A 53,076-nucleotide genomic window follows, 5' to 3' on the forward strand; every position below is an offset into this window, starting at 1 on the left:
CCAGCTGGGCAAAACCCATGGTTTTCATCGCTCTTGCAACAGCGCCAATATTGCCAGGACGGCTAGTTTCCACCAGCACCACGCGCAGGCGCTGAAAAAGAGTGGCTGTGATTTCGGGCTGCTTCATTTAAAATAGCGGAATTCGGTGCTGTGGATGGGGCCGCATTCTACCCTCTCCCGGCGCAACGCTCTTTAATTCATTCTTGTTCACACGCTGCCGCTGCCTGCCAGACGACGTCTGGCTGCGGGCGGCAACGTCTATTTTACGGAAGCTACCATGCACCCAATGCTCAATACGGCCGTGAAAGCCGCACGCCGCGGCGCCGCCGTCATCAACCGCGCCTCTTTCGATCTGGACCGCGTTATCGTCAACGAAAAAGACCATAACGACTTCGTCACCGACGTCGACCAGGCGGCCGAACAGGCCATCATCGAGGTGCTGAGCAAGGCTTACCCCGACCATTCCTTCATCTGCGAAGAGTCGGGCGCTTCCGCCAACGTGAACGACGAGACTGAATTCGTGTGGATCATCGATCCGCTGGACGGCACCACCAACTTCATGCACGGCTTCCCGCAGTACGCGATTTCGATCGCGCTGCAGCAGCGCGGCGTCGTCACCCAAGCCCTGGTCTACGACCCGGTGCGCAACGACCTGTTCACCGCCTCCAAGGGCGCCGGCGCCTACCTCAACGAAAAGCGCATCCGCGTCAACAAGCTCGACCGCGTAGCGAATGCCCTGCTCGGCACCGGCTACAAGGTCGGCAGCCCGGCCGCCCTGCATGAATACCTGAAGATGTACGGCATCATGGCCGAACGCAGCCATGGCGTGCGCCGCGCCGGCTCGGCCGCCCTGGACCTGGCGTACGTCGCCTGCGGCCGCCTCGACGGCTTCTATGAAAAGGGCTTGAAGCCGTGGGATATCGCCGCCGGCGCCCTGCTGGTGACGGAAGCGGGCGGCATCGCCGCCGAATTCAACGGCGAAACCAAGTATATGGAAAGCGGCAATATCGTCGCCGCCAGCCCGAAAGTCTTCGGCCAAATGCTCGGCCTGCTGGCCGAATTTGCATAACAGCAACAACCCTGTAGAAATTGTTACAAAATAAAGGGGGCGAAAGCCCCTTTTTTCGTTTCCACAGCGAAACACATTCCTGCGAACACTGTTATACTTCATCCTTGCGGACCGGCAAACTGCCCGGCCCGCACCTTGCTAATCACCAGCCAGTGCATGGCGCGGCCATGCACGCCGTGGGCCACATGCCCCGGCTACTCTGTAAAGATTTATATGCCATTTTCACAACTCGGCTTGTCTGAAGCCATTGTCCGTGCCGTGCTTGAAACCGGTTACACGACGCCCACCCCGATTCAAGCCCAGGCCATTCCGGCCGTGCTGAACGGCGGCGACCTGCTGGCCGGCGCCCAGACCGGCACCGGCAAGACGGCCGGCTTCACGCTGCCGATCCTGCACCGCCTGTCCACCGACGCCACCGGCATCAAGCTGGCCAACGCCACCTCGCCGCGCGCCATCCGCGCCCTGATCCTGACCCCGACCCGCGAACTGGCGGCCCAGGTCGAGGAAAGCGTGCGCACCTATGGCAAGTACACCAAGCTCAATTCGGCCGTGATCTTCGGCGGCGTCAGCATCAACCCGCAGATCAAGCAGCTGCGCCAGGGCGTCGACATCCTGGTCGCCACGCCGGGCCGTCTGCTCGACCATATGTCCCAGGGCACGATCAAGCTCGACCAGATTGAAATCCTGATCCTCGACGAAGCCGACCGCATGCTCGACATGGGCTTCATCCGCGACATCCGCAAAGTGCTGGCGGCGCTGCCGCCGAAGCGCCAGAACCTGCTGTTCTCGGCCACCTTCTCCGACGAGATCAAGGCCCTGGCCGACGGCCTGCTCGACAAGCCGGCCACCATCGAGGTGGCGCGCCGCAACTCGACCTCCGAAATCATCGCGCAGAAGATCCACCCGGTCGACCGCGACAAGAAGCACCCCATGCTGTCGCACTTGATCCGCTCGCAGAACTGGACCCAGGTGCTGGTGTTCACGCGCACCAAGCACGGCGCCAACAAGCTGGTCGAACAGCTCGGCGGCGACGGCATCGGCGCCATGGCCATCCACGGCAACAAGAGCCAGTCGGCGCGCACCCGCGCCCTGAGCGAATTCAAGGACGGCACCCTGCAGGTGCTGGTGGCCACCGACATCGCCGCGCGCGGCATCGACATCGACCAGCTGCCGCACGTGGTCAACTACGACCTGCCGAACGTGCCGGAAGACTATGTGCACCGCATCGGCCGCACCGGCCGCGCCGGCGCCACGGGCGAAGCCGTGTCCCTGGTCTGCGTCGACGAGCACGATATGCTGAAAGACATCGAAAAGCTCATCAAGCAGACCCTGCCGCGTGAAGTCATTCCCGGCTTCGAACCGGACCCGACCGCCAAAGCCCAGCCGATCCAGCTGCGCAGCGGCAGCGGCCACCACCGCAACCCGCGTCCGGGCGGCGGCGCCGGCGGACGCGGCAAACCCGGCGGCAGCGGCCAAGGCAAACCGCGCAGCGCTGCCGGCGGCAATGGTAGCGGCAATGGCGGCGCCCGCAGCCCAGGCGGCGCCGGCAGCGGTGGCGGCCAGCGTCCCGCCGCTAACCGCAACGCCCCGCGTCCCGGCGGCAGCGGCGGCGCCCAGCACCGCAGCGGCGGCCGCGGCCGCTAACCTCCTTTGATCTAACGCAAACCATGTCCACCCTGGTGCCTGACACCAGGGTCGGACATGGTTTGATCTATATCAGCAAATGTCCCACCCTGGTGTCAGGCACCACGGTGGGACATTTTTTGATCTGGCGCAAACACCGGGGTTTGCGGGTAGGATGGGGGCTCTGCATGTGAACGGGGTTGTGTATGCCGAAACTGGCGGCGAATTTGTCGATGCTGTTTACGGAACTGCCATTTCTGGAGCGCTTTGCCGCCGCGCAGGCGGCGGGCTTTGCGGCGGTGGAGTTGCTGTTTCCGTATGCGTTTGAGGCGGAGGAAATCGCGCGGCGCTTGCAGCGCCATCAGCTGCAGCTGGTGCTGCATAATCTGCCGCCGGGCGATTGGGCGGCGGGCGAGCGCGGCCTGGCTTGCGATCCGCGCCGCCAGGACGAGTTCCGCGCCGGCGTGGCCTTGGGCCTGGAGTACGCGACGGCGCTGGACGTGCCGCGCCTGCATTGCATGGCCGGCATCCTGCCGCCCGGCCTGGCGCCGGAGCGGGCGCAAGAGACCTTGCTCGAGAATCTGCGCTATGCGGCCGACCAGTGCGCGCCGCAGGGGATTACGCTGCTGATCGAGCCGATCAATACTTATGATATTCCCGGCTATTTCCTGCGCCATAGCGCGCAGGCGCTGGCCCTGCTGGCCGCGGCCGGACGCCCCAACCTGAAATTGCAATACGATATTTACCATATGCAGCGCATGGAGGGCGAACTAGCCAATACCATCCGCGCCTGCCTGCCGCAGATCGGCCATATGCAATTGGCCGACACGCCGGGACGCCATGAGCCCGGCAGCGGCGAAATCAATTATGGCTACCTGCTGCGCCTGCTCGACGAGCTCGGTTACCAGGGCTGGATCGGTTGCGAGTACCAGCCGCAGCATGGCACGGCGGCGGGACTGGACTGGCGCGTGCGGCTGCTGCCGTCCTGAGTCCACCCCGGCTTTGCGGCGGCGCAAAGCGTCGTCCGGTACGCGGCGCAAGATGGGCTTTCCACTCTCTTCCGCGGAGGATGACCATGCAAGCCCGCTCCCTTCTCCTACTCCTGGGCTGCCTGCTGCTGGCCGGCTGCGCCAGCCAGCAGCGCATGGCCGAGGTGCGCAGTTTCGCCGCCGAGGCCGACAAACTCGCCGCTTACGTCGAGCTCAGCCAGCGCTTCCGCGAAACGTACGAGCGCGAACGGCCCTACCTGCCCCCTGCCGCCGAACAGCGCGAACGCGAGACCGACCGCCAGCGCCAGCAGATGTATCCCGATCTGCTGGCCATCGAGGGCAATGTGCTGCTGTATCTGCAGACGCTGGGCCAGTTGGCCGGCGCCGAGCAGTTCAGCGCCGTGCCGCCGCTGCGGCAGTTGTCGGGCCAGATCCAAGCCTGGCCGGACAGCGGATTGAACCCGCAGCATGTGCAAGCGTATACGCGACTGGCCACGGCCATCGCGCGCTTTGCCGGCGGCCAGCGCCAGCAGCAGGCCGTGTGGGAGCTGCTGCGCGACGGCTATCAGCCCCTGCAGGACTGTCTGGCGGCGATGGCGACCGTGCTGCGCCTGTATGGCAAGCACCACGAGAATGAGCAACGCATGGTGCTGGGCATGCTGGAAATGGAAATCCCCTTCGCCGCCGCGCCGCAAGAGCGCCTGCTGGCGGCCTTGGCCAAGGCCCACCAGCGGGAAAAAGCCCGCGAGTACCGCCTGGTCGGCTTGCGTCAGGCCGAGGCGGCCCAGCAGGTCGAAGCGCTGCGCCAGCAGCATAGCGCGCTCTACCAGCGCTTGGGCGCGGCCGCCGCGCCGCCGCCAGCGCAAGCCGCAACACCGGCCGCCCTGCCCCTTTCCACCCTCAGCCGCTAACTGGAGTCCGCCATGTCGACCGTCCATCCCGCCACCGCCGCCGGCCTCGAAAGCCTGGCCGACCAATTCTCGGCCTGCGCCGACGCGCTGCACAGCCGCCTGATGTCCGCCCTGCGCCAGCCGCTGCCGCAAGACGCCGACGGCAGCCCCGCTCCGCCGCCGGCCGGCACCCTGCCCGCCGGCGGCAAGGAAGCGCCGCCGCTGTCCCAGGGCATCACGCGCGGCGCCGCGCAACTGCTGTTCGACACCGAAGTGACGCTGCGCCAGCGCGCCAACAGCTTGTATGTGGAAGCGGCGCAGCTGAGCGTGAGCGGCTTGGCCCTGCCCCAGCAGGATTTGCTCGGCCTGGTGGCGCAGGCACGCACGCGCATCGCCCGCATCGAGCAATTGAAGGAACTGGCGGCCACGGCCGCCAGCCTGGTGGCGCTGGCGGCGGCCATCGTGGCGGCCCGCCCCCAGGACTTGCCCGCCGCCTTCAAGGAGCTCCAAGGCCATCTGGCCCGGCAGCCGGCGACGGCGGCCAAAACGGGCGCCTAAGAGGGCGCAATGCTATTAAAATGATAATCCCCGAATAACTTTGCGGAGATTGCCATGCAATTCACTCCCTACCTGAGCTATGGCGGCCTGTGCCGCCAGGCTTTCGAGTATTACAAGGAGCATCTGGGCGCCGGCAAGCTGGAAATCATGACCTTCCGCGACAGCCCGATGGCCGAGCAAACGCCCGAGCATTGGCGCGACAAGGTGATGCATGCCGCGCTGGAACTGGGCGACGGCGCCCTGATGGCCTCCGATTGCGCGCCCGACCAAGTGTATGAAGGCATGCGCGGCAGCTCCGTGGTGCTGAGCGCCAAAACCGATGCCGAAGCGAAGAAATTTTATGACGCCCTGGCCCTGGGCGGTTCGGTGCAGATGCCGCTCGGCCCGACCTTCTGGGCCTCCAGCTTCGGCATGGTCACGGACCAGTTCGGCGCAAGCTGGATGGTGATGTGCGCACTGCCACGCTGACGCCGCGCCGGGCTTGATCCGTCTGCGCGCCGCCAGCAAACTTCGTCCGCCTGCACTACCATGGACACTGGTGACAGGAGGCCTCGATGAATGGATTGCAGCCGGATCAGCTTGCCACATTGCAAGCCACGCTGGAGCAGCGCAAGAGCGCGCTGCTGGGCCAGCTCGCGGGGTCGGACAATGTGCTGACGCGCCCGCCGGCGGTGGAGGAGGTCGAAGCCTCGCCGGCCGATAATGCCAGCAACCACACCTTGAACCAGCTGGTGCTCGAAGCCGACGAATTGAAGCTGGCCCAGCTGCGCATCGTGCGCCACGCGCTGGCCAAGTTCGCCGACGGCAGTTACGGCCTGTGCGAGAACTGCGGCGGCGAGATCGGCGTGTCGCGCCTGACGGCGCGGCCGGAAGCGGCGTACTGCATCGCCTGCCAGACGCGCAGCGAGCGCGCCCAGCGCTGAAGCCCGGGCCGGCTCAGCTCATATGCTGGCCGCCGTTGATGGCGATGTTGGCGCCCGTGATGAAGGCCGCCTCCTCCGACACCAGGTAGGCGATCAAGCCGGCCACCTCTTCCGGCTCGCCGATGCGGCCGACGGGGATTTGCGGCAGGATGCGGCTGGCCAGCACCTCGGGCGGAATCGCTTCCACCATGCGCGTGCGCAGATAGCCGGGCGAGACCGTGTTGACGGTGATGCCGTGGCGCGCCACTCCAGCGCCAGCGCCTTGCAAAAACCGTGCATGCCGGCCTTGGCCGCCGCGTAATTGACTTGGCCGAACGCGCCCTTCTGGCCGACCACCGAGGAAATATTCACGATGCGGCCCCAGCGCCGCTGCTGCATGCCTTCGATCACCTGCCGGCTCATGTTGTACACGCTGTCGAGATTGGTGCGCAGCACCTCGCGCCACAGCTCCGGCCCCATCTTGCGCAAGGTCTGGTCGCGCGTGATGCCGGCATTATTCACCAGCACGTCGATCTGCCCATGCTCGGCCAGCAGCCGCGCCACCCCCTGTTCGCACGCGGCAAAGTCGCCCACATCGAGGCGGCAGGCGGCAAAGTCGAAACCGTCGGCGCGCTGGGCCGCCAGCCAGGCGTCGGCGCCGGCATTGGCGGGGGAATACGTGGTGATGACGTGCAAGCCGTCGCGCGCCAGGCGGCGGCAGATCACCCCGCCCAGACCGCCCATGCCGCCCGTGACCAGGGCCACGCGTTGCTCATTCATATTGCCTCCCTTGTGTTGGATCAAACCAGTCTAGGGGCGGGGGCCGGCGGACGTTTGATCGGCGTCAATCCTGTGCGGGAACGCTGCCGTGCGCAAAGCCTGTCGCGCGCGGCCTATAATTCCAGCATGGCATACAAAACGATCCTGGTCCATGTTGACGATGCGCCACATGCCGCCGCCCGCATCCTGATGGCGGCGGAACTGGCCTTGCAGGACGGCGCCCATCTGATCGGCGCCGCCATGACGGGCGTCTCGCGCTTTCTCTACCAGAACGAGATGGTCGACGAGCAAGACCCGAACCTGGCGCTGCACCTGGACTTCCTGCGCCAGCGCGCGCGCCGCGCCCTGGTCCAGTTCGGCCCCCATGTGCAGGCGCTCGGCTTGCGCTCCTTTGAAGAGCGCCTGCTCGACGACGAGCCGGGCGCCGGCCTGAGCCTGCTGGCCCGCCACGCCGACCTGGTGGTGCTGAGCCAGGCCGATCCCGAACGGCAGGGCGCGCCGCTACCCGATTACCAGGCCCAGGTGCTGACCGATGCCGGCCGCCCGGTCTTGCTGGTGCCGCATGCGGCGCGCACGGCCAGCGCCATCGCCGTCAATGCGGCCGGCGTGGCCAGCGCCGGCGCGCCGGCGCCGGGCCAGCATGTGCTCGTGGCCTGGAACGCCAGCAAGGAGGCGGCGCGCGCGCTGCATGAAGCGCTGCCGCTGCTGGCGCGCGCGGCCAGCGTCCACCTGGCCATTTTCGACGCCGAGCTGCGGCCCGGCGTGTATGGCGACAAGCCGGGCGAGGACGTGCAGCGGTGGCTGGAACGCCATGGCATCCACGCCGGCATCGTGCTGCGCCAGAGCGCGCGCCAGGGCTTGCTGAAACGGCCGGCCGATATCGGCGACGCCTTGCTGGCCCTGGCCAGCGAACTGGGCAGCGATCTGCTGGTGCTGGGCGCCTACGGCCATTCGCGCTTCCGCGAAACCCTGCTGGGCGGCGTCACGCGCACCGTGCTGGAAAGCATGCACTTGCCGGTGCTGATGGCGCACTGAGGGTGGCGCGCCGCGGCCGCCGGGCCTAGGCGCCGGACTGCCAGTTCTGGCTGCGGATCTTGGCCACCTGGCGTTGTGCCAGCCACTTCCACAATTGCAGGGCGTCTTCCTGCGCCACGGCCATCTGGCGCGGACTGGCGAGCGCGATTTCGCAATCGCGGTCCGACCATTCTTCGAAGCGGACGTTGCCGTCCGCCGACACTTCCATCTGGTACATCAGGCCGTCGTCGTAGCCGAAACGCAACACCGCGCTGCCCGGACTGCCGTCCACCACGGGCGCCTTGCCCGCATACACTTCCGCCAGGGCGGCGGACAGCTGGGCTTCGGTCGGCGCCGAAACATTGCGGCCGTCGGGCCGCGTGAGCACTACCCACGCCTGTGTCATTGGAGGTCTCCCCTCTCGTCAGCATCATGGCTGATCCGGTACCGCGCGCGCGGCGCAGTGAAGCAGCTAAGTTTATTGTAGCAACTCTCCTACCAAATATTACCGCCCGACCAGAAAATCGCCGGCCCGCCACAACACCACGGACCGGCCCGGCATGCGCCCTTGTATCACGTTCCGCCTCAGGCCACCAGCCGCGGCGCCGACAAGGGATCGAAATCGCGCCAGTCGCCCGCCACGATCGTGCCCTCGGCGCGTTCGAGGTGGTGGGCGCCCAGGCGGCGCAGCACCGCCAGCGCCGCCGCCTCGCTCTGCGCCGTGACGGCCACGGCGATCAGCATGCCGGGCGGGCGCGGCGGCGCGCGGTTTTCGCCGCCCGCTTCGGGCGCGCCGGCTTCCTTCATCTCCGCGAAACTGTACAGCGAACCGACGTGCGCGCCAAGCAGGCCGCCCACCACCGGTCCCAAGGGGCCCGTCACGGGCGCGGTGACGGCGCCCACGGCCGCGCCGATCACGCCGCCGGCGGCCGCGCCCTTGGCCAAGCCTGCCGGCGTGTCCTTGGCGCCGGGCGAGCGCGCGCGGTCGCCGCCGGGGCCGAAGGTGTCGTGCTGGCCGGGTGGATTGAGGAAGAAACTGCTGATCTGTTGGTCGGCGAAACCGGCCGCGTGCAGCGCCTGGCGCGCCGCGTCGATTTCATCCTGCAATTGAAAATGGCCTGCGAGAATGGTGCCCATCATTGTCTCCTCTGGGTGAAAGATGGCGCCAGCTTGCCCTGCCCGCGCCTGGCGTTCCGTTCCTTGCCACACATAGGCGCGGCTGGAATCTTGGCCGTATAATCAATGCCAGTTGTGCGCTGCCGGCCCGTCCCTTTCGACAGGAGTGCTGATGGATCTGGATGCCATGGATGACACCGCGACAGGCGGCCCGCTGGCCGGCCTCCCGCCACAGCCGCCGGCGCCGGGCGGCAAGGCGCTGTGGCTGGCCGAAGCGGGCCACGCTTGGCAGCCCGACCAGCTGCACCTGCTCTACCAGCCGCTGGCCAGCCTGCAAGATGGCGGCATCGCCAGCGTGGAAGCCCTGCTGCGCTGGCAGCATCCCGAACAGGGCTTGCTCGTGGCCGCCGACTTCGTGCCGGAAGCCGAGGCGGCCGGCCGCATCGGCGCGCTGGGCGAATGGGCGCTGCGGCGCGCCTGCGCCGACTTGGCGCAGTGGCTGGCCGCGCTGCCGGCTCCCGCCCCGGGCGCCGCGCCGGCCCTCTGCGTCTCGGTGAATATCGCGGCGCACCAATTGCACGACGCCGCCTTCCCGGCCCTGGTGCAAGCCGTGCTGCGGGAGCACGGCCTGGCGCCCGCCAGCCTGCTGCTGGAACTGACGGAAGCGGCCCTGCTGCAGGATGCCCAGGCCAGCCTGCAGGCGCTGCACCGCCTGAAAGGGCTCGGCGTGCAATTGGTGCTGGACGACTTCGGCACCGGCTATTCCTCGCTCGGCAACCCCAAGCGCTTCCCCTTCGACTATGTAAAGATCGATTGCAGCTTCATCCGCGACGTGGTGAGCGACCGCGGCGACGCGGCCCTGACCAAGACCATCATCGCCATGGCCCACCATCTGGGCTTGAAGGTGGTGGCCGAGGGTGTGGAAACCGAGGCCCAGTGCGATTTCCTGCGCCGCAATATGTGCGACCTGATCCAGGGCTATTTCTTTTCGCCGCCGCTCGGCCAGGCCGCCATCGGCGCGCTGCTGGCCGAGCGCCGCAGCCTGCCGCCCGAGCTGCGGCGCATCCAGCGCCAGAAGCGCAGCCTGCTGCTGGTGGACGACGAGCCGAATATCCTGGCGGCGCTGAAGCGCCTGCTGCGGCGCGACGACTACACCATCCACACCGCCGGCAGCGGCGCCGAAGGCCTGGACATCCTGGCGCGCCACCCGGTCGACGTGATCGTGTCCGACCAGCGCATGCCGGGCATGATCGGCGCCGATTTCCTGCGCAAGGCCAAGGACCTGTATCCCGACACCATCCGCATCATGCTGTCCGGGTATACCGAGCTGCAGTCGGTGACCGAAGCCGTCAACGAAGGCGCGATCTACAAGTTCCTGACCAAGCCCTGGGACGACGAACTGCTGCGCGGCCACGTGGCCCAAGCCTTCCGCCTCAAGGAAATCGCCGACGACAACGAACGCCTGAACCTGGAGCTGCGCAGCGCCAACCAGGAACTGGCCGCGGCCAACCGCCGCATGGAAGAGCTGCTGCAGCAAAAGCAGCGGCAGATCAGCCGGCACGAAGTGAGCTTGAACGTGGCGCGCGAAGTGCTGCAGCATTTGCCGCTGCCGGTGATCGGCATGGACGATGGCGGCCTGCTGGCCTTCGTCAACAGCGCGGCGGCGCGCCTGTTCGGCCCCGGCGCCGCCCTGCTCGGCAGCGAAGCGGCACACGCCCTGCCCGAACTGTTCCCGTCCGGCGCCGCCGCGCCGGCGCTGCCGCATGACGAGATCCGCATCGGCGCGGCGCGCTATGCGGTGGTGGTGTATCCGATGGGCGAGTCGTCCAGTTCGCGCGGCAGCCTGATCACGCTCAACCGCTGCATGGAGCCGCAATGAACGGCGCCCCTTCCGCCGCCGAGGCGCTGCGCCGCCTGCGCGACCTGCCCTCGCTGCCGGACGCCGTGAGCGAGCTGCTGACCCTGATGCAGCGCGACGATCTCGATACGCGCTACCTGGCCGAGCGCATCGCGCTCGACCAGGCGATTGCCGCCAAGACGCTGCGCCTGGCCAATTCCTCGTTCTACGGCCTGGCCGCGCGCGTCTCCTCGCTGCAGCAGGCCATTGCCGTGCTGGGCGTGCACAGCATCCGCACCCTGGTCACGGCCATCGCCATGACCGGCAGCCTGCGCGTGCCGGAAGCGGCCGGCTTCGACCAGCGCGCCTTCTGGCGCCATTCGCTGGCCGCCGCCGCCGCCGCGCGTGCGCTGGCGCGGCGCCAGCAGCAAAACCCGGAAAGCGCGTTCACCGCCGGTCTGCTGCACGATATCGGCGTGCCGGTGCTGGCCACCAGCTTCCCCGACGAATACGCGGCCATGGAGGCGTGGCGGCGCGCCCACGCCAGCAAGCAGCGCGAGGCCGAGCAGGCCTGCTTCGGCTTCGACCACGCCGCCGTGGGCGGCGCGCTGGCCGGCCACTGGCATTTTCCGCCGCTGATCCAGGACGCCGTGGCGCGCCATCACGAAGCCGCGTGGCAGGCGCGTTCGCTGCCGCTGACGGTGCACCTGGCCAATCTGCTGGCGCACGGGGAAGAACCGGCGCCGCCCGCCTGGCAAGCCCTGGACCTGGACTTGCCGGCCTGGCGCGCGGCCGGACTGCAGGGCGGGCAGGATTGCCAGGCCATGTGCCAGGTGCTGCTGAACTGAGGGGCGAGCGGCATGGCACCCATCTCCTCCCGCCACCCGACGCCCGCCGGCGCCGCGCCGGCGCCGGCCGCCATCACCCTGTCCGAGCTGCTGGACGGCCATCCGGTGGCCACCTTCGTCATCGATCTGCAGCATGTGGTCACGCACTGGAACAAGGCCTGCGAACAGCTGCTGGGCTGGAGCAAGGAAGAGATGCTGGGCACGGATAAGCATTGGCAAGCCTTCTACCCCCGGCCGCGCGACCTGCTGGCCGACCTGATCGTGGCCGGCGCCGATCCCGCCACCGACCGCCTGTACCGCGAGCGCCAGCACCGCCGCTCGGCCCTGATCCCCGGCGCTTACGAGGAGGAAGACTTCTTTCCCAATCTGGGCGAAAGCGGCCATTGGCTGCACTTCACGGCCGCCCCGCTGCGCGACCACGACGGCCGCCTGGTCGGCGCCATCCAGACCCTGCGCGACGTGACGGAGCGGCGCGTGGCGGAAAACGCGTTGCGCCAAGCCCACGACAATCTGGAGCACCTGGTCGAGGTGCGCACCGCCCAGCTGGCCGAAGTCAACCAGCGCCTGGAAGACGATATCCGCCAGCGCCAGGCGGCGGAAGCGGAACTGCGGCGCAGCAATGCCGAGCTGACCGAGCTCAATGCGCGCCTGGGCCGCACCCAGCAGCAGCTGCTGCAGTCGGAAAAGCTGGCCTCGATCGGCCAGCTGGCGGCCGGCGTGGCGCACGAGATCAATAATCCGATCGGCTATATCTTCTCCAATTTCGGCACCCTGCACGGTTATCTGGACGAGCTGTTCGCCATGCTCGACGACTACCGCGCCGCCGAAGAGCAGATGGATCCCGCCCTGGCCGGCGGCCTGCGCGCGCGGCGCGCCGCGCTCGACCTGGATTTTCTGCGCGCAGACATCCCTTCGCTGATGGCCGAATCGCGCGAAGGCATCGTGCGGGTGCGCCATATCGTGCAAGACCTGAAGGATTTTTCGCGCGTCGACAGCAGCCAGGAATGGGTCTGGGCCAATCTGCACCAGGGCATCGACTCCACCCTGAACATCGTCAGCAACGAGGTCAAATACAAGGCCGACGTGGTGCGCGAGTACGGCGCGATTCCCGACATCGAATGCCTGCCGCTGCAGATCAACCAGGTGGTGATGAACCTGGTGGTCAACGCCGCCCATGCCATCGGCCCCGAGCGCGGCCGCATCACCATCCGCACCAGCAGCGAAAACGGCCAGGTGCGGCTGGAAGTGAGCGACACCGGCTGCGGCATCGCGCCGGAAAACCTGTCGCGCATCTTCGATCCCTTCTTCACCACCAAGGCCGTGGGCAAGGGCACGGGCCTGGGCCTGTCGCTGGCCTACGGCATCGTGCAAAAGCACCAGGGCACGATCAGCGTCGCATCCGCGCCGGGCCAGGGCACGACGTTTTGCGTGCTGCTGCCGGTGCGCCACCCAGACGATGAGCAACAGGAGGCCAGTCCATGAGTTCCGTGCTGCCGCAAACCACGCCCGCACCCGCCCCGGCGGCCACCCTGCTGTGCGTGGACGACGAGCCGAACATCCTGTCGGCCCTACGCCGCCTGTTCCGCGCGCGCGGCTACCGCGTGCTGACGGCCGAAAGCGGGGCGGAAGGCTTGCAGGTACTGGAACAGGAGGCGGTGGACCTGGTGATCTCCGATATGCGCATGCCGGAGATGGACGGGGCGCGCTTCCTGGCCCAGGTGCGCGCGCGCCGGCCCGACGTGCTGCGCCTGCTGCTGACCGGCTATTCCGACATCCAGTCCATCCTGGACGCCATCAACTGCGGCGAAATCTACCGCTACATCACCAAGCCCTGGGACGACAACGATATCGTGCTGGTGGTGCGCCACGCGCTGGAGCGGCGCGCGCTGGAGCAGGAAAAACTGCGCCTGGAAGCGCTGACCCAGCACCAGAACGAGGAATTGAAGGCGCTCAACCAGGGCCTGGAAGCCAAGGTCGAGGAACGCACGCGCCAGCTGCGCGCGCTGCACGAGGCGGCGGTGGCGGCCAATGAGAAGCTCAAGCAGAACTTCCTGACCACCATCAAGATCCTGTCCAGCATCGCCGAGCAGCGCGGCAGCAATCTGGCCGGACTGGCGCGCAAGATCGCCGACCTGGCGCGCCAGATCGCCCAGCAGATGAAGGCCGAGCCGAAGGAAGTGCAGGACGTCTTCGTCGCCGCCCTGCTGCACGATATCGGCAAGATCGGCTTTTCCGACGAGCTGCTGGCCACCCCGCTCACCCTGCTGCATGGCGAGGCGCTCGGCCTGTACCGCAAGCATCCGCAGCGCGCCGAGGAATTGCTGATGCCCCTGCCCGATCTGCGCGGCAGCGCCGCCATCCTGCGCGCCCAGCTCGAGCGCTTCGACGGCAACGGCTTCCCGCAAGGGCTGTCCGGCTTCGCCATCCCGCTCGGCGCGCGCATCCTGTCGCTGGCCGTCGATTATTACAATCTGCAGGAAGGCGGCATGGTGCAGCGCCATCTGCGCGCCGACGAGGCCAAGAGCCTGATCCTGGACGCGGCGGGCAAGCGCTACGATCCGAGCGTGGTGGCGGCCTTCCGCCAGGTGCTCGACGGCGCCGGCCCGGACGATCCGGCCGGCGGCCTGGAGCTGCTGTCGGGCGAGCTGGTGCCGGGCATGGTGCTGGCGCGCGACCTGATCAGCCGCGACGGCCTGATGCTGCTGGCGGCCGACCATGTGCTCGACGCGCGCCTGATCCAACAGGTGCAGGATTTCGAAAGCAAGAGTCAGAACCGTTTGCCGATCTGGGTGAAAAGGAGCGCGCCATGAGGCGTTTTCTGTTGCTGGACGATGAAGTCAAGGTATTGAACGCCCTGCGCCGCTCGCTGCGCGTGCACCTGCAGATCGAGGACTTGCTGATCGAAGCTTTCGAGCATCCGCGCCAGGCCCTGCAGCGCATCTGCGAATGCGATTTCGATCTGGTCATCTCGGATTACCGCATGCCGCAACTGGATGGCGTCACCTTCCTGCAGGCGCTGAAGGAAGTGGCGCCGCACACGGTGCGCATCATGCTCTCGGCCTCCACCGAATTCCAGACCGCGATGAGCGCCATCAATGAAGCCCAGGTCTTCCGCTTCATTCCCAAACCCTGGTCGGTGAGCGATCTGGGCAACTGCGTGCGCGAAGCCCTGGTCCTGCGCGACAAGCTGCTGGCCGATGCCGGCCTGGCCAACCACGCCGGCCACGCTCTGGGGGCGCAGGAACTCGAAGCGCAGCGGCTGGAGGAAGAGGAACCCGGCATCCTCAAGGTCAACTGGGGGCCGGACGGCTCCATCATCCTGTAGCGGCGGGCTTGCTCTCGGGCGGGCGCCGCTGCGGCAGCAGGATGCGGAACACCGTGCCCTTGCCGGGCTGGGACGCGACGTCGATCTTGCCGCCATGCTTGTGCACGATGCTGTAGGAGAGCGACAGGCCCAGTCCCGTGCCGCTGCCCACCGGCTTGGTGGTGAAGAAGGGTTCGAAGATGCGGTTCAAGTGCTCCGGCGCGATGCCGACGCCGCTATCGCGGATCTCGACCCAGGCCCAGCCTTTTTCGGCGCCGGTGCGGATGCGGATGGTGCCCTTGTCCCGGATCGCCTGGCCGGCATTGACCAGCAGGTTCATGAATACCTGGTTGAGCTGCGAAGCCAGGCATTCGATGGGCGGCACCTGGCCGTATTCCTTGATCACCTCGGCCTTGTATTTGAGCTCATTGGCAACGATATTGAGGGTGCTGTCCAGACCGTGGTGCAGGTCGGCCACCTGCCATTCGGTTTCGCCGACATGGGAAAAGTCCTTGAGCGCCTGGACGATCTCCTTGACCCGCTTCAAGCCATCCATCGATTCGCGCACCAAGGCCGTGGTGTCTTCCTCCAGGAAATCGAGGTCGGCCTCGCGCCGCAGCGGGGCCAGGCGCGCCTGCAGGGCCGGCTGCTCGGCCAGCGCCGCGTCGTACGCTTTGATGACGCGAAACAGCGTGCCGACATAGTTTTGCAGCGAGCCCATATTCGAGTTGACGAAGCCGATCGGGTTGTTGATCTCGTGCGCCACGCCGGCCGCCAGCTGGCCGATGGAGGCCATCTTCTCGGCCTGCAGCAGTTGCTCGTGCGCCTGGCCCAGCTTGGCGATCAACTGCTGCTGCTCGCGGCCCTTGGCCTGCAAGGCTTCCTCCATCAACTTGCGGTCGGTGATGTCGGTCAGGGCGCCGATCACTTCGAGCGGCGCGCCGCTCTCGTCGCTGATCAGGCGCAGCGTATCGTGCATCCACAGATAGCGGCCGTCGGCGGCGCGGAAGCGGTACTCGTAGGCGCGCAAGCCCTCGGTAAACACCTTGGCCAGGCTGGAAAAGATGGCCGGCGCGTCGTCGGGGTGGATATGGTCGAACCAGAAATTGGGGTCGGCCGTCATCTCTTCCGGCCGATAGCCCAGCATATTCACCACATTATTGCTGACGAAGGTCATCTTGAAGTCGCCGCTCGGCACCGTGCAATAGATGACGGCCGGGGTGTTGTCCACCAGGTATTGCAGGCGCACCAGCGGCGAGGCGGCGCCGTGGGGCGAGGATTTGCCGCCGGGGGCGGCGTCTTGATTGAAGAATTCGAAGTCCTCGAATTCCATGCCGTTCACCAGTTGGCCCAGGCGTAGGAACGGCCGCCGGGCGGCGCCAGCGCGGGCATGGCTTCCGCTTCCGGCGGCGCGGGCGGCGCCTGCCATGCGCGCGGATCGACGCGGTAGTATTTCTGCAGCTCGCCGTACAGGGCGGCATGGCGTTCGGCCATCTGCCACGGCTTTTCAAAGAAGGTTTCGGTGGCGACGGCAAAGAATTCGGCCGGGCTGGTGGCGCCATAATGGTCCATCACGCTGTCGTGGCGGCCATACCAGGCCTCGTGGCGCAGATTGGCGTAGTCGCGCGAGAGCACGGCCGACCAGCTCAGATAGCTTTCCCGGCTGCCCAGATAGGGCGCGCCATTATTGGCGCCCGACTCGCTGTCGAGCTGGTGGGCAAATTCATGCAGCACCACATTGTGGCCATCGCTCCAGTCGGCGGCGCCGCGCTGCACATCGTCCCAGGACAGCACCACGCGGCCATCGGACCAGGATTCGCCCAGCATGCCCTGTTCGGCATGGCTGACCACGCCGCCCGGCCCCACTTCGGGCCGCACGGCCACGAAGGCGCCGGGATAGACCAGGATGGTATGCAGGGCCGGATAGACCTTGCTGGGACGGTTCAGCAGCAGCAGGCAAGCCTGGCCGGCGATGCTCAGGCGCATTTCCTCCGTCACCTCCAGACCGGCGCAGCCGACGAATTTTTTCTGGTGCAGGAATTGCACGACCAGGCGCTGCAACTGCTGCTGCAGGGCGGGCGCCATGCGCGCATAAATGGGCAGGCCGCGCGCCAGCAGCGCCAGCTGCTCCGGCCGCAAGGGGCGGGACAGGGCGCGCCGCAGCGACCAGAGCGGATACAGAAACGGGGCGCCGATGGTCAACGCACTCAGGGCAAACCAGGTCAATGCTTCCATGATGCCGTCCATAAGGGAACTCGTCCGCCGCAGATGGGGCTTCTGGCCGACAATTCAACCGCGCCGGCCTGCGCCGGGGCGGTATGGACTAGCTTAACACTTCTCTTCTTACAGCGCCTTCTGTTGCGAGGGCGCCGCGCCGAACAAGGCTTCGACCAGGGGATCGCGCACCACCGGGTTGCGGTTGACGCGGATTGCATAATGCGTGTCGTCGGCCAGGATATGGAAGTGGCGGCCATTGCCGGCCATATTCTGCTCGCGCAGGCTGGGGCGCTCCTTGCGCGGCGGCGCGCCTTCGCGCTTGGGCTGGACGATGGCGGCCAGGAAGGCCTTGACGCGCTCGGCGTCCGGGGTCAGCTGGTAGACCGCCTTGCCCAGATAGGTGGCGGTGCCCTCGATATAGCGCGCCAGCTCGATCACGCCGGCTTCGCGCAGGTCGCGGATGTATTTGCGCGCGCCCGAGGGCGAGAATTTCAGGAACCAGGCGATTTCATCGGCCAGCATCTCATGGTTTTGCAATTCGCCGATCAGCTTCTGCATGTTTTCGATGCGGCGCTGGGTGGCCGAGGTCGAACGCACGCGTTCGATCGAGGCGAGCGACAGCGCTTTGCGCTCGGGTACGGGCGGTCCGGGGCGTTCAACCAGGGCCAGGCGCGGTCGGTCCGCCGCCGCGGCCAGGTGCAGCTCCTGATTGGCTGCCATCATCTCTCCGAGGGACGTATCGCGGGATTCGCTGATTGCATGCATTTGAACACTCCTTATAACAATTGCCTGGATTGCGCGGCATTTTCAGGGCCGGCATTCTTGAACACTGGGCCCCAGATTGCCGGATTTGGATGCTTCAGTCTGTGCGGCAACGAACATAAGAGCGGCACAAAATTGTGCTAGTGATAATTTATTGTCAAATTAATCAGTCTAAGCAGCTTTGTGTGTTTGCGTACAGAAGGCTGGCGGCGCCGCGCCTACACTGGTTGCGGCTTCATCAATTCGTCCATCCTTTCAAGGAGAACCTCATGCGATACGCCATCTTGCTGGCCGCCACGGCCGCCGCCTTCGGCCTGAGCGCCTGCGAAAAAACCGTCAACAACCCGCCGCCGGTGGTGGAAACCCCCGCCCCGGCCGCCGTGCCGGTCCCCGTCCCGGTGCCAGGTCCGGCAGGTCCGGAAGGCGCCAAGGGCGAACCCGGCCCGGCCGGCGCCCAAGGCGCGCCGGGCGCACCGGCCGAGCCGCATCCGGCCGAACCGAAACCGGCCGAGCCGGCGCCGCCAGCCGAGCAAAACCCGCCGCCTGCACGCTGATTCCGGCCCCCGCCGCGCGCCGTCTCCGGTTCCGGAGCGGCGCGCTTTTTGTTGGACAGCGCGGCGCCATGGGGGTTCCCGTGGTAAAATTACAACATTGCGCAAAATCACAATGTAGTTTGTGCGCTAGCGCACTGACCCGCAATGCATGGGGCCACTAAGCTGAGATGTAACAGTCCGGCCCAGGCCTTGCTGTATTACTTTTTCTCAACTCACGGGAGTCAAATTTGAATAAGAAAATTGCCCTTGCCGCAGCCCTGCTGTGTGCCACTGCCGCCGCCTCGGCGCAGGACGCCACGATCAACCCCAACTGGTATATCCAGCCCAGCATCAGCGCTTTCAAACCCGATAGCGATTGGCTGGTCGACAAGACCGGCCCCGGCGTCGGCCTGAAGTTCGGTAAAGCCGTATCCCAGGATTGGGATATCCAGATGGGCCTGACCCACGCCCGCTCCAAGGAAAACGGTTCGAAATACACCCAGCAGACCCTGGGCATCGACGCCCTGTACATGTTCTCGCGCCAATCCTTCCGCCCCTTCCTGCTGCTGGGCGTGGGCGCCGAGCGCGACAAGCTGAACCTGGTGGGTTCGCCCTCGGCCCGCCGCAGCTCGCCGTATGTGAGCGCCGGCCTGGGCTTCCAGTCCACCATCAATGAGCGCTGGTCCTTCCAGGCCGACGTGCGCAATGTGCACGGCATGCTGCGCGGCGACGAGTTCCGCCCGTCCAAGGTCAACAACGTCTACCTGAACCTGGGCCTGAACTACGCCTTCGGCGCGCCGCCGGCGCCACCGGCCCCGCCCGCTCCGGCCCCAGTCGCCGTGCAGCCGCCGCCCCCACCGCCAGTCGCGCCGCCACCACCGCCACCACCGCCACGCTTCGAAAAAGTGACGATGTCGGCCACCGAACTGTTCGGCTTCGACAGCGACAAGCTGGCCGGCGCCCAGCCCAAGCTGGACGATGTGGCCAAGCTGCTCAACGACAATCCGAGCATCGGCGACATCACCATCACCGGCTACACCGACCGCCTGGGCGCCGACAAGTACAACCAGAAACTGTCCGAGCGCCGCGCCAACGCGGTCAAGGCTTATCTGGAAAGCAAGGGCGTGGCCGGTTCGCGCCTGAACGCCCAAGGCAAAGGCAAGGCCAATCCGGTCGTGAGCTGCACCGACAAGAAACGCGCGGATCTGATCAAGTGCCTGGAACCGAACCGCCGCGTGGAAGTCGAACAGATCACCGTCGAACGCCGCGTCCAGTAAGACCGGCCAGGCAGTAACGAAAAAGGGGCGTCATGCCCCTTTTTCTTTTTCAACCAGGAGATTGCCATGAGCTTGCAGCGCTGGCGCCACCAGGCGCGCTCCCTGCCCCACATCGCCTACTGCACGCTGAGCGAGTGGTTCGCCCACCGCGCCAGCAGCAAGGGCGCGGCGCTGGCCTTCTATACCCTGTTCTCGCTGGCGCCGATCCTGGTGCTGGTGATTTCGATCGCCGGCCTGTTCTACGGCAAGCAGGCGGCCCAGGGCGAGCTGTTCGCCCAGCTGCGCGGCCTGCTCGGCGACCAGGGCGCGGCCGCCATCCAGCTGGTGCTGGCCGGCGCGCGCAACGAAAGCGAAGGCCGCTGGGCCGCCGCCATCGCCGCCGCGCTGCTGCTGTTCGGCGCCACCACCGTGTTCGCCGAACTCAAATCGAGCCTGGACGAGATCTGGCAGTTGCCGCCGCTGGCCGAAGGCTCGCTATGGGATGCCGTGCGCACCCGCCTGCTCTCCTTCGGCATGGTGCTGGTGCTGGGTTTTCTGCTGACGGTGTCGCTGGTGGTCAGCGCCGCGCTCGGCCTGCTGGAGAAATTCTGGCACAGCCACTGGCAGGGCGCGGCCATCGTGCTGGACTGGATCAATAGCGCCATCGGCTTCGCCGTGATCGCCGCCATCTTCGCCGTGATCTACAAGATGCTGCCGCGCATCCGCCTGTCCTGGCGCGACGTGCTGGCCGGCGCCTTCGGCACGGCCCTGCTGTTCAGCATCGGCAAATACGCGATCGGCACCTATATCGGCAATAGCGGCGTGACCAGCAGCTTCGGCGCGGCCGGTTCCGTGATCGCCCTGCTGCTGTGGGTGTATTACTCGGCCCAGGTGTTTTTCCTCGGCGCCGAATTCGCGCGCCAGTACGCGCTGCAGCTGGGCAGCCTGCGCCACCACCCGCGCGACGCCGAGGGCAAGCTGCAGCGCTAATCGCCCAGCAGCTCGGCCAGCACTTCCATGCCTTCGATGCGCTCGGCCACCACCTTGACGATGACGATCAGCGGCACGCCCAGCAGCAAGCCCCAGACGCCCCACAACCAGCCCCAGAACAGCAGGCTCACAAACACGGCCGCCGCGTTCATGCGCGCGATGCGGCCCGTCATCCAGGTCGTCACCACCGTGCCCACCAGGGTCGAGATCGCCAGCGCCGCGCCGACCGCCATCAGGGCCGGCTGCAAGGCGCCGAATTGCAGCAGCGCGGCGGCGCCGGTGGCCGCGGCCAGCAACAAGGTGCCGAAGTAAGGCATCAGGTGCAGCAAGCCCGCCACCACGGCCCAGGCGCCCGCGTTCTCCAGGCCGATGGCGCTCAGCGCCAGCCACATCAGCAAGCCCAGCAGCACATTCGTCACCAGCAGCATGAACATATAGGCCTGGATCGAGGTGTTGATATCGTCGAGGATGTGCAGCGTGACCTTCTTCTTGCTCAGCGAAGGGCCGGTCAGGCGCACCAGCTTGCGCTTGAAGGTGTCGCCCGAGAGCAGCAGGAAGTACAGCAGGAAGATCACCATGGTGGCCTGGCCCAGGAAGCCGGCCAGGCCGCGCGAGCCGGCCCAGACCCAGTCGATGACCTTGATGCCGCCGCTCGCCGCCACGGCCGCCGGCGCCGTCTTGCGCGGCGGGCGCTTGGCGCCGGCGGCAGGCAAGGCCGCGCCGCTGCCGGCGGTGGCTTGCTCGATCTCGGTGGCGGCGGCTTGGATGCGCTGCAGGGCGCCGCCCTGCCCGGTCAGCAGGCGCGACAGCTTATGCGTGACGGCCGGCAACTCGCCGAGGATGTTGAGGAATTCGCCGCGCACCTGTTCGATCGTGGCGGCCGAGCCGCACAGGATGGCGGCCGTGATCAGCGTGGCGCCGAAGGAACGGCGCACGCGCCAGCGCTCCAGCCAGCAGACCACGGGATTCAGGGTATAGGACAGTAGGATGCCCAGCGCCAGCGGCACGAGAAAATCGCGCGCCCACTGCAGGGCATACAGGAAGACGACCGTGGCGATGATGGCCAGCGCCAGCCCGCGCGCATGGCCATGCAGCGGCAGGCGCAAGTCGCCTGGCGCCGCCGGGTCGGGCGACCCCGCCTCGGGGCCGGCGGGCGGCGCCGTTCCCGTCAACGGCGGCAGCGAAGGGGACGGCGGCTTCATGGCCAGGCCCATGCCGCCGGCGCGTCAGCCGCGCCGGCGGCCTTGCCGCTTACTTGACGCGGATATCGTTTTTCACCGACTTCACGCCCTTGACGCCGCGCGCCACTTCACCGGCCTTGGAAATATCGGCCGGCTGGGCCACGAAGCCGCTCAGCTGTACGGTGCCTTTGAAGGTCTCGACATTGATTTCAGTCGATTTCAGGCTAGGCTCATTAAAGATGCTGGCTTTCACCTTGGTGGTCAGCACCGCATCGTCGACATACTCGCCGGTCCCTTCCTGCGATGGGGTGGAGGCGCAACCGGCCAGGGTCAACACGGTCGCGGCGGCAAAGACGGCGCTGGCAATTTTGTGTGCGATTTTCATGGCATATCTCCTTGGGTAGTTTCGGTTCTTTCTGCGTTGCCCGCTTCCGGGCACAGAGGCAGTGTCGCGTAACTGTCGCGTTGCTTCTGTACGCTGACGAACATAGAAAATGATTTGTACCAAACAGCACTCAGCCGTCTCAGCGCGGCATGGTGCGGCATCGCACAGACCCGGCGCGGCCGCTTGACTAAGCTGAACCCACCTTTTTCCAGGAGGATAAGATGAAAACGAATACCACCCTGTTGGCTGTGATGGTAGCGGTGGCGGCGCTGGCGTCCGGCTGCGCCAGCAGCAATTACCCGCAGAACACGTCCTACTCCAGCCAGGCCGACGCGTCGACCTACGGCACCATCGATTCCATCCAGATGGTGCGTGTCGATCCGGCCACCAGCGGCGCGGGCGCCGTGGCCGGCGGCCTGGTCGGTGCGCTGGTCGGCAACCAGATCGGTTCGGGCAGCGGCCGCGCGGCGGCCACGGCGGCCGGCGCCATCGGCGGCGCCGTGCTCGGCAACAATATCGAATCGAACCGCAACGAGGCGCGCGAGGTCTACCAGATCAGCATCCGCCTCGATAACGGCGATTACCGCACCATCAACCAGGACAGCGCCTATGACTTGCGCGTGGGCAACCGCGTGCGCCTGGTCGACGGCCGCGTCTACCGCTATTGAAGCGGCCACGCTGAGAAAGGAGGCGCCGCATGGGCACCATACTGCTGATTCTTCTCGTCCTGCTCCTGGTCGGAGCACTGCCGGCTTGGCCGCACAGCCGCAACTGGGGTTATGCGCCGAGCGGCCTGGCCGGGATTGTCGTTGTCGTCTTGCTGATCCTGCTGCTCACCGGCAGGCTGTAAGCGTAACCAGGGGCGCCGCGGCGCCCCGCTTCGGGAGTTCACCATGAAACAGATGCTCATCGCCAGCCTGCTGGCCGCGGGCCTGTGCGGCAGCGCCGCCGCCCAGACCACGCCGCCGGACACGGCCCAACATCAGAAACAGGAACTGGCGCGCGGCGATCCGGCGCGCTGGTACAAGGAAGACCGCGGCAACAAGGCGCAACTGGCCACGCTGCGCAAGGAAATCGGCGCCGCCCTCACTGAAGCGCTGGCCGATTGCCGCCAGCAGCCCGCCGCCGAACGCAAGGATTGCCAAGCGGCGGCGCGCCAGACCTACCGCGACGATATGGCCAACCTGGCCCAGCTCAATGCCGAGGCGCACCAGCCGCCAAAGACCGACGTCACCGGCGAATAAAGCCGGCCCCCAAAACAAAACGCCGCGTGCAGCGGCGTTTTGTTTTGGGGACTCCAAGCCCCTTCACTCCCAGGGTGCTTCGTCCACACCGGCATCGTCCTCCACCTCGGCACGCTTGCGCCGCAGCAGCCAGGCCGCGCCGGCCGCCGCCACGGCGGCCACCGCCAGCGCCGGCTTGTACAGCCGCTTGCGCACGATGAAGGAGCCGACCGTCAGCGCATACGGCATGATGGTCTTGAAGTTGAGCTGGCTCAAGCCGCCCGGGCTCAGCAAGCCACCCAGGCGCGACTGCGCCACGCCCACGGCATGGTCGACCGCCCCATGCAGCAAGGCTTCGGGACGCAGGGCTTGGCGCAGCTGCATCTTGGCGTGCAGCGTGGTCAGGCGGTGCAGCTCGCCCTCGGCCACCAGCCGCTGTTTGGCCGCGGCCAGGGCCAGTTTTTGCTCTTCCTTGCTCATGGCATCCCCTTACAGCAGCATATCGCGGTCGGCCTTCAGCTCGGCCATGGTGGCGGGCAGGCCCAGCTTGCCCTGCTTGACCATACGCTGGCCATACCAGAGCAAGCCCAGCGCCGCCAGCACGAAGACCCCGGCCAGCACCGGCAAGATGGTCCAGCCCATGCTCTGCCAGGCCAGATAGATCAGGGCCGCCGTGCCGAAGGCGATGGCGAACCAGAAGGCCACCAGCGCCAGCGCGAATACCACGGCCAGCTGCATCAGGTGCTGGCGCACCTCGCCCAGCTCCAGCGCCGCCAGTTCCAGGCGCGACAGCAGCAGGCGGATGCAGCTCTTCAGCAAGGCCGAGAGCGAAGCGATCAGTCCTGCCGGATGCTGCGGATCGGGGTGGCTCATATCGGCACCGGACACCGTTTACTTGCGGCCGACGATCACGCCCACCAGCAGGCCGATGCCGGCCGCGATGGCGACCGAACGCCAGGGGTTTTCATGCACATAGGCGTCGGTCGATTTGGCCGCTTCCTTGGTGGCCGCGACCGCGCTGGCCTGGGCTTCCTGGGCCTTGGCCAGCGCCGATTCCAGCGCGCGCATGCCGCGGCCGCGCAGTTCTTCCGCTTTCTCACCCGACAATGCAGTTGCCGCCGTGAACAGTGCCTGGGCATCCTTGACCAGGGTTTTCACGTCGTTGTTCACGGTACTGATGTTATTTTCCAGCATGATGAAGCTCCTTGTTATAAACGGTGAGAAAGAACGCACTGTAACGCGCCGTGCTTAATCAAGCAAATCCCTCATATCGTCGGCGTGTTCTTCCTCGACTGCCATGATCTTGATCAAAAGTTGGCGTGTTGTGGGATCGGACTCGCCAATCTGCTCGATCATCTGGCGGTACGACTCGATGGCGACGCGCTCGGCCACCAGATTGGCGCGCACCATGGCCTGGACCTCCGTGGAGTCATCATACTCGGCATGGCTGCGGTCAAGCAACGTTGCCGGGTTGAAATCGGGTTCGCCATTGAGCTGGATAATGCGCTCGGCCAGCCAGTCGGCATGTTCCTGCTCTTGCTGGGCATGCTCCAGGAATTCGGCCTTGATGGCGGCGTTCTGCAAGCCGCTCACGGTGTAATAGTGCCGTTTATAACGGTTGATGCAGACCAGCTCGGTGGCCAGGGCGCCGTTCAGCATGGTGACGATGGCTTCGCGGTTGCCCTTGTAGCCCTGTGTTACTGGCCCGTCGGCCAGGTTGGCGGCGGCGGCGCGGATGGCGGCCTTGTCGATGCCCTTGGGCGGCGTGGAAATAATTTGCGGCATGATGGTCCTTTGCAGTGATTAGCGGCGCGCCGCGATCGGGCTATTGGCTTCGGACAGCACGATTTCAACCCGACGGTTGAGCTGGCGTTCGCCCGAGGTGGCATTGCCGGCCACCGGATAGGCTTCGCCATAGCCGCGCGTCTCGACCCGGCTGCGTTCGATGCCCATGCCCACCAGGGCGACGCGCACGGCTTCGGCGCGGCGCTGCGACAGCTGCAGATTGTGGGCGGCGCTGCCGGTGCTGTCGGTAAAGCCTTCGACCAGCACGCTGCGCTCCGGGTTCTGCTGCAGCACATCGGCCAGCTTGCGGGCCACGGCCATGCCTTGCGCGGTCAGCTGCGCCTGGTCGACATTGAACAGCACATCGCCGAAAGTGATGACGGTGCCGCGTTCGGTTTTCTTGGCTTGCAGATCGGCCAGTTGGGCCGCCAGGCGATCGGCCTGGGCCTGGGCGTCGCGCTGGGCCGCGGTGGCATTGGCGGCCTGCAGCTGCGCCTGTTCGGCGCTGCGCTTGGCCTGCTCCGCCTCGGCCGTGCGCGCCTGCAGACGCACCTGGTCGCGCTGGCGCGCGGCGTCGGACAGCGCGGCTTCGGCCGATTTGGCTTTCGCCACTTCCTGCGCCGTGGCGATGCGCTGCTTGGCGACATAAGCCAGCTTGTCGATCTCGTTCAGGCTTTCGCGACGGGCGGCGGCGGCATTGGCCTGGTCCAGGGCCGTGCCGGCCTGGACCAGCTCAGGCTGGGCATACTGGGCCACGGCGGGGCTGCTTTGCGCCGAACTGAAGTCGGCGCGCGCCTGTTCCAGCAGGCTGGTGGTGGTGGGCGTGCTGGAGCAGGCGGCCAGGCCCAGGGCCAGCAACAGAGCGGCGGGTTTGAGCAAGAGTTTGTTCATGATCGGTCCTTTCGTTCAGACGTGTTTGTCAGGCTTGCTTTTCAGGCTTACTTGTTGGCACGGTCGAGTTCCTCGCGCAGCACGCGCAAGTCTTCCTGCAAGGCGTCGGCGGCGTTGGCGGCCTTGGCCGAATTGGCCTTGCTTTGCGCCAGGCGGGCATCGGCCTGGGCTTGCTGGGCCAGATCGCGGGCCAGCTGGTAATCGCGGGCGGCCAGCGCCTGGCTGGCGCGCAGCATTTTTTCGCGGGCCGAGCCCAGCTCGTCCGGGGCCAGCTCGGCCGCGCCGGAGGAGCCGGCGCTTTCCACCGCTTCGCGCGAGGCCGCCACATCGGCGGTGGCCGGGGTTTTCAGACCGCTGGCGCAAGCGCTCAGCAGCACCAGGGACAGGCCGCACAGGGCGGGCCGGATTTTGCTTGGGGCCATATCGTTCTCCTTGTTGGCGTTGAAGGTATGTCTTTATAAGACGCGCCGCCGCGCTCTTTCTGTACGCAGACGCACATACCGTCCAGCCTGTGCCGCCTTGCGTGCGGGAGCGCACACAGAGGCTTGCCGTCGTGAGTTAGGCTTTGGTATGCTCCGAAAAAAATGAAAGTGATGCATATGAGCCTGTCCCGCCGCACCAAGCTTGCCCTCGCCGCCGGGGGCGTGTTGCTCGCCGTTCCCGCCGCCGCCCTGATCGTGCTCTACCATTACGACTGGAACCGGGCCCGGCCCTGGCTGAACGAGAAAGTCAGCGCCGCCATCGAGCGCCCCTTCGCCATCCGCGGCAATCTGGCCCTGAGCTGGCAACGCCAGCCGCAGGAGCTGGGCTGGCGCGGCCTCGTGCCCTGGCCGCATCTGCTGGCGCGCGATGTCCACCTGGGCAATCCCGCGCCCATGCTGGCCGCCGCCGCCCACAGCGGCGACACGGTGCCGGCCGATATGGCCAGCGCGGCCGAGCTGTCCTTCTCGCTCAATCCCCTGGCGCTGCTGGAGCAAAAGATCACGATCCCGCTGCTGAGCTTTACGGCGCCCCAGGTCTATCTGCAGCGCACCGCCGACGGCAAGAACAACTGGACCTTCAAGCGCAACCCGCAATCGCCCTGGCGGCTCGACCTGCAGCGCGTGGTGTTCAGCAAGGGCAGCGTACGCCTGGTCGATGTGCCGCAGAAGATCGACGCCACCGCCCACCTCGACACGCTGGCGCAGGACAGCCAGTACGGCGTGTCCTGGCGCGCCGAGGGACGCTGGAACAGGCAGCCCGTCAGCGGCCAGGGCAAGGCCGGCGCCGTGCTCTCGCTGCAGGGCGACCAGCCCTTCCCGCTGCAGGGCAAGGCCCAGGTCGGCCTGGTGCATATCGCGGCCGAAGGCACGCTGACGCGGCCGCTGCAACTGGCCGCCATCGACTTCCGGCTCAAGGTCGGCGGCGCCAGCATGGCGCGCCTGTACGCCTTGACCGGCCTGGTGCTGCCGGAAACCCCACCCTTCGCCACCGAAGGCCGCCTGCGCGGCACGCTGGCCGGCCAGCACAGCCGCTGGACTTACGACCAGTTCACCGGCCGCGTCGGCTCCAGCGATATCGCCGGCAAGCTGGTGTACGAACAAAAACAGCCGCGTGGCCACCTGAGCGGCACGGTGCAGTCGAAGCTGCTGCAATTTGCCGACCTCGGCCCGCTGATCGGCGCCGACTCCAACGCCAGCAAGCAAGCGCGCGGCCTGCCCGCTGTGCAGCCGAGCGAGAAAGTGCTGCCGGTGGAAACCTTCAAGACCGAACGCTGGACCAGCATCGACGCCGACGTCAGCTACCGCGCCGCGCGCATCGTGCGCACCGAGCAGTTGCCGATCAGCCACCTGGAAACCGAATTCCACCTGCGCGACGGCGTGCTCAAGCTGACCCCGCTGAACTTCGACTTCGCCGGCGGCAAGCTGGCCTCCACCGTCACCCTCGACGGCAGCGGGCGCGACGCCAAGAACGCCATCCGCGCCGACCTCGCGGCCAGCGCGCGCGGCATCCGCTTGCAGGAACTGTTCCCGCACCTGCCGCAATTGCAGGCCACCGTCGGCGTGATCAATGCCGACACCAAGCTCAGCGCCACCGGCAACTCGGTCGCCACCCTGCTGGCCCAGTCGAACGGCGAACTGAAGACGCGCATCAGCCAGGGCCAGATCAGCAAGCTGCTGCTCGAACAGATGGGCTTGAATATCGGCAGCATCGTGCTGACCAAACTGGTGGGCGACAAGCAGGTCAAGCTGAACTGCCTGGCGGGCGATTTCGCTGTCACCGACGGCCTGGCGCAGACGCGCAGCTTCGTCGTCGACACCGAGGACGCCACGGTGCGCATCAGCGGCGCCGTCAGCCTCGACGACGAGCGCCTGGACCTGACCATGAAACCCGACAGCAAGGGCTTGCGCATCATCTCGCTGCGCTCGCCCATCTATGTGCGCGGCACCTTCAAGCATCCCGACGTCGACATCGACAAGGGCGTGCTGGCCCTGCGCGCCGGCGGCGCCATCGCGCTGGCCACCCTGGCCGCGCCGGTGGCCGCGCTGGCGCCCCTGATCAGCGGCGGCGGCAGCAGCGATACGCCTTGCGGCCCGCTGCTGGCCGAGGCGGCGCGCAAGCCGGTGGCGCCGCCGCCCGGCAAGAAGCTGGCGCCGCGGCCGGGAATACGTAACTAAGCGTAACTAAGTGAGCTGACGAACAGAGCGCAGAGTCGGCCCGTTCTATGCTGGTTTCCGCCAAGCCCGCGTGGCTGCATACACAAGGAGATCATCATGCAAATCAAGAAAATTCTCACTGGCGGCGCCCTGCTGGGCGCGCTGTTCGGCCTGAGCGCCTGTTCGAATATGTCGCAGCAGGACCGTAATACCGCGATTGGCGCCGGCGTCGGCGCCGTGGCCGGCTCCGTGCTGTCCGGCGGCAGCGCCGTCGGCACCGTGGGCGGCGCCGCCGTCGGGGGCGTGATCGGCAACCAGGTCAACAAGCCGCCGCGTTAATCTCCGCCTTGCCGGGCAGCGCCAGCCTTATAGGAAGACGCTGCCCATGCCGATACTGCCATCGTCCTTGACCAGCGCATAACAGCCGCAGGACGCCGCCTCCAGTCCCGCCGAATCCAGAATCTCGATATTGCCCCGGCTATAGCTGATCAGACCTTGCTGCTGCAGGGCGCTGGCGGCCTTGGTCACGCCGACACGGCGTACGCCCAGGGCGTGGGCCAGAAATTCATGGGTCAGATGAAAGCGTTCCGACTGCAGCCGGTCGCGCGTCACCAGCAGGGTGCGCGCCAGCCGCGCTTCCAGCACATGGAAGCGGCTGCACACGGCGATCTGGATGGCTTGCGCCAGCAGCGCATCGGTATAGCGCGACAGCAGGCGCTGCAAGGACTCCATATGCGCGAACTCGCGGCAGAAGTCGCCGGCCTCCATGCGCAAGACATAGCCGGCGCGCTGCACCACGGCGCGCACCTGGGCTGCCTGGTGGCCCAGCGCAACCGAGGCGCCGAGCATGCCTTCGCGCCCCACCGCGCCCACTTCCAAGGTCATGCGGCCTTCGGCCACGGCCAGCAGGCAGACCAGGGCGTCAAGCGGGAAGTAGAGGTGGCCGATCGGCTGGCCGGGCTCGTACAGCACTTCGCCCACGTCCACCATCGCCAGCTCGCACAGGGACTGGATATGGTCCAGGTCGTCCTCAGGCAAGCTCGCCAGCAGGCGGTTGCTGCCGCGGGAGGGAATCAGGGCGCTGCCATGAGCGGTGTCAAAGTTAACAATCATCGCGGTCGGGTCAGAGTGGTCGGCTTCTGCACATCGGTCAGGCCTAGCTTACCGGCAAGTATTTTCCCTGTATGTACGCTGACGCACTGAAAAAGCAGCGTCCGCGGCCGACAATCACGGCGTCGACATGCAATTGGAAAGCCCATCATGACTCCCCTCATTCCCCCCGCCAGCAAACAGCCCCTGCATCCGCTGCTGATGACGGCCGCCGTTGCCGTGCTGCTGTTCTGTTCGGTCGGCATCGCCGCCCTGATGGATTGGCTGCCCAGCTCTTCCGGGCACAGCACCCCGGCGGCTACGCCATCGCTGAGCGCGCCGGTCAGCGAGAGCGCCGCCCCCGACGGCCATGGCGCGGCCGGCTCGAGCGCGCCGCTGCCGCCCGCGCCGCCGCCGGGCGCCAGCCTGCGCGCGCAGCACTATGCCGCCGCGCCTGCGGGCAATGGCGGCGGCGCGGCGCACGATGCCGCGCAAGCCGTCGCGGCGCCCGCCGTCTGCCGCCACTGCGGCGTGGTGGAATCGGTGCGCACCATCCGCACCCGCGCCAATGGCAGCGGCGTCGGCGCGGCGGGCGGCGCCGTGGTGGGCGGCCTGCTGGGCCACCAGATCGGCGGCGGCAGCGGACGCGACCTGGCCACCATGGCCGGCGCCATCGGCGGCGCCGTGGTCGGCAACCAGGTGGAAGGCAATATGAACGCGCGCACCAGCTATGAAGTGACGGTGCGCCTGGACGACGGCAAGCGCCGCACCGTCCACAGCGCCGCGGCCTGGCAGCAGGGCGAGCGCATCCGCATCGTCCAAGGCCAGTTGCGGCACGGCTAATACTGTTCGTCAGCGTACAGAGTTAAAAGCTGAGACAGGCAACAATCCCCCCATCAACCCGAGAGAAGGAGTCCATCATGTTATACACGCTAGCTGTTGTCCTCATCATTCTGTGGCTGCTGGGCCTGGTCACGTCCTACACCATCGGCGGCTTCATCCACGTGCTGCTGGTGGTGGCCATCATCATGGTGCTGCTGCGCCTGATCAGCGGACGCGGCGTCTAGTCCGCGTTGCGCGCCAGCCACTCCTGTTCCCCGGCGCTGTACAACAAGGTACAGCGCCGCTTTCCGTTTCGGTCTACACTTGCTGGACAATTCAGGAGGGACTGACATGAACTTCCAACACAAGACATCCACCAAACCCCTAGCCGGCGCGCTGGCCCTGCTGCTGGCCCTGGCCGCCAGCGGCTGCGCCGACATGAACGCGACGCAGCGCGGCACGGCCACCGGGGCCGGCATCGGCGCCGGCCTGGGCGCCATTCTCGGCGCCAGCACCGGCGGTGGCGGCAGCGGCCGCGCGGCCGGCGGCGCCGTGCTGGGCGCGGCGGTCGGCGCCATCGCCGGCAATATCTGGTCGCAGCGCATGGAAGACCAGAAACGGGCCATGGAGCAAGCCACCAAGGGCACCGGCGTCCAGGTCAGCCAGACCCCCGACAACCGGCTGAAGCTGGAAATCCCCAGCGATATTTCCTTCGACACCAACCGCTCCGACATCAAGGCCAATTTCCGGCCCATCCTCGACCGCTTCGCCAGCACGCTCAACGACAACCCGGCCGCCACGGTCAGCATCATCGGCCACACCGACAGCACCGGCAGCGACGCCATCAACCAGCCCCTGTCCGTGGACCGTGCCTCGCACACGCGCGACTACCTGGCCATGCGCGGCGTCTCGCCCACCCGGGTCGTGGTCGAAGGCCGCGGCGCGCGCGAACCGATCGCCCCCAACGAGGACAATGCCGGCCGCGCCCGCAATCGCCGTGTAGAAATCTTTGTTGCCGAGCCCCAGCCGCGCAGCTGAGCCACCGGAGCTCGCCCATGTCCTTCCGCCCCGCCCTGCTGGCCGGCTTGCTGCTGTTAAGCGGCAGCGCCGGCGCCCAGACCCTCAAGCCCGGCCTATGGGAGATGAACAACCGCATCGCCGGCGGCAGTCCGGAAACCATGCAAGCGATGGCGCGCGCGCAAAAGGAAATGGCGAATCTGCCGGCCGACCAGCGCAAGATGCTGGAACAGATGATGGCCCAGCGCGGCGTCGGCCTCAATCTGGCCGACGGCGGTGGCGTCAAGCTCACCTACTGCATGACCAAGGAAATGGCCGAAAAGCGTGAACTGCCGGCCGGCCAGCCTGGCGACTGCCGCAGCACCAGCACCCCGGTCCCGGGCGGCATGAACGTCAGCTTCCACTGCAACAAACCACCCTCGCAAGGCAAAGGCCAAGTCATCTTCGAAGGCGACACCGGCTACACCATGCGCATGGACGTCACCAGCCAAGCCCACGGCGCGCCCCAGCAGATGATGGTCGAAGGCAGCGGCCGCTGGCTCAGTCCCGACTGCGGCGCCGCCCCCAAGGCCCGCTAAGCCCCACCGTTTGATCCAGCGCAAACAATGTCCACCCTGGTGTCAGGCACCGGAGTAGGACATTCTTTGCGCAATATCAAACAATGTCCTCCCCTGGTGCCTGACACCAGGGTGGACATTCTTTGATTTGGCGCAAAGGCGGACTTAGTTGGCGTCGGAGTAGGCCATGTAGAGCTCGCGGGCCTTGCTGGCGATGGGGCCGACCGGGAGGTCGCGGCCTTCGTAGCGGATGCAGGGCGTGACTTTGCCGAAGTTGCCGGTGTTGAAGATTTCGGCGGCGCTGTTCAGCTCTTCGGGCTTGACGCTGCGCTCTTCGACGACGATGCCGGCCTCTTTCAACAGGGCGATGACGCGGCCACGGGTAATGCCGGAGAGGAAGGTGCCGTTCGGCACCGGCGTCACGACCTGGCCGGCGGGGGTGACGAAGAAGATATTGGCGGTGGCGAATTCGGCGACGTGACCTTCGCTGTCGCACACAACGGCGTTATCGTAGCCGCGTTCCTTGGCGGCGCGCAGGGCGCGCGTGGTGTTGGCGTACAGCGAGGAGGCTTTGGCGTCGGTCGGCGCCATGGCGGCGTCGGGACGGCGCAACTCGGACAGGCAGGCGCTGAAGCCGGTGAACGGCGGCATCGGCGCATCGAACAGGGTCAGGGCGAAGGCGCTTTTCTCGGCCACGGGAATCAGCAGGCCGTCGGTGCCGAACACCAGCGGACGGATATACAGCTCGGCATCGGCCGGGAATTTGGCGACGCCTTCGCGCACCAGCGTTTCCATCTCGTCGACGCTGAGCGGGCAGCTCAGGCCGAGCCGCTCGGCCGAGTAGATCACGCGCTGCAGGTGCAGGCGCAGGTCGGCCATATGGCCGCGGATGGAGCGCGCGCCGTCAAATACCGAGGAACCCAGCCATACACTATGGTCCATCGCGCCGAACAAGGGGGCGTTGCCTTCGCTCCAGGCGCCATTGAAATAGGTCAGATACATAAATGCTTCCTGCTTGGTTGTTGAGGGGGCTGAACCCCTCAATTTAGCACAAGCGGGAAGCGCCGGTCAGAATGCGTGGCGCAGGCCGAAGCGCAAGCCGCTGCTGGCACGGCCGATGGCGGCCGGCCGGCCATTGTCATGGCGCACCTGGGCATAGGCGGCATACCAGCCGGTGCGCTTCGACATGGCATAGCTCATGCCGAAGGCGATCTGGCGCGCATCGAGATCGGTGGGGTCGCGGTCGTCCTTGCGGATATAGGACAGCATCCAGGTCGTCGCGCCGCGCTGCAGCGCCAGCCCGAGCATCATGTCGCGGCTGTCGGTCGAGGGCGTGGCCATGGCCAGCGCGCCATACGGCTGGCTCAGATCCCAGGGCACGGCGCCCATGCCGCGGTTGACGCCGTACGCGGCATAGGTCAGCGCCGGCCCGATGTGCAGATTGGCCGCGATCAAGCTGTTGCGCGAAGCCAGGTCCAGCGGCACGCTCTTGCCGGTAATGTCGGGCAGGGGATTGTTCTTGCGCTGGTGCGCGAGACGCACATTGAACAGCGCGCCGGCATAGCCGAGCGTGGCGCCATAAGCGCGCTGGCGCGGCGTGCTGAAATTACTTTCGCCATAGCTGTAAATCGCGCTCGCGTTCCAGCCGCGCCGGCGCGCCTCGTATTTGACGGCGTTTTCATACGGCCGCGTAGTTTCGCCCGCAAGGCTGGTGGCGGCGCCGGCCAGGCCGCCGTGCAACGGATCGTCGATCTCGATCAGCGCGGTCGACTGCGGACTGTAGGCGCGCCCCGGCGCCAGCACGTCCCAGCGCGGATCGACGACGCCATACACTTTAAGCTGCTGCGGCGTCTGCGCGCCCGCCAGCAACGGCCAGAACAACAGCAACGGTGCAATCTGCCTGTGCTTCATGATGCCTCTCCCCTGAGCATGCCGCCAGTGTAGGCCCGCGTCCGCCTGTTTTCTGTGCGCGGCCCCACACTTCGTACCACTCTGCATCGTTGAGCGAACTGATCCTATGTACGCCAGCGTACAGTGAAAAACTTTCTTAGCGGTTACACTATCGGCTTTAGACATCCCTATGCGGCCAAGCCGTTTTTCTCCGCATGTTAGAAATTCTCAAACAAATTCAGACAGACACGCTCAGCATCGCGCCCCTGGTCGAGCTGGTGGAAGAGCTGCGTCCCGGCCGTGCCGGCAACCACATCCGCGCCACCAATAATGTGCGCCAGCTGCTGGCCTTGCTGCAGGATCAACCCGCGCTGGCGCAATCCTTGGGCGACTATGTGCTGCGCCTGCTGGCGCAGCGCCGCCACGCCAGCCTGTACAGCGAAGTGGGCGTGCTGTCCAACGACGGCTTCTTCACCGAGCTCAAGCGCCGCGTCTCTTACCGCATGCTGCCGCCGGCCCTGGGCGACGAATACCTGAGCGACGCCCTCGACCAGATCTTCTACAAGCAAAGCGACCACGAATGGATCGCCGCCGTGCCGGCCTCCGACTGGCTGGCCCTGTTCAACACCATCTTCAGCGCCCACCCCGGCGGCGGCAAACTGATGCTGCCCGGCATGCTCGAAGCCATCCGCACGCTGAGCTACCGCGTCTGCGCCATCGGCCTGGAGCCGAAACTGACCAACTTTCATACCGATATGGAAGTGTTCGAATCGCCTTTCGTCATGCAGAACAAGGAGGTGCTGGTCTATCTGGATAGCCACGAAGCCTGGTTGTCCGGCGCCGCCGACAGCGTCGAAGACGCGCGCCACCTGCTGGTGATGCTGGACCAGTGCGACGCCGTGATCGGCAAGATCCGGCGCAAGGCGCTGGCCCAGGGCACCAGCATCGCCCTCACCTATCTGCTGGTGACGGTGACACAAAGCATAGACAGGCTGCGCAAGCTTTTGTTCCTGGTCGATATCTCCGGCGACCTGCCGTCGGCGCCAAGCGTCGACCTCGATGCGGTGGCGGCGCAGGCCATGCCGGAGCGCGCCACGCACGGCCCGGCCGCCAAGCGGCGCGCCGCCGCCCTGGCCCTGGCGCTGGAGCTGATCGAAGCGCATAACAACAAGTACACCGTGCGCGACCTGTTCACCGACAATATCAATCTGCTGGCGCGCAATGTGACGGAGAACGCCAGCCGCACCGGCGAGCACTACATCGCCGAGAACCGGCGCGAACTGGGCGGCATGTTCATGTCGGCCTCGGGCGCCGGCGTGATCGTCGGCTTCATGGCGCTGTTCAAGATCCTGATGTCCTATCTGCGCGCGGCGCCGCTGGTCGAAGCCTTCCTGTTCAGCATGAATTATTCGCTCGGCTTCATCTTCATCCACCTGCTGCATTTCACGGTGGCGACCAAGCAGCCGGCCATGACGGCCTCGCGCATCGCGGCCGGCCTGCAAAGCAAGGATGGCCGCAACATCGATCTGGACAGCATGGCGGAATTGATCAACAAGGTGCTGCGCACGCAGAATATGGCGGTGCTGGGCAATCTGGCCACGGCCATTCCGACCGCCTGGCTGATCGCCAGCGGCTACCACCTGATCACCGGCCACCATCTGGTCACGCCGGAGAAGGCCATGCACCTGCTGCACGATATCGATCCCTTCGGCAGCCTGGCCCTGTTCTACGCCATGATCGCCGGCGTCTGCCTGTTCCTGTCCGGCCTGATCTCGGGCTATTACGACAACCAGGCCCTGTACACGCGCTGGGCCCAGCGCATTGCCCAGTTGCGCGGCCTGGCGGCCGTGCTCGGACGCGAACGCACCCAGCGTCTGGGCGTGTACATGGAAAACAATCTGGGCAGCCTGATGGGTAACTTCTACTTCGGCATCATGCTCGGCGCCATGGGCGCCCTGGGTCTGCTGCTGGGTCTGCCCATCGATATCCGCCACGTGACGTTCTCGGCCGCCAATTTCGCGACAGCCATGGTGGGCTTGGATCACAATGTGAGCTGGCAACTGGTGTTGACTTCCATCGCAGGCTTCCTCGGCATCGGCACGGTGAATCTGCTGGTCAGCTTCGGCCTGGCGCTGTGGGTGGCGCTGCGCGCGCGCGGCGTGCGCTTCACGCACGGCCTGCAACTGCTGCAAGCGCTGTTCCGGCGCTTCCGCAAGGCGCCGCTCCACTTCTTCATCGGCAGTAAGGAGAACTAGCGTGATCTACCGAAGCGCAAAGCATGTTCTGGCACTCACCCTCACCGCCTGGTGTTTGCTGGCCTGCGCTTCGCTGCCCGAGGTCAGCAAGACCCAGCTCAAGGCCGACGCGGCCGACGTTCCGGCCGTGGCCACGCCCAAGGGCGTGCTGCCGAAACAAAGCAGCGAGGCCTTGCTGAAAAAGCGCTGGCCGAAATCGACGCTGGACCTGCAGGCGCGCGCCGCGCTGGAGGAGGCGGCGACCGGCGTGCCGCTGATCGCCGGCAATAAGGTGCAGCTACTATTCGACGGTCCGCAAACCATGGCGGAAATGATGAAGGCCATCGCCGCCGCCACCAACCATATCAATTTCGAAACTTATATCTTCGACCAGGATGAGTTGGGCGAAAAATTCGCCAGCCTGCTGATCGAGAAGCAGCGCCAGGGCGTGACGGTGAATGTGATCTATGACAGCGTCGGCACGATCGGCGTGCCGCAGGCTTTCTTCGACCGCATGAAAGCGGCGGGCGTGACACTGACCGCCTTCAATCCCGTGAATCCTGCCAAGCTGCGCGGCAATGGCTGGAAGGTCAACAACCGCGATCACCGCAAGATCCTGATTGTCGACGGCAAGGTCGGCTTCACCGGCGGCATCAATATCAGCGACACCTATGCGCGCAGCTCGCCCTTCCGCTCCGCCGCGCGTCCCACCGACCAATCCGAGGTGGGCTGGCGCGACACCCACGTGCGCATCGAAGGACCGGCCGTCGCCGCGCTGCAGTGGATGTTCATCGAAAACTGGGCCGGCCAGGATGCCGACAATTTGCGCGACGCCGACTACTTCCCCAAACCGGTGGTGGCCGGCGACAAGATCGTGCGCGTATTGGGCAGCAGGCCGGGCGGCCAGTTCGAGATTTACAAAGCCCTGCTGCTGGCGATCAAGGAAGCGAAGAAATCCATCCACATCACCTGTGCCTACTTCGTGCCGGACGAGCAGACCTTGCGCGCCCTGAACGCTGCCGCGCAGCGTGGCGTCGATGTGCAGTTGGTGCTGCCCAGCGTATCCGATGCGGGACTGGTGGCCCAGGCGGGACGGGCGGCCTATACACCGCTGCTGGAAGCGGGTGTCAAAATCCATGAGCTGAAGCTGGCCGTGCTGCACGCCAAGACGGCCGTCATCGACGGCCTGTGGTCGACGGTCGGCTCGACCAATATCGACACCCGCAGCTTCCTGCACAACCACGAGGTGAATGTGATCGTGATGGGCGACGCCTTCGGCGGCGAGATGGAAAAGGCCTTCCGGGAAGACTTGCGCAATTCACAGGAAATCACCCTGGCCGAATGGCGCGACCGCCCCCTCTCGGCGCGCCTGAAGGAATGGCTGGCGCGCATCTGGGATTACTGGCTTTAATCTGAGGCAGCGCAAGCGGCGCGGCGACATCGAGGATTAAGCTGAAAGCTTATCCCAGGAGAGCGCCATGGCCGACCATCCACCGCCGCCCTTGCTTGACAGTCCGCCGCCAGGAGCAGAAGATCCCGACATCAATACCCGCCTTTCCCGCGTGGAGGTTGTCGTGCAGGACGTTATTGGAAGAATGGACCGCATGCAGGTCGCGATGGATAACGGCTTTGCCGAAATCCGTGCCGACCATCGCCAATTGCGAAACGGCTTCGACGAGCTGCGCCGCGAGACAACGGCCGCGCTCGAAACGCAGCGCAAAGACATGGTTGCCGCGCTAGAGGCACAGCGCAGGGATGTGAGCGCCGCCTTGGATGTCCAGCGCAAGGAAGTGATCGCCGCAATCGATGCCCAACGCCAGTCGCAGGAGGCCTTGCGCTCTGAGATTTATGCCGCCATCGACAAGATACGCGACGATAACCTGGCCTCCATGCGCCTGACCTTCACCACCATGGCGGCGGTCCTGATTGCGCTGCTGGGCAAGGTACTCAACTTCTACTGAAATGCGTTGGCGCAAAAGCCACAGTTAACAAAAAAATCTGAATTTTCATACAGTACTGTGTTTTTGCACAGTACTTGTGTTAAGCTGATGCTTCGTTAAACACTTCTCCCTACAAAGGAATAGTTATGACCAGCATTAACAGCAGCTTCAGCTCCCGCTTCGGCCTGGAATACGCCCCGACGTCCTTCCTGGTACGCATGGGCAAACGCGACATGTTAGTCTGCCGTGACTTCCGCAAACGCTTCTACGCCGTCAACCCCATCATCGAATGCGATACCGGCGTCCAGCCTGGCCATATCGAAATCCTGCTGTTCGGCCGCTGGCTGCTGATCCTGTCCAAAGCCCAGTAATCACGCCGAAGCGCTGAACCGTTCACATTGCGCGCGCAAGAAGTCGCGCAGACAGATCACGGTGGACGTGACCTGCGAGCGGTGCATACACACCAGGAATAGCGGCACCTCTTCACCCTCTATCTCTGGCAAGAGCACCTGCAAGCGCCCGGCTCGGATGTCGGCGGTCACGTCCAAGCGTGACTTGTAAGCAATACCCTGGCCTGCCACGGCCCAGCGCCGCACCACATCGGCATCGTCGGCACTGCGGTTGCCGCTGACGGGGATGGTGACGGTGTCGGCCCGCCCCGGCAGGCGGAAACTCCAGCGTTCATGGATCACGTCATTGACGGCAAAGCGCAGGCAGTTATGCCGGCGCAGCTCGTCGAGGCTGCCCAACCGGCCATGCCGGGCGATATAGGCCGACGAGGCCACCAGCACCCGCCGGCTATGCGCCAGCGGCATGGCCACCAGGCCGGAATCTTCCTGCGGCCCGGTGCGGATGGCGATATCCACCGGCTGCCGGTACATATCGGCCAGCCGGTCGCTCACGCTGAGCTGGTATGCCACGGCCGGATACTGGACCTGGAACTGGTCCAGCCATTCAAGCAACTGGTTGCGCCCAAAATCCGAGGTCACGGAGATTTTCAGCAAGCCGCCCGGCTGTTCCTTGCCCTGGGTCAGCGTGCCATGCCCTTCTTTCAGCAGGCGCAGCGCCTCGCGCGCATGGCGCAGATAATGCTCGCCCTCCTCCGTCAAGCGCAAGGAGCGCGTGGTACGCGCCAGCAGACGCAGTTGCAAAGCCTGCTCCAGGCGCTTGAGCGCCGCGCTCGCCATGGCCGGCGAGATGTCGAGCAGCCGCGCCGCCGCCGACAGACTGCCGGCATCGGCCGTGCGCACAAAGACTTCCAGATCATCGAGGCGCAGCAATTTTCATCATTCCATTGAAAGTGTTTCGCCGATTTTAGTCTTTATCCGCAGAATACGTTAAATCATCATACATCGATTGAACTTTATGGAGTATCCGATGAAAGCCATTGCCTACCGCGCCAACCTGCCCATCAGCGCCGATGAAGCCTTGCTCGATATCGAGCTGCCCGCGCCCGTCGCCGGCGGCCGCGATCTGCTGGTGGAAGTGAAGGCCATTTCCGTCAACCCGGTCGACACCAAGATCCGCCGCAACGTGGCGCCGCCAGCCGGCGAGCTGAAAGTCCTCGGCTGGGATGCGGTTGGCATCGTCAAAGCCGTGGGGCCGGAAGCCAGCCTGTTCCGCCCCGGCGATGAAGTCTGGTACGCGGGCGCCCTCAACCGTCCCGGGGCCAATAGCGAACTACACCTGGTGGACGAGCGCATCGCAGGCCACAAACCGCGCAAGCTCAGCTTCGCGCAGGCCGCCGCCCTGCCCTTGACCGCCATCACGGCTTGGGAACTGCTGTTCGAACGCCTGGAAGCGAGCCGCGACCGCAGCCTGAGCGGCAAATCCCTCCTGATTACGGGCGCGGCGGGCGGCGTCGGTTCGATCCTGGTGCAGCTGGCGCGCCAGCTCACGGGGCTGACCGTGATCGGCACCGCCTCGCGTCCTGAATCGGCGGCCTGGGTCAAGGAGCTGGGCGCCCACCATGTGCTCGACCACAGCAAGCCGCTGCAGGAAGAATTCCAGCGCCTGGGCTTGCCGCCGGTCGACTATGTCGCCAGCCTAAACCAGAGCGATACCCACTTTCCGGCCCTGGCCGAGCTGATCGCGCCGCAAGGCAAGCTAGCCCTGATCGACGATCCCGAGCAACTCGATGTGCGCCTGCTCAAGCGCAAGAGCGTATCGCTGCATTGGGAATTCATGTTCACGCGCTCGCTATTCGTCACGGACGATATGCAAAAGCAGCACCAGCTGCTCAACGACGTGGCCCAGCTGATCGACAGCGGCGTGCTGAAAACCACGCTGGGCGAGCACTTCGGCCCAATCAATGCCGCCAACCTGAAACGCGCCCACACCCTGCTCGAGAGCCAGCGCGCGACCGGGAAGATTGTGCTGGAAGGATTCTGACACTATGGTTCAGGCCGGCGCGGCGAGCTGCTGCGCCTGTTCTTGGCGCAGCAAGGCCAAGACGCGTGCGTCATGGCTGGCCAGCGTGTTTTGCAGATTGATGGCGGCGCTGCAGGAGTCGTCGATCACGCGCAGGAAGCCGTTCTGCGTCCAGTCCAGCAAACGCGAACGGAAGCCGATGCCGCTGAACATCTCGCCGATATTCACGCACAGCTCGCGCAGCGCTAACAACGTGCGCTTGGTCGCTTCGATATCGTCCTGCATGCCCTTGCCGATATCAAGCAATTCGCGGCTGGCCTCCTCCTTCTTCACCAGCTCATGCATGGCAGCCAGCCAGCTTTCAATGCGGCGCGCTATGCGGCGGATGCGCGTGGTTTTGCCACGCATCATCACACAATAATGCAGGCACAACACCCAGACCGGCAAGCGCGCCAGACACAGCGGCAAACCGGCGCTGCGCATCTTGTGTTCAACCTTCTTCAGCTTCTGCAACAGCTCGCCAATGCTGGCGGTAACGGGATCCTGACGCATGATGGTTTCTCCTGCCTTGCGCGACAAATGCAGTATAGCCACCTACCCTCGCGAGAAACCGCGGTGGGATTTGATCCAGCTTAAAGCCTGTGCATTCAACGCAGATGAAAAGAAAGCGCAGCGGCAAATATACCCGCCGCCCTGCCTGAAAAAGTACGCACTTTGTCACCTCAGCAATTATTTTTGAAAGTTACAAATTATTGAAATTTATCTATCAGAAAAATGCTAGAGTTCGCGCTCACCGGCCCATCTATAAGGCTGGAAACTATCGAAAATGAAGGAAGATGGAGATGAAAACGACAATGTGGGTAGCAGTACTTGGCTTCGCCCTGGCTGGCTGCGCCAGCACGGGAAAGCAGGAGGAGGTCGCGCGCAACTTCGAAGATAGCTACACCCCGACCGGTAGCCATATCGCACGCAAAACCGTTGACCGCAGCAACGGCGTGCAAAGCGTCAATAAGGAAGAATTTCAGCGCACCATGGAGATGAGCAGTCCATCGGCCGTCGACCCAAGTCGCCAATAAACTGACGGGATCCATAGTGATAGCTAACAAACAACACGATAGCCAGTTCCACGCCCTGCACGCCGACGGGCTGCTGATGTTGCCCAATTGCTGGGACGCCGGCAGCGCCCGACTGGCCGCAGCCAGCGGCGCGCGCGCCCTGGCCACCAGCAGCGCCGCCGTGGCCTGGAGCCACGGTTATGCCGACGGCGGCCAGTTGCCGGCCGATCTGCTGCTCAGCACGGTCAGCGGCATTCAACGCCGCAGCGATCTGCCGCTCAGCATCGATATTGAAGACGGTTACTCCGACGATCCGGAGCGCGTGGCCGCTCTGATCGGCGCCGTGATCGACGTCGGCGCGGTCGGCATCAATATCGAAGACGGTGCGCAAACACCGGAACTGCTGTGCCGCAAAATCGCCGCCGTGCGCCGCGTGGCGGACCAGCGCGGCGTCAAGCTCTTCATCAACGCTCGCTGCGACGTCTTCCTGCGCCAGTTGCTGGAACCCCAGCAGCGCGTGCAAGAAACCACGCGGCGCGCCCAGCTGTATCGCGATGCCGGCGCCAATGGCCTGTTCGCCCCCTTCATCAGCGCCGAAGACGAGATTCGCGCCCTGGCCGCCGCGACGCCGCTGCCGCTGAATGTGCTGGCGCTGCCGGGTCTGCCCACGCCCCAGCGTCTGCTGGAGCTGGGCGTGCGCCGCCTAAGCGCGGGATCAGCCCTGTCCGAATCCATGTTCGCCTGCGTACAGCAGTCCATGCAGCACTTCATGCGCAGCGGCGCACCGTATGCGGCGGACCTGCCCAAACTCGACTACGGCCAACTGAACGGTCTGATGCAGGACGGCGGCAACAGTTGAGCTGACTGCCGCGCCGTTCACGCCTCAGTGCTGACAAAGAGGCGGCGTTCGGCGCGGCGCCTGCGGCTCAAGCCCGCCACCACCCGCCCGCCCGCCTTATTCCACAGCAAAAAGCTGTCGGCCGCCCCGGCCAAATCCTGGCGCATCAGCTTGCGGCATACCGAACTGGCGCCGAACGCGCCCAGCCCGATGTTGTAGGCCAGCGACACGCAAGCGGCCAGCCTGGCCGGCGGCTCCAGATGCAGGGCCGGACAACGCTTCAACACCCCCAGCAGATACTGGCCGACGCGGCGGCGCAACATCGCATCGGCCTGCGCCTGCGTCCACACCATGCCTTCGGCCACGCCCAGCGTCTCACCCCAGCCGATGGTCCACACGCCCACCAGATCGCGGTAGGCGCGCAGGCGGCAACCCTCGAAAGCGCGGATCAGCGACAAAGCCTGCTCCAGCGCATCGTCCGCCCGCCTCATTTCTGCTTATCGAAAACGCGGCCCACGAACCAGAAGGCCAGGATGCCGGACAGGATGGCGCGGTCCTCGGCATCGTAAATGCGCAGGATCGCCTCCCAGCCGCCGATGCCCGACTGCAGCGCCACCACGAACATCGCCAGCTTGGCCAAGCCATACATCAGCAGCACGTAATAAGTCGCCAGCGGCCGCACCAGGAAATTCAGCGCATCGGCCCACCAGATGCCGAGCGGCTGCATCTGTCCCTGCAGCGCCGTCTTCTGCGCGTCAAGCAAGGCCAGCGCCTGCTCCACGCCGCCCTGATACTCCACCAGCGCCTGCTGGCTGGCCGCGCGCGTTTGCTCCAGCTGGAACTGGCGCTCCAGCATTGCCAGCTCATGCGCGTTATCGGTTTTCTTATGCAGGAAGCCGAACAGCTCCGGCATCAGCCGCAGCAAGCCGCCACCCAGCATCGACAGCAAGGACAGAATCATGGTTTTCCTTTCAAATAACGAAGCAGATACGAGGCCAGCAGCCACAGCGCCAGCAGGACCAGGGGCAGCAAGCCATGCCAGGTCCCCAGCGGCACGCGCCGGAACCAAGGCGCCGCCACAAAATCCAGTGCCCCGGTCGTCAGCACTAGCCAGCCCAAACGCAGATGCGGCGCCGTCTCCGGCCCCATCCGGTTAATCGCGAAAAAAAGGCCGTGATACAGCAAGAGCAGCGCGGCCAGGTGGGAAAGAAAAGGCAGCATCACTGCCCCCCAAGCAAAGAGCGCAAACGGCGCAGTCCCACCGGAATCAGCACCTGCGCCGCGATACCCAGCGCCGCGCCGCCCGCGATGCGCGTAAAGTCGCCCACGCCCTGCAGCCACGGAAAATAATGCAGCGCCGCCACCGCCAGCACCGGCGCGAAAAAGCCCGCCAGCAAAGCCGAGCCCACCACCGTGCCGACAATCTTCAAAGCCGACATTGGCGGCAGATAAGACAGCGAGACAAGCCCGCCGAAAAAGCCCGCCAGCAAAGCGTCATACTGCACGCCGAACACCGACCCGCTCAGCGTGATCGTCCCCGCCGCAAGCGCGATGGAGGCCGTAGAACTCGCAGGTTCAGTCATAAGTCTCCTCAAAAGTAAAAGCCCCTTTGACCTGCATCAACGAATGTCCCACCCTGGTGTCAGGCACCAGAGCAGGACATTCTTTGATCTTGCGCAAACAATGTCCTACCCTGGTGCCTGACACCAGGGTTAGACATTGTTTGATGTGGATCAATGGGGACTAGGGTTTGCCGAAGCCGGCCTTGGATTTGCCGCTGTTGCCAGCATTGATTTCGGCCGTGGTCTGCCAGCCGGAGTTGTTGAAGCTGTGGGTGACGGATTCGACCAGGTAGTCGCCATCGGCTTCCGGCTTCACGCCTTGCAGGCGCACGGTCTTTTCGGCGGCGATATCGGCGCGGCCGGGCATGGTCAAGGATCCGCTGGCGGTGGCGCGGTTCAATGCGCTAAGCCGGGCCTGTGCCGCGGCTTTGGCGGCATCGGGCGTGGGGTAGACGTGGCGGTCGATGTGGGTGGCGCCCTCGCCCTCTCCTTCGCCGCCAGGTGCTCCGTCGGGATTGGGGATGTCGACGTCGATTTGCTTGCCGCTGGCCGGGTCGTGCGCCTTGGCCTGCACCTTGCCGAAAGCGGAGCGGTCGGCGAAGGTCAGGCTGTAGCGGCTCAGCATATACGGCATCAGCGTCAGCGCGGGCATGGCCTGACCGCTGGCCGATTGGCCGCCGCCACGCGGCAGCACCAGCAGCTTGCCATCCTTGACCGTGGCGGTCGCGCCGTGCGCGCGCGCCAGCCGCGTGATGAAGTGCAGATCGCTTTCGCCTAGTTGGTCGGCGCGCGCAATTTGCGCTTCGACCTTGCAGACCGGCTGCCAGCCATGCCGCTGCGCCAACTCGGCAACGATCGCAGCCAGGCTTTGGTTTTCGTAGCCCTGGCTGCGCGTACTTTTGGCCGACTGGCGCATATCCGCTCCCTTGGCGCGGATGGTGATCACGGCGGGCGGGCCTTCCAGTGCCACCTCGTCCACCTTGTAGCAGCCCATATAGCTGAGGCCTTGTCCGCTCCAGCCCAGCGACACTTTCAGCAAGGCGCCCTTGGGCGGGATGGCGATTTTGCCGCCCCGGTCGTCGAGGCGGATTTCACAGCTGTCCGCTTCCAGGCCCGGCTTGTCGGTGATGCTGAGGCTCAGCAGACGGTCCTTGAACAGGGCCGTCACGTTCTTGTCGTTGGCGATGATTTCAAATTCTGCCTGCATCACGCCTCCTTCAAGACCACAGCTGGATGCTGTCGCGGCGCGGCGGTGCCAATTCCGGCATGCGAATCAGCAGTCCCGCCGCATACGGCTGCGCCTGCGCCGCCAGGCCCGGATTGGCTTCGTACACCGCTTCCACCGTGCCGGCCATGAAGCCATAGTGGGCATGGCAAATGCGGTCCAGCACATCGCCGTCACACGTTCTGATAATCGTCGCCATAGCGCTTGAACTCCAGAGTGAAGGTTTGCTTGCGCGCCGCGCCGTCGGCCATCAGCGTTTCCTGATCCTCGCTGAGCGACGTCATATACCAGCGGCCCAGCACTTCGCCATAGCCGGTGGTCAGCAGCAGCGGCTTGAGCGCGCGGCCGACGGCCCGCAGCTTCTCCAGCTCACCGCCGCCTTGCCGGAAGGCCGCGTAAATCGCGCCCGACAGGGTCAGGCTCTCGCTGCCCTGGCCGACCGCTTGCAGCGCCTCGGGACGCGACAGCCTTTCCTGCGCCGCGATATTGAAATTGGCCTGACGCTTCAGATGATCGAAAGCCGTGCCGGACAGGCCAAAGTGATAACGCGTGCCATCCTCGGCGCTCAAAATCAGCAGATGCGGTGTGGCCGCAGCGGCAGCCGGCGCGGCATCATCGGTCTTCTTGGCCAGCGACGACACGGCTTGCGCCGCATCCGCCGCCGCGCCGCCTGGACCGCCAGCGCCAATACCAGTCAAAGCTTTGAAGGATTTGCTCAAGCCGCCAACGGCCGCCGTCAGCTTGCCCGCCGCCGCCTTCACTTCCGCGATCTTGCTGGCGGCCAGCTTCTCAGCGCCGTTGCGAAGCGCATTCAAGCCACGCTGAATGGCCGTGCCATCGGCCAGCGGCAGCACGCGGTTCAAAGCGCCCTGCGCCGCCGTCACCAGCTTGGTAGCGTCATCGATATGGCCCACTACCCGCGCCGTCAGCTTGCCCACCCTTTCCTTACCGTGATCAAGACGCGCATTCACCTTGTCGCTGATGTGGCGCGCCCTTTCCTCCGCGCGCGCGATCTCGCCGGTCGCGCGATTGATAAAGTCCTTACTGCCCATATCAGGCTCCTTGTAAATGCGCCGTATCGCCTAACAGGGAACGGCTTTGCTGCGCCTGGAAATCCTTGAATTTGCTGAACACCAGTTGCGCCAACTTGTCGGCCAGGATGGCGGGGTCGCGTGCATCGCCCTGCACATTCACCGTGATGCTGGGCGTGAAGTTCATCTGCGGCGGAGCCGTTGCCGCACTGGCTGGATTCGCAACGCCTGCACCCGGCGTCATTTGGCTCATCAGCGCACTCGCGGCCGCACCGGCCGGAACGCCGGCCGAAAAGCCAATCCCAGGCATCGTCATTCCGGCGCCTATGCTTGTCGCACCGAGTCCCGCACCAGCAGCCGTAGCGGTTTGCGCGACCAGGCCTGCTTTTGCCTGCTGCATCAATTGCCGCGCCGACGTGGATGCTGACGATGCGTCCTTTTCCTGCATCAGCGATTTGGGCGCATAGTTCAAGGCTTTGTCGCCAACTTTCGACCACAGCCACTCACCCGCCATGGAGCCAAGCGCCGTACCAACCGGACCGCCCAGCGCCGTGCCAACGAGACCGCCTACCGCCATCGCCCCCATGCGGCCGATGGCAGATGCCTTCTCGCGCCGCGTGCCATCACCCGTGAGCGTCCGCACTGCCTGGAAGCCAGCGATAGCCACACCGGCAGCCCCCATCAATTTGCTCGCGCCGCCAAGCCATGGCATGGTGCGTCCAGCGACGCCCGAAGCCTGCGACCAAAGACCACCGGCACGCGCCGCCATGCCACCAAAACTGCCGCCAATCCGTCCGCCGATCCGGCCAAGCATGCCGCGCGCGCCACGGTTTGCGGCCGGAGCGCCGGTCTGCGGCGTACCCGGCCGGCCCGCTTGCGCACCGCCAGCCCTGCCCGAGGAGCCTGCGCCAGCCTTGCCTTTGGCCTTGCTCTTATTCTTGCCGTTGCCAAACGATTCAACGCCCGATCCCGGCCAATTGGTGACGAAGACTTGCTGTACCTTGCCATCCGCAGCAGCGGCGGCATCCACCATGCCAGGCAGCTTGCCCCGGCTAAGCCAGGAACCGCGCACCACATCGCTTCCGCCGCGCAGCAGGCCGAAACCTGCCTTGCCAAGCTTGTAGGCACTGAATGCCGCGCCCAGGCCAACCACGCCCATTACAGCCTTGGGAGCGGCTTGCGCCAGATCACCCACGGCATTGGCAAGGCCTGACGCCACCTCCGCCGCCACATCGCTCATCGGACGAATCGCATCGCCGATCTTGCGCATGGCGTTGTCCATGGAGTTGCTGACGTCGTCCCACTTCTGCTTGGACGTGTCCAGGCGCTGCTGATGGTCGCTTTGCAGGATGTCGCCCACCGGCGCCATACCCGCCGTGACCGGTGCATCCTTCTTGATTTCAGCCAGCGCAGCCGTACTGCCTTTGGCATCCCACTTCTTGAACTTGTCCTTCAGGCTTTTCTCAGCCTCGGCGACGCTGCCGTCCTTCTCGACCTGCGCCTGCAGCAAAGCAGCCGCCTGGGTGACGGCGTCCTGGCCTTTCAAACCAAGCTTCTGCATGCGGTGCAGCAGATTCGGCATGGCCTTCGCCATTTCTGCCGGATCGATTTTTGCCGATTTCGATGCCTGCGCAATCGCCGACAACGCCGCCTTCATTTCGGCAGGCGATTTCAAATCGGACTTATCGCTGATTGCGCTCATCAGGGCTGCGGTCTGCTCCGAACCAACGCCCTGCCCCACCGAGAACTGCGCCAGCAAAGGCGCCAGCGCAGTCGCGTCATTGGCCTTCATGCCGTCGCCAACCAGCTGCGTCATGGCCTTCGCCATATCGGTCTGGCCCATGCCGCCTTTTACAGCGATATCGGCCAAGGCGTTGCCGATGCGCTGCTCCTCGGCCTGATTCTTGATGCCAGCCTTGATCGAGAAGTCACGCATCACGGCCTGATAGTCAGCCGATACTTTGACCACCTTCATCACCGGCTGGGACCATTCCTTCGCTTGCGAGAATGCGCCCTTGCCCAACTCCAGGCTCTTGCCCCATTTATCCAGGCCACCGGCTTTCATCTCAAGACCACGCGAGGCGCGGCCTAAACGGTCATACGACTCGGCCATCCGATCCAGTTCGATGCCATGCTTTTTCAGACTGGCATAGTTCGTCGTCAAGCTGGCATAAGTGGGCTGGGTCAGTTGCGCGGTCTTATGCATGTCGCGCATCTTCTGCTGCAGCTTTTGCGTTTCCTCGATCACCGCCCGCAACTCGGTCAACTGGCTGGCCTTGCTGCGCAAAGCGCTAATTCTTTCTTCCATATTCACCTCATAAGCCATGGCCTCACGATGCGGCGTCTTCCAGCCACCACAAGATATCGTCCAGCGTCATCGCAGCGATTTCGGATGGCTGGAAGGCGTACTCATTCGCCAGCCGGCGCGTCAGCATCTGCAACTGGCGCTGGCTCAGCGCCAGCATCGGAAACGAGGCGAAAATAGCCTTCCTGCAGACGGTGGTAATCGCTCAGCTTGAGCTGTTCCAGATCGGATGGCGCGACTTGCGCCAGACTGGCGAACAGCGCAAGTTCGCGGTCCTCGGCATCGTTCGGATGCTGCTTCTGCGCGCCGCGCATATCGCGCACGGTCGGCGCGCGCAGTTGCAATTGATTGGTCTTAACGCCATTGAAGCTTTCGGGACGCGACAGCGTGATGGTGACGGTATCGCCTTGCTGGCGCAGCCACGTATATTCCTGCATATGAGACTCCATAAATGAAAACGCCCGGCCATCTCTGGCCGGGCGTTCGTTAATCAATCAGCTCGAAGAAATCAGACGCCCAGCGCCTGACGCACTTCGGTCAGCTGATCCTTGCCTTCCACCACGCGGATGCCGGCGGCCGGGTCGATCTCCAGGACCACTTTGCCATCCACTTCCAGCTTGTAGTAAGCGCAAGCCACGTTGTACTTGGTCTCGGCCTTGTCGCCCGCCTTCCAGTCGCCCATATCCACTTCCTGCAGCATGCCGCGGAAGGTGGCGATGGCGGCGACAACGGCGCCTTTCTGGTCCTTGAAGGCGCCACGGAAGGTGCCGTTGAAAGCACTCTGGTCGGCCAGGCCGAAGAACTTCAGCACGTCGGGCGCCACGCCGGTCATGGAGAAGGCAGCTTCAAGCGCTTCCAGGCCCATATCCATTTTCAGCGGCGCATCCATGCCGCCGGCACGGTAGTCCTCGGTCTTGATTTTCAGCTTGGGCAGGGTCAGCTGGCTGGCCACGCCCGCATAGCTGTTACCGTCAACGAAGAGATTAAAGTTGTACAGGGTTTGTGGGATCATGTGCATTCCTCCTGATTAGTTATTGATGTTCAGTACTTCGGTAACCCACTGATTGGTTACCTCGATGCGGAAGTTCGGGTTCTCGGCCGGAGGCACGTCGGTGAAGCGGATATTCCAGTACACCTTGCCCTGCTCCAGCTGGCTCGCCGTGTTCAGCTCAGGGTCGGGATAGACCTCGAAGTTGATGATGCAGCCGGCATTGCGCAGATCGCGCATGAAGGCGTTCAGGCCCTCGGTCACGTCCTTCACATAGGTCTTGGTGATGCCACGGTCCACAGCCCATTTGTGGGCGTAGAGGATGGCGTCCATCACCATATCGGTGGTGCGCACACGGGTGACGAAGGACCATTTCGGATCGGACGACAGGGTGCGGTTGCCCCACAGGCGGAAGCCGCCGTCGCGGATGATGGTGCTGATATTGGCCTTGTTCAGCAGATTGGCGCGGCACGTCTCGTCACCATCCAGGAACTCGACCGGACGCTTGGTGCCGACCACGCCGACCATTTCCTTATTCGATGGCGAGATCCAGAAGCCGTACTCCTGGTCGGTCCACGCGAACAGGCCGGCGGCGGCGGCCGATGCCGGTGCGTCGACGGCGGCATTGGCGGTGGTGTCCCACACGCGGATGCCCGGGTCGACCAGGTACAGGCGCTTGCTGCCGAATTTGGCGGCGTAGGCGGTAGCCGCATCATCGTCGGTATTCGGACCGTCGATGATCGCCACGGCGCGCAGCTTGCCCGCGATACCGTCCATGGCGGTGGCCACGGCCTGGGTGGCGGAGTGGCCCGGCGCCACCAGCAGACGCGGATGCAGGCCCAGGACGGATTTCGCGTCGAGCAGGGCTTGCAGGCCGGTGCGCGCGCCTTGCGCGGTCACGCCGCCGATCACGGCCGAGGTCTGGGCGGCAGCATCGGCCACCTGGGCCACGCCGACCGCCGCGATCACGGCATTGGTGCGGGCATAGACGGCGCGCAGGGATTTGTACAGATTGCTGGTCACGCCAAAGGCGGCGGCCGCTTCACGCAGCGAGGTGATCTTGACCGGCACATTCGGCGCGGCCAGGCCGGCACCCGGCGTATAGGTATCGACGATGCCGATGACCGAGCTGGATGGGGTGGCGATTGGACGGGGGCCGGTATCGACCAGGGTTACGGTTACACCGTGAAAGAAAGATGCTGGCATAGTAAATGGCTTTCAAAAAAAATTAGCAAAAATGGAAACGCATGCAGTTAATCATAAAACCCACAGCTCTCTTGAATAAAAAATGAGATGCCTGATGAGCTATATGAAGCTCCTAAAGAGGTATTTGGCGCCATTTTCATCTTAAATGGCTGTACTCCTGAATATACGGAAAAATTAACTCCGTTCACTTGTATACTCCCGCCTTGCCCACAGACAATCGTCACTTCAGCCACTTTCCCATCAGGGACAACATACAATATTCCACCTTGCCCAGCAGAATTAATGCAAACCCCAGGAGATAAAGAATAATTTATTTTTTTTAACATTTTTATTATCCATTCGATGTTTTAATTCCAGCTACCCTGACATCAACCTTACCAAAATCACTAGCTGCCAAATCAGCATTAATATCTGAGAAAAAACATATAGAAGAATTTTGAAAATTATGATAAGCCAAGGAGCTAGAATCCACTAAAGATTTTGCATTCGTATCAAAGATAAAAACCCTCCCATTCCCAACGATGAGGAATCTAGAGTCGCTTCCAATCTGCCTCGAACACTGAATTATTCCTGGGCTAAGAGAATACGGGATAAGAGCGTTCTGTGAAACTCCGCCTTGTTTTGGACTGATTCCGCTTTGCAAATTTCGCCCATAAACCCACCAGTATATGCCCGGAATGCTGTTCACGTACTCAGTTTGCCACGCAACATAATTTCCAGAAGAATCTTTTCCCAGACCGACAGAGCAAGCATTCCCAGCAGAGCCAGACAAGCTAGCTGCTGGAAAATAGGCTCCAGAAACTGAATCAACAAACCAATTCGAATTGTTTCCCGAGTGAATGAAAATTTTTCCATCCAACGCTGACGCAGATGCAGTTATGCCAAAATTAAAAGGCAACGACATTTTATTAATTACTAGATTTTTCACGTCGAATGAAAAAATATTGGCGCCATCAAATGCATATATATATCTTTCCCCGTCAAAGCAAAAAGCTTGAGAACCAAAAGAATATGCCGTTTGAACTCCATTCACACCGCCTGACCTTCGATATAACATGGCACCATTATTAATTGCATAAAAGAAATTTCCGTAGGAATCAAAACAAAAGAAAGTAGCCGACCCAGCCAGTGGGGTGATGTTTTGCGATGTTACATTTGGATAAGTGGAAGAAGGAATTCTATCATTTTGATAAACAGTAGGAATTTGCCATTTGTAAAAATTTCCAGACCCAGAAATCAAGGTAAAAAACTCATTAAATTGAGCCTTTCCATTTAGTTTTATTTTTGCATATTGGTTTTGAGAAATTATTTCATTTCCACTTAGCCGACATGAAGTATCAGTTGAAAAAATTGAGACATCATCAATGGAAAAATTTAAATTTCGCGAAAAGTCATTAGTTATCTCAAAATCTTTTACAACAAAAACCTCCGAGCCTGACTTTTTAACAACATCGACGCCTTTAAGTAATTCTTGATACCCAAGGTTTTTGATATTACAGAGCTCAATTATTTCATCCATTTTAAATAACCTTAAGATAATTTACATATTTCCCATTAATCTTCAAAGCCACCTCATGGTCATGTATTTTTCCAAACAACTCTTCCTTTAGATTAAAAATTAAATCATTGATGTATGCTAAGCCATCTGAGAGCTTTGACAAGTCTGCCTTCCTCAACATTTCCTCACGCAGCCTCATAAATTCATCCTGCGTTTCTTTTTTATTAGCTTTTAGAGCCATAACATCTGAAAATGTAACAATATCATCTTGTGATTTTTTTAAAACCTGAACCACCTCTTTAAGAGTATCCAGGTCAATGTCATCACTAAACATTAAATCTTGCAAAGATTTTATTGCCTCGTCAATCATAAGAAATGATTCGCGCAACCTGATAACGTCATCCTTTAATTCATTCCCAGGATGCGGTAAAGGGAGTCCTAGATTGTATGTCTTGTTATTTATCAAATTCCTCTCCTAGATCGCCATTGCACGAAGATTCTCAACTTCGGGCCGAACATTCGCTGAACCGTTCAGAACCACTTTTACTTTCGCCGAGGTCTTGCTGAATGCAGTAACCTCGTAAGTCAGTTCATATTTATTCGAACCAAGCTGGCGCGAGGAGATTTGCGGCATGTCAGCGTAAATATCGGCTGGGTCTG

The 53,076-nt window shown here is 64.3% G+C and carries 66 protein-coding genes and 1 pseudogene (2 of these 67 running past the window's edge); 32 read left to right on the forward strand and 35 right to left on the reverse strand.

Going from position 1 to position 53,076, the window contains the following annotated elements; translation table 11 throughout:
* Positions 1-127 carry the beginning of an RNA methyltransferase gene (locus FHS03_RS07930; RefSeq protein ID WP_183440454.1) on the reverse strand. It extends 635 nt beyond the left edge of the window, so the window shows 127 of its 762 coding nt (coding positions 1-127); the start codon lies at positions 125-127; its stop codon lies beyond the left edge, outside the window.
* Positions 128-286: 159 nt separating this feature from the next.
* On the opposite strand from FHS03_RS07930, the gene FHS03_RS07935 reads away from it, so the two are divergent.
* The 7 genes from FHS03_RS07935 (at position 287) to FHS03_RS07965 (ending at position 6,052) form a co-directional block, all read left to right on the forward strand.
* Positions 287-1,069 carry an inositol monophosphatase family protein gene (locus FHS03_RS07935; protein WP_183440558.1) on the forward strand — a complete coding sequence of 261 codons (783 nt, stop codon included), beginning with the start codon at positions 287-289 and terminating at the stop codon, positions 1,067-1,069.
* 213 nt (positions 1,070-1,282) lie between these two features.
* Positions 1,283-2,713 (forward strand): DEAD/DEAH box helicase, encoded by a 1,431-nt coding sequence (locus tag FHS03_RS07940; RefSeq protein ID WP_183440455.1) that lies wholly within the window; start codon positions 1,283-1,285, stop codon positions 2,711-2,713.
* Between the two features lie 185 nt (positions 2,714-2,898).
* A complete protein-coding gene (gene hyi / locus FHS03_RS07945; RefSeq protein ID WP_183440456.1) occupies positions 2,899-3,681 on the forward strand; it encodes a hydroxypyruvate isomerase in 783 nt (260 codons plus the stop codon).
* An 86-nt stretch (positions 3,682-3,767) separates the two neighbouring features.
* On the forward strand, positions 3,768-4,592 hold the full coding sequence (locus tag FHS03_RS07950) for a hypothetical protein (protein ID WP_183440457.1): 825 nt from the start codon (positions 3,768-3,770) through the stop codon (positions 4,590-4,592).
* A 12-nt stretch (positions 4,593-4,604) separates the two neighbouring features.
* The gene (locus tag FHS03_RS07955) at positions 4,605-5,129 is read left to right on the forward strand and encodes a hypothetical protein (protein WP_183440458.1); all 525 of its coding nucleotides are present in this window, start codon (positions 4,605-4,607) and stop codon (positions 5,127-5,129) included.
* A 54-nt stretch (positions 5,130-5,183) separates the two neighbouring features.
* On the forward strand, positions 5,184-5,597 hold the full coding sequence (locus FHS03_RS07960; RefSeq protein WP_183440459.1) for a VOC family protein: 414 nt from the start codon (positions 5,184-5,186) through the stop codon (positions 5,595-5,597).
* An 86-nt stretch (positions 5,598-5,683) separates the two neighbouring features.
* The gene (locus FHS03_RS07965) at positions 5,684-6,052 is read left to right on the forward strand and encodes a TraR/DksA family transcriptional regulator (RefSeq protein WP_183440460.1); all 369 of its coding nucleotides are present in this window, start codon (positions 5,684-5,686) and stop codon (positions 6,050-6,052) included.
* Positions 6,053-6,065: 13 nt separating this feature from the next.
* Here FHS03_RS07965 and phbB read toward each other — a convergent pair.
* Positions 6,066-6,811: pseudogene (gene phbB / locus FHS03_RS07970) on the reverse strand (acetoacetyl-CoA reductase).
* Between the two features lie 126 nt (positions 6,812-6,937).
* On the opposite strand from phbB, the gene FHS03_RS07975 reads away from it, so the two are divergent.
* Positions 6,938-7,846: a universal stress protein gene (locus tag FHS03_RS07975; protein ID WP_183440461.1), complete on the forward strand. Its 909-nt coding sequence runs from the start codon at positions 6,938-6,940 to the stop codon at positions 7,844-7,846.
* Between the two features lie 25 nt (positions 7,847-7,871).
* On the opposite strand, the gene FHS03_RS07980 is transcribed toward FHS03_RS07975, so the two are convergent.
* Complete coding sequence (locus tag FHS03_RS07980; protein ID WP_183440462.1) at positions 7,872-8,231, reverse strand: hypothetical protein; 360 nt, start codon at positions 8,229-8,231, stop codon at positions 7,872-7,874.
* A 179-nt stretch (positions 8,232-8,410) separates the two neighbouring features.
* Positions 8,411-8,962, reverse strand: a complete 552-nt coding sequence (locus FHS03_RS07985) for a hypothetical protein (protein ID WP_183440559.1) — start codon at positions 8,960-8,962, stop codon at positions 8,411-8,413.
* A 151-nt stretch (positions 8,963-9,113) separates the two neighbouring features.
* Between FHS03_RS07985 and FHS03_RS07990 the strand changes: the two genes are divergently transcribed.
* The 5 genes from FHS03_RS07990 to FHS03_RS08010 are packed head-to-tail and all read left to right on the forward strand — an operon-like array spanning position 9,114 to position 14,951.
* On the forward strand, positions 9,114-10,820 hold the full coding sequence (locus tag FHS03_RS07990) for an EAL domain-containing protein (RefSeq protein ID WP_229426102.1): 1,707 nt from the start codon (positions 9,114-9,116) through the stop codon (positions 10,818-10,820).
* Complete coding sequence (locus FHS03_RS07995; RefSeq protein ID WP_183440463.1) at positions 10,817-11,626, forward strand: HDOD domain-containing protein; 810 nt, start codon at positions 10,817-10,819, stop codon at positions 11,624-11,626. Before FHS03_RS07990 ends, FHS03_RS07995 begins: the two co-directional genes overlap by 4 nt.
* A gap of 12 nt (positions 11,627-11,638) precedes the next feature.
* Positions 11,639-13,108: a PAS domain-containing sensor histidine kinase gene (locus tag FHS03_RS28520; RefSeq protein ID WP_183440464.1), complete on the forward strand. Its 1,470-nt coding sequence runs from the start codon at positions 11,639-11,641 to the stop codon at positions 13,106-13,108.
* Positions 13,105-14,436 (forward strand): response regulator c-di-GMP phosphodiesterase, NosR family, encoded by a 1,332-nt coding sequence (nosR, locus tag FHS03_RS08005; protein WP_183440465.1) that lies wholly within the window; start codon positions 13,105-13,107, stop codon positions 14,434-14,436. The genes FHS03_RS28520 and nosR overlap by 4 nt, the downstream gene beginning before the upstream one ends.
* Positions 14,433-14,951: a response regulator gene (locus FHS03_RS08010; protein WP_183440466.1), complete on the forward strand. Its 519-nt coding sequence runs from the start codon at positions 14,433-14,435 to the stop codon at positions 14,949-14,951. Before nosR ends, FHS03_RS08010 begins: the two co-directional genes overlap by 4 nt.
* On the opposite strand, the gene FHS03_RS08015 is transcribed toward FHS03_RS08010, so the two are convergent.
* The 3 genes from FHS03_RS08015 to FHS03_RS08025 form a co-directional block, all read right to left on the reverse strand.
* Entirely contained in the window at positions 14,941-16,263 is a 1,323-nt protein-coding gene (locus FHS03_RS08015; protein ID WP_183440467.1) for an ATP-binding protein, read from the reverse strand. The genes FHS03_RS08010 and FHS03_RS08015 overlap by 11 nt on opposite strands.
* A 5-nt stretch (positions 16,264-16,268) precedes the next feature.
* Positions 16,269-17,165, reverse strand: a complete 897-nt coding sequence (locus FHS03_RS08020) for a M90 family metallopeptidase (protein ID WP_183440468.1) — start codon at positions 17,163-17,165, stop codon at positions 16,269-16,271.
* 108 nt (positions 17,166-17,273) lie between these two features.
* Positions 17,274-17,867: a winged helix-turn-helix domain-containing protein gene (locus FHS03_RS08025; protein ID WP_183440561.1), complete on the reverse strand. Its 594-nt coding sequence runs from the start codon at positions 17,865-17,867 to the stop codon at positions 17,274-17,276.
* A gap of 311 nt (positions 17,868-18,178) precedes the next feature.
* Between FHS03_RS08025 and FHS03_RS08030 the strand changes: the two genes are divergently transcribed.
* From FHS03_RS08030 to FHS03_RS08040, 3 genes are all read left to right on the forward strand, one after another.
* Positions 18,179-18,463, forward strand: a complete 285-nt coding sequence (locus FHS03_RS08030; protein WP_183440469.1) for a hypothetical protein — start codon at positions 18,179-18,181, stop codon at positions 18,461-18,463.
* A 227-nt stretch (positions 18,464-18,690) separates the two neighbouring features.
* Complete coding sequence (locus tag FHS03_RS08035) at positions 18,691-19,719, forward strand: OmpA family protein (RefSeq protein ID WP_183440470.1); 1,029 nt, start codon at positions 18,691-18,693, stop codon at positions 19,717-19,719.
* 66 nt (positions 19,720-19,785) lie between these two features.
* The gene (locus FHS03_RS08040) at positions 19,786-20,688 is read left to right on the forward strand and encodes a YihY/virulence factor BrkB family protein (RefSeq protein WP_183440471.1); all 903 of its coding nucleotides are present in this window, start codon (positions 19,786-19,788) and stop codon (positions 20,686-20,688) included.
* Here FHS03_RS08040 and FHS03_RS08045 read toward each other — a convergent pair.
* Positions 20,685-21,890, reverse strand: coding sequence for an AI-2E family transporter (locus FHS03_RS08045; protein WP_371871625.1), 1,206 nt, complete (start codon positions 21,888-21,890; stop codon positions 20,685-20,687). The two genes, FHS03_RS08040 and FHS03_RS08045, sit on opposite strands and share 4 nt — an antisense overlap.
* A gap of 49 nt (positions 21,891-21,939) precedes the next feature.
* Positions 21,940-22,254, reverse strand: coding sequence for a BON domain-containing protein (locus FHS03_RS08050; protein WP_050408629.1), 315 nt, complete (start codon positions 22,252-22,254; stop codon positions 21,940-21,942).
* A 221-nt stretch (positions 22,255-22,475) separates the two neighbouring features.
* Between FHS03_RS08050 and FHS03_RS08055 the strand changes: the two genes are divergently transcribed.
* The 3 genes from FHS03_RS08055 to FHS03_RS08065 are packed head-to-tail and all read left to right on the forward strand — an operon-like array spanning position 22,476 to position 23,498.
* A complete protein-coding gene (locus FHS03_RS08055) occupies positions 22,476-22,922 on the forward strand; it encodes an outer membrane lipoprotein (protein ID WP_183440473.1) in 447 nt (148 codons plus the stop codon).
* Positions 22,923-22,951: 29 nt separating this feature from the next.
* Positions 22,952-23,104 carry a DUF3309 family protein gene (locus FHS03_RS08060; protein WP_183440474.1) on the forward strand — a complete coding sequence of 51 codons (153 nt, stop codon included), beginning with the start codon at positions 22,952-22,954 and terminating at the stop codon, positions 23,102-23,104.
* Positions 23,105-23,147: 43 nt separating this feature from the next.
* Complete coding sequence (locus FHS03_RS08065; protein WP_183440475.1) at positions 23,148-23,498, forward strand: hypothetical protein; 351 nt, start codon at positions 23,148-23,150, stop codon at positions 23,496-23,498.
* Positions 23,499-23,561: 63 nt separating this feature from the next.
* On the opposite strand, the gene FHS03_RS08070 is transcribed toward FHS03_RS08065, so the two are convergent.
* From FHS03_RS08070 to FHS03_RS08095, 6 genes are read right to left on the reverse strand one after another with little or no spacing between them, the layout of a single operon-like run.
* Positions 23,562-23,957 carry a hypothetical protein gene (locus FHS03_RS08070; RefSeq protein ID WP_183440476.1) on the reverse strand — a complete coding sequence of 132 codons (396 nt, stop codon included), beginning with the start codon at positions 23,955-23,957 and terminating at the stop codon, positions 23,562-23,564.
* A gap of 9 nt (positions 23,958-23,966) precedes the next feature.
* Complete coding sequence (locus FHS03_RS08075; protein WP_183440477.1) at positions 23,967-24,350, reverse strand: phage holin family protein; 384 nt, start codon at positions 24,348-24,350, stop codon at positions 23,967-23,969.
* Positions 24,351-24,368: 18 nt separating this feature from the next.
* Positions 24,369-24,671, reverse strand: a complete 303-nt coding sequence (locus FHS03_RS08080) for an ElaB/YgaM/YqjD family protein (protein ID WP_050408634.1) — start codon at positions 24,669-24,671, stop codon at positions 24,369-24,371.
* Positions 24,672-24,725: 54 nt separating this feature from the next.
* Complete coding sequence (locus tag FHS03_RS08085) at positions 24,726-25,262, reverse strand: ferritin-like domain-containing protein (RefSeq protein ID WP_183440478.1); 537 nt, start codon at positions 25,260-25,262, stop codon at positions 24,726-24,728.
* Between the two features lie 18 nt (positions 25,263-25,280).
* On the reverse strand, positions 25,281-26,153 hold the full coding sequence (locus tag FHS03_RS08090) for an OmpA family protein (protein ID WP_183440479.1): 873 nt from the start codon (positions 26,151-26,153) through the stop codon (positions 25,281-25,283).
* Positions 26,154-26,200: 47 nt separating this feature from the next.
* Complete coding sequence (locus FHS03_RS08095; protein WP_183440480.1) at positions 26,201-26,575, reverse strand: DUF4398 domain-containing protein; 375 nt, start codon at positions 26,573-26,575, stop codon at positions 26,201-26,203.
* A 177-nt stretch (positions 26,576-26,752) separates the two neighbouring features.
* Between FHS03_RS08095 and FHS03_RS08100 the strand changes: the two genes are divergently transcribed.
* Positions 26,753-28,810, forward strand: coding sequence for an AsmA family protein (locus FHS03_RS08100; protein WP_183440481.1), 2,058 nt, complete (start codon positions 26,753-26,755; stop codon positions 28,808-28,810).
* 96 nt (positions 28,811-28,906) lie between these two features.
* The gene (locus FHS03_RS08105; protein WP_183440482.1) at positions 28,907-29,128 is read left to right on the forward strand and encodes a YMGG-like glycine zipper-containing protein; all 222 of its coding nucleotides are present in this window, start codon (positions 28,907-28,909) and stop codon (positions 29,126-29,128) included.
* A 27-nt stretch (positions 29,129-29,155) separates the two neighbouring features.
* Here the strand turns inward: FHS03_RS08105 and FHS03_RS08110 are convergent, their stop codons facing one another.
* Positions 29,156-29,902, reverse strand: coding sequence for a Crp/Fnr family transcriptional regulator (locus FHS03_RS08110; protein ID WP_183440483.1), 747 nt, complete (start codon positions 29,900-29,902; stop codon positions 29,156-29,158).
* 147 nt (positions 29,903-30,049) lie between these two features.
* On the opposite strand from FHS03_RS08110, the gene FHS03_RS08115 reads away from it, so the two are divergent.
* The 4 genes from FHS03_RS08115 (at position 30,050) to FHS03_RS08130 (ending at position 32,295) form a co-directional block, all read left to right on the forward strand.
* Positions 30,050-30,721: an outer membrane lipoprotein gene (locus FHS03_RS08115; protein ID WP_183440484.1), complete on the forward strand. Its 672-nt coding sequence runs from the start codon at positions 30,050-30,052 to the stop codon at positions 30,719-30,721.
* Positions 30,722-30,798: 77 nt separating this feature from the next.
* On the forward strand, positions 30,799-30,945 hold the full coding sequence (locus tag FHS03_RS08120; protein ID WP_150119079.1) for a lmo0937 family membrane protein: 147 nt from the start codon (positions 30,799-30,801) through the stop codon (positions 30,943-30,945).
* Between the two features lie 106 nt (positions 30,946-31,051).
* Complete coding sequence (locus FHS03_RS08125; protein ID WP_183440485.1) at positions 31,052-31,738, forward strand: YiaD family glycine zipper/OmpA-like lipoprotein; 687 nt, start codon at positions 31,052-31,054, stop codon at positions 31,736-31,738.
* Between the two features lie 17 nt (positions 31,739-31,755).
* The gene (locus FHS03_RS08130; protein ID WP_183440486.1) at positions 31,756-32,295 is read left to right on the forward strand and encodes a DUF3617 domain-containing protein; all 540 of its coding nucleotides are present in this window, start codon (positions 31,756-31,758) and stop codon (positions 32,293-32,295) included.
* A gap of 144 nt (positions 32,296-32,439) precedes the next feature.
* Here the strand turns inward: FHS03_RS08130 and FHS03_RS08135 are convergent, their stop codons facing one another.
* Positions 32,440-33,276 carry a branched-chain amino acid aminotransferase gene (locus FHS03_RS08135; RefSeq protein WP_183440487.1) on the reverse strand — a complete coding sequence of 279 codons (837 nt, stop codon included), beginning with the start codon at positions 33,274-33,276 and terminating at the stop codon, positions 32,440-32,442.
* Between the two features lie 66 nt (positions 33,277-33,342).
* Positions 33,343-34,185 (reverse strand): porin, encoded by an 843-nt coding sequence (locus FHS03_RS08140; protein WP_183440488.1) that lies wholly within the window; start codon positions 34,183-34,185, stop codon positions 33,343-33,345.
* 194 nt (positions 34,186-34,379) lie between these two features.
* On the opposite strand from FHS03_RS08140, the gene FHS03_RS08145 reads away from it, so the two are divergent.
* The 4 genes from FHS03_RS08145 to FHS03_RS08160 all read left to right on the forward strand — a co-directional run bounded on the left by FHS03_RS08145 (position 34,380) and on the right by FHS03_RS08160 (position 38,709).
* Complete coding sequence (locus FHS03_RS08145) at positions 34,380-36,419, forward strand: site-specific recombinase (RefSeq protein WP_183440489.1); 2,040 nt, start codon at positions 34,380-34,382, stop codon at positions 36,417-36,419.
* A 1-nt stretch (position 36,420) separates the two neighbouring features.
* Entirely contained in the window at positions 36,421-37,809 is a 1,389-nt protein-coding gene (gene cls / locus FHS03_RS08150; RefSeq protein WP_371871626.1) for a cardiolipin synthase, read from the forward strand.
* 67 nt (positions 37,810-37,876) lie between these two features.
* The gene (locus FHS03_RS08155) at positions 37,877-38,359 is read left to right on the forward strand and encodes a hypothetical protein (protein ID WP_183440490.1); all 483 of its coding nucleotides are present in this window, start codon (positions 37,877-37,879) and stop codon (positions 38,357-38,359) included.
* Positions 38,360-38,484: 125 nt separating this feature from the next.
* On the forward strand, positions 38,485-38,709 hold the full coding sequence (locus FHS03_RS08160) for a hypothetical protein (RefSeq protein WP_183440491.1): 225 nt from the start codon (positions 38,485-38,487) through the stop codon (positions 38,707-38,709).
* Here the strand turns inward: FHS03_RS08160 and FHS03_RS08165 are convergent, their stop codons facing one another.
* Positions 38,710-39,618, reverse strand: coding sequence for a LysR family transcriptional regulator (locus FHS03_RS08165; RefSeq protein ID WP_183440492.1), 909 nt, complete (start codon positions 39,616-39,618; stop codon positions 38,710-38,712).
* Between the two features lie 97 nt (positions 39,619-39,715).
* Between FHS03_RS08165 and FHS03_RS08170 the strand changes: the two genes are divergently transcribed.
* Positions 39,716-40,729: a zinc-binding alcohol dehydrogenase family protein gene (locus FHS03_RS08170; RefSeq protein ID WP_183440493.1), complete on the forward strand. Its 1,014-nt coding sequence runs from the start codon at positions 39,716-39,718 to the stop codon at positions 40,727-40,729.
* Between the two features lie 9 nt (positions 40,730-40,738).
* Here FHS03_RS08170 and FHS03_RS08175 read toward each other — a convergent pair whose 3' ends face one another.
* Positions 40,739-41,260 carry a hypothetical protein gene (locus FHS03_RS08175; RefSeq protein WP_183440494.1) on the reverse strand — a complete coding sequence of 174 codons (522 nt, stop codon included), beginning with the start codon at positions 41,258-41,260 and terminating at the stop codon, positions 40,739-40,741.
* Positions 41,261-41,550: 290 nt separating this feature from the next.
* Between FHS03_RS08175 and FHS03_RS08180 the strand changes: the two genes are divergently transcribed.
* Together FHS03_RS08180 and FHS03_RS08185 are read left to right on the forward strand one after the other, a co-directional pair.
* Entirely contained in the window at positions 41,551-41,784 is a 234-nt protein-coding gene (locus FHS03_RS08180; RefSeq protein WP_183440495.1) for a hypothetical protein, read from the forward strand.
* A gap of 16 nt (positions 41,785-41,800) precedes the next feature.
* Positions 41,801-42,622, forward strand: a complete 822-nt coding sequence (locus FHS03_RS08185) for an isocitrate lyase/PEP mutase family protein (protein WP_221208071.1) — start codon at positions 41,801-41,803, stop codon at positions 42,620-42,622.
* A 17-nt stretch (positions 42,623-42,639) separates the two neighbouring features.
* Here the strand turns inward: FHS03_RS08185 and FHS03_RS08190 are convergent, their stop codons facing one another.
* The 15 genes from FHS03_RS08190 to FHS03_RS08260 all read right to left on the reverse strand — a co-directional run.
* Positions 42,640-43,092: a lysozyme gene (locus FHS03_RS08190; protein ID WP_183440496.1), complete on the reverse strand. Its 453-nt coding sequence runs from the start codon at positions 43,090-43,092 to the stop codon at positions 42,640-42,642.
* Positions 43,089-43,562 (reverse strand): hypothetical protein, encoded by a 474-nt coding sequence (locus FHS03_RS08195; RefSeq protein ID WP_050408653.1) that lies wholly within the window; start codon positions 43,560-43,562, stop codon positions 43,089-43,091. Before FHS03_RS08195 ends, FHS03_RS08190 begins: the two co-directional genes overlap by 4 nt.
* Positions 43,559-43,822 carry a hypothetical protein gene (locus FHS03_RS08200; RefSeq protein ID WP_183440497.1) on the reverse strand — a complete coding sequence of 88 codons (264 nt, stop codon included), beginning with the start codon at positions 43,820-43,822 and terminating at the stop codon, positions 43,559-43,561. The genes FHS03_RS08195 and FHS03_RS08200 overlap by 4 nt, the downstream gene beginning before the upstream one ends.
* A complete protein-coding gene (locus tag FHS03_RS08205; protein ID WP_150119081.1) occupies positions 43,822-44,184 on the reverse strand; it encodes a hypothetical protein in 363 nt (120 codons plus the stop codon). Before FHS03_RS08205 ends, FHS03_RS08200 begins: the two co-directional genes overlap by 1 nt.
* A 160-nt stretch (positions 44,185-44,344) precedes the next feature.
* Positions 44,345-45,370 (reverse strand): phage late control D family protein, encoded by a 1,026-nt coding sequence (locus tag FHS03_RS08210; RefSeq protein ID WP_183440498.1) that lies wholly within the window; start codon positions 45,368-45,370, stop codon positions 44,345-44,347.
* A gap of 10 nt (positions 45,371-45,380) precedes the next feature.
* The gene (locus tag FHS03_RS08215) at positions 45,381-45,587 is read right to left on the reverse strand and encodes a tail protein X (RefSeq protein ID WP_183440499.1); all 207 of its coding nucleotides are present in this window, start codon (positions 45,585-45,587) and stop codon (positions 45,381-45,383) included.
* Positions 45,562-46,440 (reverse strand): phage tail protein, encoded by an 879-nt coding sequence (locus tag FHS03_RS08220; RefSeq protein WP_183440500.1) that lies wholly within the window; start codon positions 46,438-46,440, stop codon positions 45,562-45,564. Before FHS03_RS08220 ends, FHS03_RS08215 begins: the two co-directional genes overlap by 26 nt.
* Position 46,441: 1 nt before the next feature.
* Complete coding sequence (locus FHS03_RS08225) at positions 46,442-48,727, reverse strand: phage tail tape measure protein (protein ID WP_229426122.1); 2,286 nt, start codon at positions 48,725-48,727, stop codon at positions 46,442-46,444.
* A 101-nt stretch (positions 48,728-48,828) separates the two neighbouring features.
* The gene (locus tag FHS03_RS08230) at positions 48,829-49,161 is read right to left on the reverse strand and encodes a phage tail assembly protein (RefSeq protein ID WP_221208072.1); all 333 of its coding nucleotides are present in this window, start codon (positions 49,159-49,161) and stop codon (positions 48,829-48,831) included.
* Positions 49,162-49,232: 71 nt separating this feature from the next.
* On the reverse strand, positions 49,233-49,736 hold the full coding sequence (locus FHS03_RS08235) for a phage major tail tube protein (RefSeq protein ID WP_183440503.1): 504 nt from the start codon (positions 49,734-49,736) through the stop codon (positions 49,233-49,235).
* Positions 49,737-49,751: 15 nt separating this feature from the next.
* Positions 49,752-50,918 (reverse strand): phage tail sheath subtilisin-like domain-containing protein, encoded by a 1,167-nt coding sequence (locus tag FHS03_RS08240; protein ID WP_183440504.1) that lies wholly within the window; start codon positions 50,916-50,918, stop codon positions 49,752-49,754.
* Between the two features lie 47 nt (positions 50,919-50,965).
* Positions 50,966-51,244, reverse strand: coding sequence for a hypothetical protein (locus FHS03_RS08245; protein ID WP_183440505.1), 279 nt, complete (start codon positions 51,242-51,244; stop codon positions 50,966-50,968).
* A gap of 5 nt (positions 51,245-51,249) precedes the next feature.
* On the reverse strand, positions 51,250-52,437 hold the full coding sequence (locus FHS03_RS08250) for a hypothetical protein (protein ID WP_183440506.1): 1,188 nt from the start codon (positions 52,435-52,437) through the stop codon (positions 51,250-51,252).
* 1 nt (position 52,438) lies between these two features.
* On the reverse strand, positions 52,439-52,882 hold the full coding sequence (locus FHS03_RS08255) for a hypothetical protein (RefSeq protein WP_183440507.1): 444 nt from the start codon (positions 52,880-52,882) through the stop codon (positions 52,439-52,441).
* Between the two features lie 9 nt (positions 52,883-52,891).
* On the reverse strand, positions 52,892-53,076 hold the 3' end of the coding sequence (locus FHS03_RS08260; RefSeq protein WP_183440508.1) for a hypothetical protein. It continues 1,018 nt past the right edge of the window; 185 of the gene's 1,203 nt are visible here — the last part of the coding sequence; its start codon lies beyond the right edge, outside the window; it ends in the stop codon at positions 52,892-52,894.

The organism is Pseudoduganella violacea, from assembly GCF_014191875.1.
In the GTDB taxonomy this organism is placed as follows: domain Bacteria; phylum Pseudomonadota; class Gammaproteobacteria; order Burkholderiales; family Burkholderiaceae_D; genus Rugamonas; species Rugamonas violacea_A.

Coding starts and splice junctions, on each gene's coding strand:
- FHS03_RS07935 (WP_183440558.1), top strand. CDS start 287: ATGCTCAATACGGCCGTGAAAGCCGCACGCCGCGGCGCCGCCGTCATC.
- FHS03_RS07940 (WP_183440455.1), top strand. CDS start 1,283: ATGCCATTTTCACAACTCGGCTTGTCTGAAGCCATTGTCCGTGCCGTG.
- hyi (WP_183440456.1), top strand. CDS start 2,899: ATGCCGAAACTGGCGGCGAATTTGTCGATGCTGTTTACGGAACTGCCA.
- FHS03_RS07950 (WP_183440457.1), top strand. CDS start 3,768: ATGCAAGCCCGCTCCCTTCTCCTACTCCTGGGCTGCCTGCTGCTGGCC.
- FHS03_RS07955 (WP_183440458.1), top strand. CDS start 4,605: ATGTCGACCGTCCATCCCGCCACCGCCGCCGGCCTCGAAAGCCTGGCC.
- FHS03_RS07960 (WP_183440459.1), top strand. CDS start 5,184: ATGCAATTCACTCCCTACCTGAGCTATGGCGGCCTGTGCCGCCAGGCT.
- FHS03_RS07965 (WP_183440460.1), top strand. CDS start 5,684: ATGAATGGATTGCAGCCGGATCAGCTTGCCACATTGCAAGCCACGCTG.
- FHS03_RS07975 (WP_183440461.1), top strand. CDS start 6,938: ATGGCATACAAAACGATCCTGGTCCATGTTGACGATGCGCCACATGCC.
- FHS03_RS07980 (WP_183440462.1), bottom strand. CDS start 8,231: ATGACACAGGCGTGGGTAGTGCTCACGCGGCCCGACGGCCGCAATGTT.
- FHS03_RS07985 (WP_183440559.1), bottom strand. CDS start 8,962: ATGGGCACCATTCTCGCAGGCCATTTTCAATTGCAGGATGAAATCGAC.
- FHS03_RS07990 (WP_229426102.1), top strand. CDS start 9,114: ATGGATCTGGATGCCATGGATGACACCGCGACAGGCGGCCCGCTGGCC.
- FHS03_RS07995 (WP_183440463.1), top strand. CDS start 10,817: ATGAACGGCGCCCCTTCCGCCGCCGAGGCGCTGCGCCGCCTGCGCGAC.
- FHS03_RS28520 (WP_183440464.1), top strand. CDS start 11,639: ATGGCACCCATCTCCTCCCGCCACCCGACGCCCGCCGGCGCCGCGCCG.
- nosR (WP_183440465.1), top strand. CDS start 13,105: ATGAGTTCCGTGCTGCCGCAAACCACGCCCGCACCCGCCCCGGCGGCC.
- FHS03_RS08010 (WP_183440466.1), top strand. CDS start 14,433: ATGAGGCGTTTTCTGTTGCTGGACGATGAAGTCAAGGTATTGAACGCC.
- FHS03_RS08015 (WP_183440467.1), bottom strand. CDS start 16,263: ATGGAATTCGAGGACTTCGAATTCTTCAATCAAGACGCCGCCCCCGGC.
- FHS03_RS08020 (WP_183440468.1), bottom strand. CDS start 17,165: ATGGAAGCATTGACCTGGTTTGCCCTGAGTGCGTTGACCATCGGCGCC.
- FHS03_RS08025 (WP_183440561.1), bottom strand. CDS start 17,867: ATGGCAGCCAATCAGGAGCTGCACCTGGCCGCGGCGGCGGACCGACCG.
- FHS03_RS08030 (WP_183440469.1), top strand. CDS start 18,179: ATGCGATACGCCATCTTGCTGGCCGCCACGGCCGCCGCCTTCGGCCTG.
- FHS03_RS08040 (WP_183440471.1), top strand. CDS start 19,786: ATGAGCTTGCAGCGCTGGCGCCACCAGGCGCGCTCCCTGCCCCACATC.
- FHS03_RS08045 (WP_371871625.1), bottom strand. CDS start 21,890: ATGAAGCCGCCGTCCCCTTCGCTGCCGCCGTTGACGGGAACGGCGCCG.
- FHS03_RS08050 (WP_050408629.1), bottom strand. CDS start 22,254: ATGAAAATCGCACACAAAATTGCCAGCGCCGTCTTTGCCGCCGCGACC.
- FHS03_RS08055 (WP_183440473.1), top strand. CDS start 22,476: ATGAAAACGAATACCACCCTGTTGGCTGTGATGGTAGCGGTGGCGGCG.
- FHS03_RS08060 (WP_183440474.1), top strand. CDS start 22,952: ATGGGCACCATACTGCTGATTCTTCTCGTCCTGCTCCTGGTCGGAGCA.
- FHS03_RS08065 (WP_183440475.1), top strand. CDS start 23,148: ATGAAACAGATGCTCATCGCCAGCCTGCTGGCCGCGGGCCTGTGCGGC.
- FHS03_RS08070 (WP_183440476.1), bottom strand. CDS start 23,957: ATGAGCAAGGAAGAGCAAAAACTGGCCCTGGCCGCGGCCAAACAGCGG.
- FHS03_RS08075 (WP_183440477.1), bottom strand. CDS start 24,350: ATGAGCCACCCCGATCCGCAGCATCCGGCAGGACTGATCGCTTCGCTC.
- FHS03_RS08080 (WP_050408634.1), bottom strand. CDS start 24,671: ATGCTGGAAAATAACATCAGTACCGTGAACAACGACGTGAAAACCCTG.
- FHS03_RS08085 (WP_183440478.1), bottom strand. CDS start 25,262: ATGCCGCAAATTATTTCCACGCCGCCCAAGGGCATCGACAAGGCCGCC.
- FHS03_RS08090 (WP_183440479.1), bottom strand. CDS start 26,153: ATGAACAAACTCTTGCTCAAACCCGCCGCTCTGTTGCTGGCCCTGGGC.
- FHS03_RS08095 (WP_183440480.1), bottom strand. CDS start 26,575: ATGGCCCCAAGCAAAATCCGGCCCGCCCTGTGCGGCCTGTCCCTGGTG.
- FHS03_RS08100 (WP_183440481.1), top strand. CDS start 26,753: ATGAGCCTGTCCCGCCGCACCAAGCTTGCCCTCGCCGCCGGGGGCGTG.
- FHS03_RS08105 (WP_183440482.1), top strand. CDS start 28,907: ATGCAAATCAAGAAAATTCTCACTGGCGGCGCCCTGCTGGGCGCGCTG.
- FHS03_RS08110 (WP_183440483.1), bottom strand. CDS start 29,902: ATGATTGTTAACTTTGACACCGCTCATGGCAGCGCCCTGATTCCCTCC.
- FHS03_RS08115 (WP_183440484.1), top strand. CDS start 30,050: ATGACTCCCCTCATTCCCCCCGCCAGCAAACAGCCCCTGCATCCGCTG.
- FHS03_RS08120 (WP_150119079.1), top strand. CDS start 30,799: ATGTTATACACGCTAGCTGTTGTCCTCATCATTCTGTGGCTGCTGGGC.
- FHS03_RS08125 (WP_183440485.1), top strand. CDS start 31,052: ATGAACTTCCAACACAAGACATCCACCAAACCCCTAGCCGGCGCGCTG.
- FHS03_RS08130 (WP_183440486.1), top strand. CDS start 31,756: ATGTCCTTCCGCCCCGCCCTGCTGGCCGGCTTGCTGCTGTTAAGCGGC.
- FHS03_RS08135 (WP_183440487.1), bottom strand. CDS start 33,276: ATGTATCTGACCTATTTCAATGGCGCCTGGAGCGAAGGCAACGCCCCC.
- FHS03_RS08140 (WP_183440488.1), bottom strand. CDS start 34,185: ATGAAGCACAGGCAGATTGCACCGTTGCTGTTGTTCTGGCCGTTGCTG.
- FHS03_RS08145 (WP_183440489.1), top strand. CDS start 34,380: ATGTTAGAAATTCTCAAACAAATTCAGACAGACACGCTCAGCATCGCG.
- FHS03_RS08155 (WP_183440490.1), top strand. CDS start 37,877: ATGGCCGACCATCCACCGCCGCCCTTGCTTGACAGTCCGCCGCCAGGA.
- FHS03_RS08160 (WP_183440491.1), top strand. CDS start 38,485: ATGACCAGCATTAACAGCAGCTTCAGCTCCCGCTTCGGCCTGGAATAC.
- FHS03_RS08170 (WP_183440493.1), top strand. CDS start 39,716: ATGAAAGCCATTGCCTACCGCGCCAACCTGCCCATCAGCGCCGATGAA.
- FHS03_RS08175 (WP_183440494.1), bottom strand. CDS start 41,260: ATGCGTCAGGATCCCGTTACCGCCAGCATTGGCGAGCTGTTGCAGAAG.
- FHS03_RS08180 (WP_183440495.1), top strand. CDS start 41,551: ATGAAAACGACAATGTGGGTAGCAGTACTTGGCTTCGCCCTGGCTGGC.
- FHS03_RS08190 (WP_183440496.1), bottom strand. CDS start 43,092: ATGAGGCGGGCGGACGATGCGCTGGAGCAGGCTTTGTCGCTGATCCGC.
- FHS03_RS08195 (WP_050408653.1), bottom strand. CDS start 43,562: ATGATTCTGTCCTTGCTGTCGATGCTGGGTGGCGGCTTGCTGCGGCTG.
- FHS03_RS08200 (WP_183440497.1), bottom strand. CDS start 43,822: ATGCTGCCTTTTCTTTCCCACCTGGCCGCGCTGCTCTTGCTGTATCAC.
- FHS03_RS08205 (WP_150119081.1), bottom strand. CDS start 44,184: ATGACTGAACCTGCGAGTTCTACGGCCTCCATCGCGCTTGCGGCGGGG.
- FHS03_RS08210 (WP_183440498.1), bottom strand. CDS start 45,370: ATGCAGGCAGAATTTGAAATCATCGCCAACGACAAGAACGTGACGGCC.
- FHS03_RS08215 (WP_183440499.1), bottom strand. CDS start 45,587: ATGGCGACGATTATCAGAACGTGTGACGGCGATGTGCTGGACCGCATT.
- FHS03_RS08220 (WP_183440500.1), bottom strand. CDS start 46,440: ATGGGCAGTAAGGACTTTATCAATCGCGCGACCGGCGAGATCGCGCGC.
- FHS03_RS08225 (WP_229426122.1), bottom strand. CDS start 48,727: ATGGAAGAAAGAATTAGCGCTTTGCGCAGCAAGGCCAGCCAGTTGACC.
- FHS03_RS08230 (WP_221208072.1), bottom strand. CDS start 49,161: ATGCAGGAATATACGTGGCTGCGCCAGCAAGGCGATACCGTCACCATC.
- FHS03_RS08235 (WP_183440503.1), bottom strand. CDS start 49,736: ATGATCCCACAAACCCTGTACAACTTTAATCTCTTCGTTGACGGTAAC.
- FHS03_RS08240 (WP_183440504.1), bottom strand. CDS start 50,918: ATGCCAGCATCTTTCTTTCACGGTGTAACCGTAACCCTGGTCGATACC.
- FHS03_RS08245 (WP_183440505.1), bottom strand. CDS start 51,244: ATGTTAAAAAAAATAAATTATTCTTTATCTCCTGGGGTTTGCATTAAT.
- FHS03_RS08250 (WP_183440506.1), bottom strand. CDS start 52,437: ATGGATGAAATAATTGAGCTCTGTAATATCAAAAACCTTGGGTATCAA.